Origin of the sequence: Paenibacillus humicus NBRC 102415 (genome assembly GCF_004000905.1) — a bacterium.
GTDB classification, from domain to species: domain Bacteria; phylum Bacillota; class Bacilli; order Paenibacillales; family Paenibacillaceae; genus Paenibacillus_O; species Paenibacillus_O humicus.
Genome location: NZ_BIMD01000015.1, coordinates 1 through 57,671, shown reverse-complemented (window position 1 = coordinate 57,671; position 57,671 = coordinate 1). Strand labels below are relative to the sequence as shown.

47 protein-coding genes and 1 riboswitch (1 of these 48 running past the window's edge) are annotated in these 57,671 nt (G+C 58.9%); of the genes, 32 read left to right on the top strand and 15 right to left on the bottom strand.

Going from position 1 to position 57,671, the window contains the following annotated elements:
- The 3 genes from PHU01S_RS11585 to PHU01S_RS11575 form a co-directional block, all read right to left on the bottom strand.
- Positions 1 to 264 carry the 5' portion of a glutathione peroxidase gene (locus PHU01S_RS11585; RefSeq protein WP_127507706.1) on the bottom strand. It extends 231 nt beyond the left edge of the window, so 264 of the gene's 495 nt are visible here — the first part of the coding sequence; the start codon lies at positions 262 to 264; the stop codon falls past the left edge of the window.
- 172 nt (positions 265 to 436) lie between these two features.
- The gene (locus PHU01S_RS11580; RefSeq protein ID WP_127507699.1) at positions 437 to 1,348 is read right to left on the bottom strand and encodes a J domain-containing protein; all 912 of its coding nucleotides are present in this window, start codon (positions 1,346 to 1,348) and stop codon (positions 437 to 439) included.
- Positions 1,349 to 1,498: 150 nt separating this feature from the next.
- Positions 1,499 to 1,807: a winged helix-turn-helix transcriptional regulator gene (locus tag PHU01S_RS11575; RefSeq protein WP_048744678.1), complete on the bottom strand. Its 309-nt coding sequence runs from the start codon at positions 1,805 to 1,807 to the stop codon at positions 1,499 to 1,501.
- Between the two features lie 172 nt (positions 1,808 to 1,979).
- Here PHU01S_RS11575 and PHU01S_RS11570 point away from each other — a divergent pair, with 172 nt between their 5' ends.
- Both PHU01S_RS11570 and PHU01S_RS11565 read left to right on the top strand, forming a co-directional pair.
- A complete protein-coding gene (locus PHU01S_RS11570; RefSeq protein ID WP_049867940.1) occupies positions 1,980 to 2,378 on the top strand; it encodes a DoxX family protein in 399 nt (132 codons plus the stop codon).
- 221 nt (positions 2,379 to 2,599) lie between these two features.
- Positions 2,600 to 3,421, top strand: coding sequence for a DUF695 domain-containing protein (locus tag PHU01S_RS11565; protein ID WP_021878049.1), 822 nt, complete (start codon positions 2,600 to 2,602; stop codon positions 3,419 to 3,421).
- 33 nt (positions 3,422 to 3,454) lie between these two features.
- On the opposite strand, the gene PHU01S_RS11560 is transcribed toward PHU01S_RS11565, so the two are convergent.
- The 4 genes from PHU01S_RS11560 to PHU01S_RS11545 form a co-directional block, all read right to left on the bottom strand.
- Positions 3,455 to 4,351, bottom strand: a complete 897-nt coding sequence (locus PHU01S_RS11560; RefSeq protein WP_246029216.1) for an EamA family transporter — start codon at positions 4,349 to 4,351, stop codon at positions 3,455 to 3,457.
- Between the two features lie 273 nt (positions 4,352 to 4,624).
- Positions 4,625 to 5,203: a hypothetical protein gene (locus tag PHU01S_RS11555; RefSeq protein WP_049867939.1), complete on the bottom strand. Its 579-nt coding sequence runs from the start codon at positions 5,201 to 5,203 to the stop codon at positions 4,625 to 4,627.
- A 409-nt stretch (positions 5,204 to 5,612) separates the two neighbouring features.
- Positions 5,613 to 6,422, bottom strand: coding sequence for a histidinol-phosphatase (locus PHU01S_RS11550; RefSeq protein ID WP_021878046.1), 810 nt, complete (start codon positions 6,420 to 6,422; stop codon positions 5,613 to 5,615).
- Between the two features lie 51 nt (positions 6,423 to 6,473).
- Positions 6,474 to 7,376 (bottom strand): LysR family transcriptional regulator, encoded by a 903-nt coding sequence (locus PHU01S_RS11545; protein ID WP_048744672.1) that lies wholly within the window; start codon positions 7,374 to 7,376, stop codon positions 6,474 to 6,476.
- A gap of 200 nt (positions 7,377 to 7,576) precedes the next feature.
- On the opposite strand from PHU01S_RS11545, the gene PHU01S_RS11540 reads away from it, so the two are divergent.
- Positions 7,577 to 8,896: an MFS transporter gene (locus tag PHU01S_RS11540; protein WP_048744670.1), complete on the top strand. Its 1,320-nt coding sequence runs from the start codon at positions 7,577 to 7,579 to the stop codon at positions 8,894 to 8,896.
- A gap of 130 nt (positions 8,897 to 9,026) precedes the next feature.
- Here the strand turns inward: PHU01S_RS11540 and corA are convergent, their stop codons facing one another.
- The 3 genes from corA to uraA all read right to left on the bottom strand — a co-directional run bounded on the left by corA (position 9,027) and on the right by uraA (position 15,244).
- Positions 9,027 to 9,962 carry a magnesium/cobalt transporter CorA gene (corA, locus tag PHU01S_RS11535; protein ID WP_048744668.1) on the bottom strand — a complete coding sequence of 312 codons (936 nt, stop codon included), beginning with the start codon at positions 9,960 to 9,962 and terminating at the stop codon, positions 9,027 to 9,029.
- Positions 9,963 to 10,570: 608 nt separating this feature from the next.
- Positions 10,571 to 13,729 carry an S-layer homology domain-containing protein gene (locus PHU01S_RS11530; RefSeq protein ID WP_127507697.1) on the bottom strand — a complete coding sequence of 1,053 codons (3,159 nt, stop codon included), beginning with the start codon at positions 13,727 to 13,729 and terminating at the stop codon, positions 10,571 to 10,573.
- Positions 13,730 to 13,936: 207 nt separating this feature from the next.
- Entirely contained in the window at positions 13,937 to 15,244 is a 1,308-nt protein-coding gene (gene uraA, locus PHU01S_RS11525; protein WP_164763058.1) for a uracil permease, read from the bottom strand.
- Between the two features lie 279 nt (positions 15,245 to 15,523).
- Positions 15,524 to 15,641: riboswitch (SAM riboswitch) on the top strand.
- A 133-nt stretch (positions 15,642 to 15,774) separates the two neighbouring features.
- Between uraA and metA the strand changes: the two genes are divergently transcribed.
- The 4 genes from metA (at position 15,775) to mqnC (ending at position 20,584) form a co-directional block, all read left to right on the top strand.
- Positions 15,775 to 16,692 (top strand): homoserine O-acetyltransferase MetA, encoded by a 918-nt coding sequence (metA, locus tag PHU01S_RS11520; protein WP_048749421.1) that lies wholly within the window; start codon positions 15,775 to 15,777, stop codon positions 16,690 to 16,692.
- 64 nt (positions 16,693 to 16,756) lie between these two features.
- Positions 16,757 to 17,926: an aminotransferase class I/II-fold pyridoxal phosphate-dependent enzyme gene (locus PHU01S_RS11515; RefSeq protein WP_127507693.1), complete on the top strand. Its 1,170-nt coding sequence runs from the start codon at positions 16,757 to 16,759 to the stop codon at positions 17,924 to 17,926.
- Complete coding sequence (locus PHU01S_RS11510) at positions 17,923 to 19,110, top strand: trans-sulfuration enzyme family protein (protein WP_127507691.1); 1,188 nt, start codon at positions 17,923 to 17,925, stop codon at positions 19,108 to 19,110. Before PHU01S_RS11515 ends, PHU01S_RS11510 begins: the two co-directional genes overlap by 4 nt.
- Before the next feature lie 340 nt (positions 19,111 to 19,450).
- Positions 19,451 to 20,584, top strand: coding sequence for a cyclic dehypoxanthinyl futalosine synthase (mqnC, locus tag PHU01S_RS11505; protein WP_049867935.1), 1,134 nt, complete (start codon positions 19,451 to 19,453; stop codon positions 20,582 to 20,584).
- A gap of 209 nt (positions 20,585 to 20,793) precedes the next feature.
- Here the strand turns inward: mqnC and PHU01S_RS11500 are convergent, their stop codons facing one another.
- On the bottom strand, positions 20,794 to 21,903 hold the full coding sequence (locus PHU01S_RS11500; RefSeq protein ID WP_048749519.1) for a GGDEF domain-containing protein: 1,110 nt from the start codon (positions 21,901 to 21,903) through the stop codon (positions 20,794 to 20,796).
- Positions 21,904 to 22,117: 214 nt separating this feature from the next.
- On the opposite strand from PHU01S_RS11500, the gene ytxC reads away from it, so the two are divergent.
- From ytxC to PHU01S_RS26890, 3 genes are all read left to right on the top strand, one after another.
- Positions 22,118 to 23,059: a putative sporulation protein YtxC gene (gene ytxC, locus PHU01S_RS11495; protein ID WP_021880122.1), complete on the top strand. Its 942-nt coding sequence runs from the start codon at positions 22,118 to 22,120 to the stop codon at positions 23,057 to 23,059.
- Positions 23,060 to 23,389: 330 nt separating this feature from the next.
- Positions 23,390 to 25,327 carry a threonine--tRNA ligase gene (gene thrS / locus PHU01S_RS11490; RefSeq protein ID WP_048749521.1) on the top strand — a complete coding sequence of 646 codons (1,938 nt, stop codon included), beginning with the start codon at positions 23,390 to 23,392 and terminating at the stop codon, positions 25,325 to 25,327.
- Between the two features lie 78 nt (positions 25,328 to 25,405).
- On the top strand, positions 25,406 to 26,125 hold the full coding sequence (locus tag PHU01S_RS26890) for a 3D domain-containing protein (RefSeq protein WP_269745992.1): 720 nt from the start codon (positions 25,406 to 25,408) through the stop codon (positions 26,123 to 26,125).
- Between the two features lie 18 nt (positions 26,126 to 26,143).
- On the opposite strand, the gene PHU01S_RS11480 is transcribed toward PHU01S_RS26890, so the two are convergent.
- Positions 26,144 to 26,602, bottom strand: coding sequence for an Lrp/AsnC family transcriptional regulator (locus PHU01S_RS11480; protein ID WP_048748710.1), 459 nt, complete (start codon positions 26,600 to 26,602; stop codon positions 26,144 to 26,146).
- Between the two features lie 424 nt (positions 26,603 to 27,026).
- On the opposite strand from PHU01S_RS11480, the gene liaF reads away from it, so the two are divergent.
- The 14 genes from liaF to serC all read left to right on the top strand — a co-directional run bounded on the left by liaF (position 27,027) and on the right by serC (position 44,153).
- Positions 27,027 to 28,136, top strand: a complete 1,110-nt coding sequence (liaF, locus tag PHU01S_RS11475; RefSeq protein WP_021881650.1) for a cell wall-active antibiotics response protein LiaF — start codon at positions 27,027 to 27,029, stop codon at positions 28,134 to 28,136.
- 9 nt (positions 28,137 to 28,145) lie between these two features.
- Positions 28,146 to 29,183 carry a sensor histidine kinase gene (locus tag PHU01S_RS11470; RefSeq protein ID WP_127507690.1) on the top strand — a complete coding sequence of 346 codons (1,038 nt, stop codon included), beginning with the start codon at positions 28,146 to 28,148 and terminating at the stop codon, positions 29,181 to 29,183.
- Entirely contained in the window at positions 29,180 to 29,836 is a 657-nt protein-coding gene (locus tag PHU01S_RS11465) for a response regulator (protein WP_048748712.1), read from the top strand. Before PHU01S_RS11470 ends, PHU01S_RS11465 begins: the two co-directional genes overlap by 4 nt.
- 144 nt (positions 29,837 to 29,980) lie before the next feature.
- Positions 29,981 to 30,400: a YugN family protein gene (locus PHU01S_RS11460; RefSeq protein ID WP_048748713.1), complete on the top strand. Its 420-nt coding sequence runs from the start codon at positions 29,981 to 29,983 to the stop codon at positions 30,398 to 30,400.
- 236 nt (positions 30,401 to 30,636) lie between these two features.
- Entirely contained in the window at positions 30,637 to 32,232 is a 1,596-nt protein-coding gene (locus tag PHU01S_RS11455; protein ID WP_049867930.1) for a S1C family serine protease, read from the top strand.
- 162 nt (positions 32,233 to 32,394) lie between these two features.
- Positions 32,395 to 33,090 (top strand): response regulator transcription factor, encoded by a 696-nt coding sequence (locus tag PHU01S_RS11450; protein ID WP_048748714.1) that lies wholly within the window; start codon positions 32,395 to 32,397, stop codon positions 33,088 to 33,090.
- Between the two features lie 2 nt (positions 33,091 to 33,092).
- Positions 33,093 to 34,568 (top strand): sensor histidine kinase, encoded by a 1,476-nt coding sequence (locus PHU01S_RS11445; RefSeq protein WP_048748715.1) that lies wholly within the window; start codon positions 33,093 to 33,095, stop codon positions 34,566 to 34,568.
- 64 nt (positions 34,569 to 34,632) lie between these two features.
- Complete coding sequence (locus PHU01S_RS11440) at positions 34,633 to 35,583, top strand: 4-hydroxy-3-methylbut-2-enyl diphosphate reductase (protein ID WP_048748716.1); 951 nt, start codon at positions 34,633 to 34,635, stop codon at positions 35,581 to 35,583.
- Positions 35,584 to 35,596: 13 nt separating this feature from the next.
- Positions 35,597 to 36,127 carry a DUF2062 domain-containing protein gene (locus tag PHU01S_RS11435; protein ID WP_021879082.1) on the top strand — a complete coding sequence of 177 codons (531 nt, stop codon included), beginning with the start codon at positions 35,597 to 35,599 and terminating at the stop codon, positions 36,125 to 36,127.
- 171 nt (positions 36,128 to 36,298) lie between these two features.
- The gene (locus PHU01S_RS11430; RefSeq protein ID WP_127507688.1) at positions 36,299 to 38,701 is read left to right on the top strand and encodes an ArnT family glycosyltransferase; all 2,403 of its coding nucleotides are present in this window, start codon (positions 36,299 to 36,301) and stop codon (positions 38,699 to 38,701) included.
- Between the two features lie 13 nt (positions 38,702 to 38,714).
- Positions 38,715 to 39,758, top strand: coding sequence for a glycosyltransferase family 2 protein (locus tag PHU01S_RS11425; protein ID WP_084781389.1), 1,044 nt, complete (start codon positions 38,715 to 38,717; stop codon positions 39,756 to 39,758).
- A 289-nt stretch (positions 39,759 to 40,047) separates the two neighbouring features.
- Positions 40,048 to 41,109, top strand: a complete 1,062-nt coding sequence (gene aroF, locus PHU01S_RS11420) for a 3-deoxy-7-phosphoheptulonate synthase (protein ID WP_127507724.1) — start codon at positions 40,048 to 40,050, stop codon at positions 41,107 to 41,109.
- 333 nt (positions 41,110 to 41,442) lie between these two features.
- Positions 41,443 to 42,867 carry a type I glutamate--ammonia ligase gene (gene glnA / locus PHU01S_RS11415; RefSeq protein WP_048748719.1) on the top strand — a complete coding sequence of 475 codons (1,425 nt, stop codon included), beginning with the start codon at positions 41,443 to 41,445 and terminating at the stop codon, positions 42,865 to 42,867.
- A gap of 197 nt (positions 42,868 to 43,064) precedes the next feature.
- On the top strand, positions 43,065 to 44,153 hold the full coding sequence (gene serC / locus PHU01S_RS11410; protein WP_127507686.1) for a 3-phosphoserine/phosphohydroxythreonine transaminase: 1,089 nt from the start codon (positions 43,065 to 43,067) through the stop codon (positions 44,151 to 44,153).
- 137 nt (positions 44,154 to 44,290) lie between these two features.
- On the opposite strand, the gene PHU01S_RS11405 is transcribed toward serC, so the two are convergent.
- Entirely contained in the window at positions 44,291 to 45,016 is a 726-nt protein-coding gene (locus PHU01S_RS11405; protein ID WP_021879075.1) for a response regulator transcription factor, read from the bottom strand.
- A 125-nt stretch (positions 45,017 to 45,141) separates the two neighbouring features.
- Here PHU01S_RS11405 and trmL point away from each other — a divergent pair, with 125 nt between their 5' ends.
- The 3 genes from trmL to PHU01S_RS11390 all read left to right on the top strand — a co-directional run bounded on the left by trmL (position 45,142) and on the right by PHU01S_RS11390 (position 47,251).
- Positions 45,142 to 45,606, top strand: a complete 465-nt coding sequence (trmL, locus tag PHU01S_RS11400; protein WP_127507684.1) for a tRNA (uridine(34)/cytosine(34)/5-carboxymethylaminomethyluridine(34)-2'-O)-methyltransferase TrmL — start codon at positions 45,142 to 45,144, stop codon at positions 45,604 to 45,606.
- 180 nt (positions 45,607 to 45,786) lie between these two features.
- Positions 45,787 to 46,035, top strand: coding sequence for an AbrB/MazE/SpoVT family DNA-binding domain-containing protein (locus tag PHU01S_RS11395; protein WP_048748722.1), 249 nt, complete (start codon positions 45,787 to 45,789; stop codon positions 46,033 to 46,035).
- A 238-nt stretch (positions 46,036 to 46,273) separates the two neighbouring features.
- Positions 46,274 to 47,251 (top strand): aldo/keto reductase, encoded by a 978-nt coding sequence (locus PHU01S_RS11390; protein ID WP_048748732.1) that lies wholly within the window; start codon positions 46,274 to 46,276, stop codon positions 47,249 to 47,251.
- 254 nt (positions 47,252 to 47,505) lie between these two features.
- Here PHU01S_RS11390 and PHU01S_RS11385 read toward each other — a convergent pair whose 3' ends face one another.
- Both PHU01S_RS11385 and PHU01S_RS11380 read right to left on the bottom strand, forming a co-directional pair.
- A complete protein-coding gene (locus PHU01S_RS11385) occupies positions 47,506 to 49,113 on the bottom strand; it encodes a helix-turn-helix domain-containing protein (RefSeq protein ID WP_048748723.1) in 1,608 nt (535 codons plus the stop codon).
- Positions 49,114 to 49,165: 52 nt separating this feature from the next.
- Entirely contained in the window at positions 49,166 to 50,968 is a 1,803-nt protein-coding gene (locus tag PHU01S_RS11380) for a cache domain-containing sensor histidine kinase (RefSeq protein ID WP_049867925.1), read from the bottom strand.
- Between the two features lie 223 nt (positions 50,969 to 51,191).
- Between PHU01S_RS11380 and PHU01S_RS11375 the strand changes: the two genes are divergently transcribed.
- The 5 genes from PHU01S_RS11375 (at position 51,192) to PHU01S_RS11355 (ending at position 57,518) form a co-directional block, all read left to right on the top strand.
- A complete protein-coding gene (locus PHU01S_RS11375) occupies positions 51,192 to 52,070 on the top strand; it encodes a carbohydrate ABC transporter permease (protein ID WP_021879069.1) in 879 nt (292 codons plus the stop codon).
- Positions 52,070 to 52,900: a carbohydrate ABC transporter permease gene (locus tag PHU01S_RS11370; protein ID WP_021879068.1), complete on the top strand. Its 831-nt coding sequence runs from the start codon at positions 52,070 to 52,072 to the stop codon at positions 52,898 to 52,900. Before PHU01S_RS11375 ends, PHU01S_RS11370 begins: the two co-directional genes overlap by 1 nt.
- A gap of 252 nt (positions 52,901 to 53,152) precedes the next feature.
- Complete coding sequence (locus tag PHU01S_RS11365; protein WP_021879067.1) at positions 53,153 to 54,463, top strand: ABC transporter substrate-binding protein; 1,311 nt, start codon at positions 53,153 to 53,155, stop codon at positions 54,461 to 54,463.
- Between the two features lie 381 nt (positions 54,464 to 54,844).
- Positions 54,845 to 56,182 (top strand): ABC transporter substrate-binding protein, encoded by a 1,338-nt coding sequence (locus tag PHU01S_RS11360; RefSeq protein WP_021879066.1) that lies wholly within the window; start codon positions 54,845 to 54,847, stop codon positions 56,180 to 56,182.
- Between the two features lie 223 nt (positions 56,183 to 56,405).
- Positions 56,406 to 57,518 (top strand): hypothetical protein, encoded by a 1,113-nt coding sequence (locus PHU01S_RS11355; protein ID WP_127507682.1) that lies wholly within the window; start codon positions 56,406 to 56,408, stop codon positions 57,516 to 57,518.
- Positions 57,519 to 57,671 lie beyond the last annotated feature (153 nt).

Sequence of the window (57,671 nt, the reverse complement as noted above, 5' to 3'; positions counted from 1 at the left end):
CGTGACGCCGAAGTTGATCTTGCATGCTTCCTGGATCTGGCCGTTGTCGCCGGGTTCCTGGTTGGCGAACTGTCCGCATGGAAAGCCGAGAACGGCCAGGCCCTTGTCCCCGTATGTCTGATGAAGCTTCTCCAGCCCGTCGAACTGAGGCGCCAGGCCGCACTTGGTCGCCGTATTGACGATCAGCATCACTTGGCCTCTGTACCGCTCCAGCGTCTCCTTGGCGCCGCGCGCCGTCTCGACTTCAATATCATAAATAGACATCGGTATCGCCTCCATCCATCTTCTCACTCTAATTAGATTGTATGCAATTTAAATGAAGCTGTCAACCATGCATACCCGATCGGTTCAAAAGATGAAACAAGCGGCCCTTTCCTGTAGAGGAAGGGCCGCTTGGCTGATCCCGCAATCGGATTTGCAGGTGTTGGAGGAAGGGCTAAGGAGCGGAAGTATCCGACAAGGCAGCCCGGATGAACTGCAAGGAATTGTCCAGCCTGGTCGTATCGCTGCGGATGCCGGCTATGAAGCGGCCGCCCTCCAGGCCCATGCTTTTGACGAGAGGGCTGTCCGTGACATCGAGGCCGTACACATGCTGCTCGTTCGGAGTATCCTGTGCAGCCGCGCTCAAGGCATGGGCGTCGTTGTATTCGGAGCCGAGCGCATCCTTATGGGTCTCCAGAGGGAGAAGGGCGTTCTGGGAAGCCAGCTTGTCGAAGCTGGCGCGATCCATCAAGTAGACGTCGTCCTTGTTCGTGATGAGATCGAGAACGCTCTTCTGGACCATGGCCATGTCCTGCCCGGACATGGGATCGGCCGGTACGTAGGTGAGATGGACGATCACTCGCTTCCAATCCGGGAACCGGCTCACAAGCTGCTGCTCGGCTGTCGTCACGTCGCTTCCGGCTGGCGAGCCGAATTCGCCGAAATAGGAGAGAGCCAGGGCGGCCGGAGGAAGCTTGGCCAGCTCGGCCTGCTCCTCCTTATGGTTCAGGTAAGCGTTGATGCCGTACACGACGGCGGCGATCAGCACGATCGCGCCCAGCAAGTGAAACTTATAATAGCTGAAGAAGTGGTCCACCTTTTGCGCGGATCCCGCCATTCCCTTGTATTTTCCGTACGCCTTCTTGTTGTACTCTTCCCGCGCCGCCGTTTCCTCGTGCTCCAGGATCGTCCGGTACGCCGCATTGATCGTCTCGAGGCTCGGAGATCCTGCCGCTTCGCCGTCCCCGCCGCGGCCTTGCTGGCTGCGGGCCCTGCGCAGCAGCAAGGAGTATTTTTTCTCGACTTCTTCCTTGGAAGCGTTGTCGGGCAGTCCCAAGTCCCGGTATGCCTGCTTGATCGTATCCATGCCTCACCCTCACTGTCCGCTATTGATGTCCATTCTAGTATAAGCTCCCGCAGGTACGGATTTCCACCATCGAGCGGAACTAGAGGAGATGGGGATGGAGCCCGAAACAGCAAAAAAGCCGCCCGTCGGGCGGCCAGATGGCTCGGAACGCTACATCCAATGCTCTCCCCAGTCCTGAATGGACTCGATGACAGGCTGCAGATGATGTCCCTTGTCGGTCAGCTCATATTCAATCCGTACAGGCATCTCCGGATAAACCTTGCGGTTCACGATTTGCGCCTGTTCGAGTTCCTTCATCCGATCGGTCAGCATCTTGTCGCTCATCTCCGGAATTTGTTCCTTGATTTCCTTAAACCGCTTGGGCCCGCCGAGCAGCACCCGGATGATAAGGCCCGTCCACTTTTTCCCAAGCAGCTCGATAGCGGCTTCGTACTTGGGACACATGGTGGAGTAGTCCATTCTTATCACTCCTTCTTGTGCACCCATTGTACCATATAAACTAAGGAAATGTAAGCGACTGTCCCTGAACTAATTAATTTAATATATTAACTTGACTAAAGTTAGTTAATGTTTTATGATAAGTCCAGTCAAGCAACAGACGAATACATTCTATGAAGAGGCGGGGTTCAATATGTTCGATACGGGCATTCTTATCTTAAGGGTTGTAGCGGGGCTGCTGTTCGCGGCGCATGGCACGCAGAAGCTGTTCGGCTGGTTCGGAGGCTACGGAATCAAGGGGACGGCAGGCTGGCTGGAGTCGCTCGGCGCCAAGCCCGGCGTGCTGATGGCGGTGCTGGCGGGGCTCTCGGAGCTGCTGGGAGGGCTGCTGCTGGCGCTTGGTCTATGGGTGTGGATCGCCGCGGCGCTGATCATTATCCCGATGCTTGTCGCGATCGCGAAGGTTCACGGAGCGAACGGCATCTGGGCGACGTCCAACGGCTACGAGTACAATCTCATTCTCATCGCGATCGCGCTGGCTGTCGCATTCACCGGCGCAGGAGCCTATTCCATCGACGCCATCTTGAGCTGATCATCATCCGAATGGCCTCTTCTTGTCCGGCAGCCGGTTACGCTGGCGCTGGCAGGAAGAGGCTTTTTTGTCCTGAAATGCCGGATGAACCCCGCAACTTTTCCAGCTCCGCTGCGTCTTTGGACTAGAACGGACAAAAAAACGATTTGCCGGACCGAAGCGGTCCTGTATAATAGACAGACATTTGACGGGGGTGAACCGTCAGAAAGCGAGGTGCGGCGATGGCAGACGACTGGGGCTTTTTCGAACGCCAATCCGAGGACAAGGAATTGATGAGGATCCTTGTCAATTGCGCCTGGAAACAGGATGCGCACCCGCCGGGCTTGAACCAGCTGTTGTCGATCACAATCAACCTCTACTCCATCCGCAGCCGGCATAAGAACAAGGAAAGCATGATATCCGAGCTGGAGAGGATGGAGCATGAGCTGGAAGAGGCCGTGCAAGCGGGAGGGAATTCCGTCTATATCGGACGCATCAATACGCCGAGAAGGCTTGAATATTATTATTACATGGAGAGCGGAGCGTCGCTGGAGCCGCTGCAGAAGCTGTTGTCGTCAAGAAGCGGCAGCAGGCTGATGCATTACGTCAAGCCGGATTCCGACTGGGAGTTTTACCGGTATTTGCTGCCGGACACGCTCGAGGAGCTGTTCATCCACAATGCCCAAATGGTGTACGCGCTGCTGAACCGGGGGGATGATATCCGGAGGCCGCGCAATGTGTATCATTGGCTGCTCTTCCGCGATCATGACGGCCGCAAGCTGATGCGGATGAAGCTGGAAACGATGGGGTACCGGATCGAAGAAGGCAAGAGCGGGGAGCCGGAGCCCGAATACCCGTACCCTCTCGTCATCAGCCGCTTCGAGGATGTCAGGCTGGAGACCGTCAACGGACGGGTCGACGAGCTGTACCGGATGATCGGGGCGGGCGGCGGCAAATACGACGGCTGGGGATCGGTCATGAAGCTTACCGCTTCTTACCGGATCAAGGCTTGGTGGAAAAAGTGGCTCGGCTCGTTCTCGGCCGCTTGCCGTCCCAAAAGCTGAAGATGCGCAGGGCGGCATTAGTTGCCGTCTGCCTTATAGCTTGATCACGAAGAGGCCTGCCAGGAGGCAGGCAAAGGCGAGCCATTGCAGCCTTGTCAGGCGTTCCCGGTACAGCAGGATCGAGCCGGCCGCCACGACAAGGCTGTTTGTCGCAAAGATGGGAGCGGCTATGCCGGCTTTGCCGGTCTCGAGCGCCCAGGCATAGAGCTGGAGCCCCCCATAGGAGAACAATCCCGCAAGCAGGCCGAGACGGAGGCCGATGCTCCATCCATCGGCAGAGAATTGCGGAGCTGCGCTGCCGGTCTTCCGGCCGGAGCGCTCCTTGAGGGCGGCTGCCGCAAACCAGAGCAGCGAAAGGAAGTAGCCGGTCAAGAGAACGGAGGAGGAGGGCAGGCCGAGCTCGCTCGTCACCTTCAAGCCTCCGTTGCGGAAGGTGAACAGAACGACGGCCGCCCCCGTATACAGGAACCAGCGCCGGTCTCCGATCGAGAGCGGCTCCGAGCGGCGCACGGCAATCAGCACTGCCGCTGCCAGCAGCAGGACGATTCCGGCCGCTTCCCAGCCTCCAAGCGGCTCTCCGTAGATCCATACCGACATCGCCACGACAAGGACGATGTTGAGGTTCGTAATCGGCGAGGTGAGACTGGCCGGGCCGTAGCGCAGCGCCTGCATGAAAACGACGTTGCCCCAGGCTGAGCCGGCTCCGACAACCGCTCCTGCGACCCAGGCTTTCCAGCCGAGCGCGTCCGTCCAGCTTCCGTCCGCCACGCATTGGAAGAGAAAGCCGGCCGTTCCTGTCGCGTACAATCCCAGTAGGAGGGAGGTGCTGCTCCCTCCGCGCATTTGGGATACTTTCATCCACCAGCCGGCGAAGCCGAATACGGCCGCGCTGCCGATCGAGATCAGAAGCCATATTGCAGGGGCTGTCATGAGGGTCGGTGCTCCTTTGCTGCCTGTATGGGAGTGGGAAACGGAATCTGTTACACAAATGAAATATTCCTGTCACGCCGCTATTACAATCAGGGGTTAAGATAGTGACATGACCCCCTTTTAATAAATATACTTGGGACCTTCCTTATGGGAGGTCCACTTTTTTTTGCCCTCTTGAAGGGAGGGGCGGCATGGACTGGCAATTACAGTCTACCATGCGGAGCCGGCTGAATCATACGGGCTTTGATGCCGACCGCATTGAGGCTGCTCCCGTCAGCCCCACCCGAGCGTATCCGACGCAAGCGAGAGCAGGAGCAGAGCGCACATGGCCGCGCCGGTCCACAGTTTGCGGCTGCGGATTATCGATGCGTTGCCGGCAGCGGGCAGAGAGCGCACATACAGGATGGCGCCGACAGTCACCAGTGCAAGCTCGGCGGCCATGCTTATCGACGGCCATTGCCACAATCCGAGACCGAGGAGCGGCAGGTCTCTAGCATTTCCGGGAAAAATCGGCATGTCTGCGCGGTGCATGGCGAGGTCAAGCACCCAGTGGCTCAAGACGACGGCGCCGATCGTCCAGCCGCCCCTGCGGCCCCATTTCAGGGAAGCGAGCCATCCGACAATCAGAGCAAGGAGCAAGGTGCCGACCAGCGAGTGCGTATAATCCGCATGAATAATGAAGCCGCCGTAACCATCGGCGCCTGGGACAGCCTCCAACGTTTCCTTGCCCGTCAGAAGGAAGGGAACGAAAAGCACGTCGAGCAGCTGCGTGCCCAGCATGAGCGTCCAAAGAGGAACCTGAGGAGTTTTGGCTTTAACGGCTGCGGCTAATCCGAAATGTCCGGCGAACATATTTCCTCACCCCTTTTCTTGAATAGAAGCACGTCTTATCCGGGCATCCGCCCAACCCATTCCGACCGTAAACAAGAGCATGAACACAATGAAGCTCATCGTGGAAATCCTCCTCTTTACTAAAACTAATACCTTTAGTTTTACTATAACTAATTGTATTAGTTTTTGCAATCCTTTCCAGAAAAAGATTTTTCAAGGCTTGTCCAATAAAAAAATAGAGCCCCTAAGGGCTCGAAAACAGACAGATTGATAAGACAGATCAAAGCTGAACATAAAAGCTTGAATCCTTCCATGGCTCTTGGCATGTTCGATTCGTTGAAGGCTGCGGAATGCCTGGTCCGTTGAAGGCTGCGGGAATGCCTGATCCGTTGAACATTGTTGGGAACGCTTGCGGAGAAGCGTCAGCTGATCAAAGAGGCACCGCCACGGGCTGCTTCTGCCGATAGAAGAACCATTCCCGGAAACCGATCGATTTCAGCAGGGCGCGGACTTCCTCGAAGTCGTCTCCGACCCGCGAGGGCACATGGGAATCCGAGCCGAAGCTGCATGTGACGCCGAAGTAATGAGCTCTTTCCAGAATTTCGTTGGACGGGTACCAGCCGCCGACCGTTTTCGTTTTGCCGGAGGTGTTGATCTCGATCGACGCCCCGCTTCCGGCGATAGCCTGCAGAGCCAAGTCGATGCTCTCGGAAGCCGGGATGCCGGAGAAGGCGGGATAATATCCCTTCATCGCGTCGATATGGCCGAGCACCTGGAACATGCCGCTGACGGCCGATTGGCGGATCAGCTCATAATACTCGCGCTTCTGCTCGGCCTGCGCCGATTGCGACAATCCCTTCCAGCGGGTTTTGTTGAAGATGCTTTTGCCTGACGTGAAATGGACCGAGCCGATGATATAGTCGAACGGATAGGCTTCGTAAGCCTTGCGGTATGTATCGGCATGCTCCGGAAAGAAATCCGACTCCATGCCCAGCAGCACTTCGATCCTGCCTTCGTATTTGGCCTTCAGGGCCAGCACTTCCTCGACGTAGCCCGGCAGAGAGCTGCGGGCCATCGCAATGCCCGGCTCGGGATGGTCTTCTTCGCTGCCGAAGTAGGGGGAATGGTCGGAGATGCCGATCGCGCCGATTCCGGCGTCGATCGCGGCGCGGATATAGTCCTCGATGCTTCCTTCGGCATGGCCGCAGCGGCTGTGATGGGTGTGCAGATCGAATTTCATGTGATCGTTTCCTCCTCAAGCTCATATCGGATTCAAAGCAAATCTATTGGACTACTCGCTGCTGATGAACTGCGCTTCGGGCATGCCCTTGAGATCGCTCAGGAACTGCTGCATGGCGGAGTTCAAATATCTTCCCGACTTGTAGACGACGCCGATCGGATGGGTGACCTCCAGCTCCGTCACCCGGATCATCCGCAGCGTGCCCGCCCGGAGCTCGTTGGCGATGGACAGGTTGGAGACGATCGCGGCTCCCAGGTTGATCTCGACCATCCGCTTGACCTCCTCGCTGCTGGACAGCTCCATCACGATATTGGGAATGATGCCGTTCTTGGAGAAGATGCGGTCGACGAAGCGCCTGCCGAGCGTATCGGGAGACAGCATGATCAGCGGAATGTCCTTCAACTTGTCGATGGAGGCATGCTTGAGCTCGGCCAGCGGATGCGCGGGGGATACGACAAGCTCGAAAGTATCATAGTAAAGAGCCGACGTCTGCAGATTCGGGTTCTTTTCGGATAGATAAGTGATCCCAAGATCCACGCTGCCTTTCTCCACGCTGGCCATGACCTGGGAGGACGGCATCGAATGGATCGTCGTCTTGATCAGAGGGAACTGGTTCTGGAAGTAGGACAGCACCCGCGGCAGAATCTGGATGGCGATGGAGCTCGTCGTCCCGAGCACGATATGGCCTTGCGGGATATGGTTCAGGTCGGACAGCTTCTGCTTCAGCTCTTCGACGATGGACAGGATGCGCACGGCATGGTCAAGGAACACCTGTCCCCGGTCCGTCAAAGTCACAGGCTGGTTGCGGTCTACCAGCACCGTCTTGAATTCCTCCTCCAGGCTCTTGATCTGGGCCGATACGGCCGGCTGGGTCAGGTTGAGCTGCTCCCCGGCCTTGCGGAAGCTCATCGTCTTGGAGATGGTGAGCAGCGTTTCGAGCTGGCTGATATTCAGAGGTTTCCCTCCTTTTGATAAGAGTTTTTTATCATTTCTTCTTAGTATATAGAAGAGAGCAGGGCGGGTAAAGCTTCCGGAAATTTACAATAAGTTGACCTCCAGCGCTTGCTCCTTCAGCAGGAAAAGGTTTCCGGACGGCGAAGCTGTTGCATACGGCCGCCTGCCCGGAGCCGAATCGGAGGAGGATTGCATTCCTTATGGACAAAAAGGCTGTCAGGGGCTGGATCTTGTACGATTGGGCCAACTCCGCGTTTGCTACGACGATGATTGCGGCCGTCATGCCGGTATATTACGACAAGGTCGCGGGAAAAGGCCTTGAAGGCTCGCTGGCTTCCGTCTACTGGGCCAACACCCAGAGCATCGCCATGCTGTTCGTCGCGCTGCTGTCGCCGCTCGCGGGAGCTGCGGCCGACCTGCTCGGCTCAAAGCTGCGGTTCCTGATCGCGTTCACCCTGCTGGGAGCCGTTCCGAGCTCGCTGATGGCTTTTGCCGGAGAAGGAGACTGGTTCCTCGCCTCCTGCCTGCTCGTTCTCGGCATCATCGGCTTCACGACCGGCGGCACCTTCTATGACGCTCTTCTGCGCGACGGCATCCCGGAAAATGACCGGCACAAGGTAAGCGCTCAAGGTTATGCGATGGGATATGCGGGTGGAGGGCTGCTGCTCGCCGTCAATATCCTCATGATCCAGAAGCCCGAGTGGTTCGGCTTCGCCGATTCGACGGCCGCCACCAAAGCTTCGTTCGTGACGGTCGGCATCTGGTGGCTGCTGTTCTCGCTGCCCCTTTTCCTGAACTGGAAGGAGCCTCGTCCGGAGCGGATGTCGGGACCGGCGCTGAGGAGGGTAGGCCGGACGGCCTGGCAATCCATGCGGCGTCTGGGCGAAACGCTGCGCTCGCTGAAGAGGTACCCCGAGCTGCTCAAATACATGATCGCCTTCTGGTTTTTCAACGACGGCATCAGCACGGTCATCGTCATGGCGACGATCTACGGCTCCAGCATCGGCATCGAATCGAGCGATCTCATCCTGGCTCTGCTGATTACCCAGTTCACGGGCCTGCCGGCGACGCTGCTGTTCGGGCGGCTTGTATCCCGATTCGGCGCCAAGCGGATGCTGATGTACTCCCTGGCTGTGTATCTGGTCATCGTCGTGCTTGGCTATTTCATGACGAACCAGCTGCATTTCTACATCCTGGCGTTCATGGTCGGCCTTGTCCAGGGCGGCAGCCAGTCGGCCGCGCGCTCGCTGTATGCGGGACTTCTACCGGCAGGCAGATCCGGCGAATGGTTCGGATTCCTCGCCCTTTCCAGCAAGTTCACCTCCATGCTCGGCCCGCTCGTCTTTTCGATTGTCGGCACGCTGACAGGCTCGAGCCGGACGGCGATATTGTCGGTTGCGGCTTTCTTCCTGATCGGAATGGTCCTGCTGTCGCTGGTCGACTTCGTCAAGGGAGCGCTTCAAGCGGAACAAGCGGAGCTTCCAGGCGCGGCTGCAGGAGGCAGCGGCTTCGGAGCCTAGCTCCGTGCGGAAGCGGCCGTCCGGCGCTCCTTGCTCATCATTCCCGAAAACAGCAAACCCCTTGCACGGCTGCACTTAAGCAGCTCTCATGCAAGGGGTTTGCTTCGTCTTCGGGGACCGGCCGCTCTCATCACAGCCACTCTTTCTTGCGGAACAGGAACAGCATGCCGCCGCCCAGCATAAGCATGAAGCCCATGATGAGGTAGAAGCCGTAATAGAAATGCTCTCCCGGCAGATGGGCGAAGTTCATGCCGTAGATGCCGGTAATGAACGTCAGCGGCATGAAGATCGTCGTCAGCGCCGTGAACACGCGCATGATCTCGTTGGCGCGGCTGGACAGGCTGGACTGGTAAGCCTCGCGCAAGTTCGCCATGAGGTCGCGGTACGTATCGAACGTCTCGGTGATCTTGACCGCATTCTCGTAGATGTCGCTGAAGTACTTCTGCAGCTGGTCGTCGATCAGGCGCAGATCCTTTTTGTTCAGCGTGGCGATGACGTCGCGTTGAGGGCCGAGCACCTTCTTGAGCCAGAGAATTTCGCTGCGCAGGCCGATGATCTCGCCGAGATGCGATTTTTTCGTATGCATGAGAATGTCTTCCTCGAGGCTCTCGATGCGCGCCTCGATCCGGTCGCCGACGAGGAAGTAATTGTCCACGACAAGGTCGACGAGATGGTACAGGAAGCGGTCGGGACGGTTGACGTCCTGCTCCCACAGAATCGGCTTCAGGGAACGCAGCTCGTTGATCTTCTGCTTCGTGACGGTGATGATGTAATGTCTGCCGAGAAACATGTTGAGCGCCCGGAGGAAGATCTCCTCGTCATCGAACCTGATGCTGTTGATAACGATAAAATAATGGCCTTCGTACAGCTCGATCTTCGGGCGCTGCTCCTCCTCGCTCAGACAGTCCTCGACGGCCAGGTCGTGGAGGCCGAACAGCGGCTGGAGGACGGCAAGATCCTCGACGTCCGCGTCGATCCAGTAGAAGCCCTCAAGGGGCGGCGCAAGCGTTGCTTGCAAATCTTCGACGGGGGCGAACACCCCGTTGTTGACCATGCGGATTTTCATGGCTTATTCTCCTCTCGCGGAAGAACGAGCAGGAGCCGGATGCCGCAGCCGTTGGCGGCGGGCGGAGAAGAGCCTGCAGGGCAGGAAGATCAACGTCCACGCAAGGCGGGGTCCGACTTGTCGTCTTCTTGGTGTTGGGTTTGCTGTTCGTTGCTAGAGGCTGGCGTAGGCCCTTCGCCTTCCATGGCGTTTCACTCCTTGTTCCCCTCGGGGCAGTATGAAAGTCTTGTCTAGTATACTCTTTAGGACAGGATGGACTCAAGGAAATTCAGACGGGAAAAATCGGCTGCAGCCGCTCTCTCCGCCGGCTTGTTCGTGCAGTGTATGCGGAAGGGGGGAAGGGGGTTCCGGAGCGCTCGCCGGCAAGCAGGGAAACCTGGAAAGAAAGCAGCGGGAACCCCTTGAGCAGAAAGCCGATGCCCAAGGCAGATCGGGAAGGACGGAGGGCTGGCCGCCCCATGCCGAATGGAATGCCGATCGCCTGTGCCGCAAAAGGATGTACGGAAACTGCACCGCATGGAAAATAGAAGCGCAGCCAAAAAACCGGAACCCCGCCAAGAGGCGGAAATTCCGGCTGCGTTCATGGAATTGGGACGGCGGAGATCGGCTTAGCTGCCGAGTAGCCGCAGCAGCAGGACGGCCGCTTGCGCGCGCGTGGCAGGCTGCGCCGGGGCGAGCATTCTGTCCGGAAGCCCGGACAGAATGCTCGCTTGCAGCAGGCCGGCGAGGGAGATCCGGGCATAAGGGGCGGTTTTGCCGCCGTCCTTGTATGCGCCCAGAAGGGAAGCGGTCTCTGCTGCGTCCGGTTCCTCGAACGTGCCGAGCAGCAGCAGAGCACGCATCGCCATGACGGCGAGTTCCTGTCGGGTCAGCGCCCTGGACGGCTCGAAGGCTCCGCCGCCGGTGCCCGAGATCAGGCCTGCTTCGGCGGCAGCGGCAACGGCCTGGCTGTACCAGGAGTCTGCGGGAACATCCTTGAACGGCGCCTTGCCCGCGGCGGATGCCGATGCTTCGGGAAGCTTCAGGGCGCGGTGCAGCAGGACTGCAAACTCGGCACGCGTCACGGCGCGGTTCGGCTCGAAGGCGCCGGCAAGGGAGCCGCGGACGATATCCAGCGCGGCGAGCCTGCTGATGTCGGCGGCAGCCCAAGGCGCATCCGCAAGATCGGTGAACGGGCGGCCGCTGCCGGCCGATCCGCCCGGTGGAGAAGCGGAAGGCGCGGGAGCCGATGACGGCGCAGGAACCGCCGATGGGGCAGGCGAAGCGCCCGGAGTCGGATTCGGCGTCCAAGCCGGTCCGGGAGCCGGCGTCGCAGTAGGCTCCGTACTCGGAGTCGGATCGGCGCTTGGCGAAGGTTCCGTACTCGGAGTCGGATCGGCGCTCGGCGAAGGTTCCGTACTCGGAGTCGGATCAACGCTTGGCGAAGGCTGCGTGCCCGGATTCGGCTCCCCGGCCTGCCTTTCCCCGACCACGATGCCGAGGCCGTTGGTTCCGACATATACGCGGCCGTACACCCTCGGATCCCCGGTAATCGTCCGGTTGGCGGCGCCGAACTGATGGGCGTCGTCATTGATCCGCGTCCAGCGGCCGCCTGCGTCATCGGAGCGGTAGATGCCCCATTGGCCGCCGATCTTCGCATAACTGTACACCGTCATGTAAGGCTGTCCGGGAGCGGCTTTGCCGAAGCCGATCGAAGCCGACTCCCCGACGCCTTGAACCTGCCGGAAGCTGGCTCCGGAATCCGTGGAGCGGTACAGGCCGAAGGCGTCCCCGGGATTTTTATTGTCCGCTGCCGCGGCAAGCCAAATATCGCCTTCAACACCCGGAACGGCCTTGAATTTGCTGGTGATCCGCTTCGGAAGCCCGCTCGCCTCCTGCCGGAAGGACGCTCCGCCATCGGTGCTCGTGTAGAAGAAGCCATCGCTGAAGCCGTAGAACTTGTCCGGATCGACGCGGTCGGAGCTGACGGCTGCGCCGGCCGGAATGCCCGTCGACGGCTGCCAGGTCTGTCCGTCATCGGAGGACCGGCTGACAGGCTGCCCTTCCGGACTCCAGAGGATGGAGCGTCCGTCGGCGGAAGCCGCCACATAACCGCCGTTCACGGAAAAGCCGCTGCCCCATGGATTCGTCCCGGGCTTCCAGGTGGCGCCGTTGTCGCGGGATACCCCGATGCCGAGATCCGAACCGGAAACATTGCCGACCCGCACGATGAAATCGGGGTCAAGCTCGGCATAGTCCAGATCCGTGCTTGTTCCGATATAAGGATTTGTAATCATCTCGGGGGCTTTGGACAGATCGGCATGGCGGAAGCCTCCGATATCGCCCATCGCGCTGAGCAGAGGAGCTCCTGCCGGCGGGCTGATGAGCCCCAGTACGGATGTCTCCTCGATGCCGCCCGCCTGGACGGACAGATGCACGGGCCCGTAGACGCTGCCTCCCGCCGTAAGAGGCTGGTCGAGCGCGGTCACGTCGGCAGCGCCGTACAGCGTCGCTCCCGTTCCGTACAGAATCGAGCCGGAGTCGAACGGATCGATCTCCAGGCTGCCGATCATCCAGCCCAGCTTGGGCGAAGTTTCGGGCAAGGGCTTGTCCTTCACCCCCCAATCCAGCCAAGGGGAAAGGGAGTAGTCCAGCTCATAGCTGTTGTTCCGCTCCGGGTAATTCCCGTACGTCCAGAACGGCTTCCATGTCCGGCCTCCGTCGAGGCTGCGGTAGATCTGCTCGTCCGGCCACCATTTGTTCATCGTCGCAACCATGACGGTGCCGGGACGGCTGGCGTCGACGGCGAGGCCGCCGTACGGGCTGGAGGTGCTTCCGGCGCCTTCCGGGCTGATGTCGCTCCATTGTCCGGAACCCGTATCGAGAACCCATACCGAGCCTTCGCCGCCGTTATAAGGACCGATATCCTTGGCGTAGGTCACGTAGAGCCGGCCGTCGGACGAGAGGACGCCGTGATGCGGCAGAAAGCCCTGGCCGGGCTGGCCCGGCACGGCTTCCCATGTCGCTCCGGCATCCCGGCTGCGATAGATGCCGGCGTCCCGGTCGGCCGTCCCTGCATAGATGACCGGGGTCGCGCTCCCCTTCGTTCCGGACGAAGGGTCGAAGGTCACCCAGACGACGCCGATGGGATCCTTCATATAATCGTCGGCAGCCGAGCCGATGGCGGTGAAGGATGATACCCGGCTCCAGGTGGCTCCGGCATCGGTGCTTTTCCACAGCCCGTAGCCGCTGCGCGCGCCGAGGTACAGGATGTTCCCGTCGTTGGGATCGACGGCCAGCCGCTCGCCCATGGAGCGGCCCGGCATATTGCCTCCCAGCTTGAAGGGAAGCTCCGTCCGCTGCCAGCTGTCCCCCCGGTCGGAGGAGCGGTAGATATAGCCGTTCATGTCGGTCCAGTCATTGGTATAAGTGCCTAGTGCGGCATAGACCCGGTCCGGATCGGACGGGTCGGGAGCGATGCTTTCCACGCCAAGCAGATTCCATTCCTCCATGCCGACTCCCTCCAGCAGCTGCTTCCAGACGCCGCCCGTGGAGGCGTCCCGCCGGTAGGCGCCGCCCATGTCCGTCCGGACGTAGGCAAGCCCCTGCTCGGCCTTGCTGTAGACGATGCCGGGAATGAACCCTCCGCCGACGACAGCAGCCCGTCCCCAGCTGTAGGCTTCGCTCGAGGCTTGAGGAGCCTCATCCGCAGCCGCGGCGGCGGCCGGCAATTGGGCAGGCAGCGATAGAGCGGCTGCGAGCAGGGTGATGCAGATGGATTTGAACACGATAGACCTCCCTTGTCCGATTTAAAATGTAAGCACTTACATTTTAAGGCGCCCAGCAAGGGGCGGGATACCGGCTAAATCGGTCGATTAATCAGATGGAAATCGGAGATGGCGGCGGAAAAGCCGCCTCGGCCGGAAAGCAAAAAAAGAGCTTCCAAGGCTGATAAACAGCCGCGGAAACTCTTTCCATCCTTGAAAAAGATACGATTAGTGCCCTTCCGCCCCATCCTTTTCGTTGGAGAGGCCGGTCACTTCGAACAGCTTGAACAGCAGGCTGAACACGACCGCTACGACGGTTGCTAAAGCCATGCCGGAGATGGAGAAGTCGCCGAACTTGAGCGTCACGCCGCTGAGGCCGGTCACAAGCACGACTGTCGTCAGGAACAGGTTCGACGGCCGGCTGTAATCGACCTTCTCCTCGATCAGGATGCGCAGTCCGGAAGCCGCGATGACTCCGAACAGCAGCAGGGAGACGCCGCCCATGACCGCCGGCGGAATGTTGGCGATGAGCTCCGAGAACTTGCCGAGGAAGGAGAGCAGGATGGCGATGGCTGCCGCGCCGCCGATGACAAAGGTGCTGTAGACGCGGGTGATGGCGAGCACGCCGATGTTCTCGCCGTAGGTCGTGTTCGGCGTCGCTCCGACGAAGCCCGATACGATCGTGCTGAGGCCGTTGCCGAGCAGCGAGCGGTGCAGGCCGGGATCCTTGGACAGGTCCTTCTTCACGATGTTGCCGGTGACGACGAGATGGCCGACATGCTCGGCGATGACGACGAAGGCAGCCGGCAGGATGATGGCGATCGCGTTCCAGTCCAGCACCGGAGTCGTCACATGCGGAAGCTGGAACCAGTCGGCTGCTGCGATTTTTTTGGCCGCTTCGCCCGTCATTCCCATGCAATAAGCGACGACATAACCGGTGACGATGCCGATCAGAATCGGAATGATCTTCAGGAAGCCGCGGAAGAGGACGGAGCCGAGGACGGTGACGAGAAGCGTGATGACGGATAGGGCGATGACTTTCGTATCGGGAGTCCAAGAGGCCGCCGTCGCCGCGTCCGGGGCGATCCAGCCGGCCATGCGCGCGGCGACGGGTACGAGCTCAAGCCCGATGACGGCGACAATGGCGCCCATCGCCGCCGGCGGAAAGACGACATGGATCCATCCCGTGCCCGCCGCCTGCACGATGAGGGCGACGATCGAAAAGACGATGCCCGCTACGATGAAGCCGCCGAGCGCTGCCGCGTAGCCTCCGCCGGAAGCATTGGCGGTGATGACCCCCATTGCCGGTCCGATGAAGGCGAAGCTGGAGCCGAGGTAAGCCGGGATGCGGCCTTTGGTCAGGAGGATGTAGAACAAGGTGCCGATGCCGTTCATGAGCAGGCAGATCGCCGGGTTTACACCGAGCAGGTTGGGCACAAGCACGGTTGATCCGAACATGGCGAACAGATGCTGCAGGCTGAGGAGAAGGCCCGGGCCGAGCGGCGGCCTTTCCAATACTCCGATTTCACGCTTCAAATTCATGACGCCCCTTTTTCTCGATTTGTTCGTGAAGGAAAACGGCAGACAGGCTCCATTCCGCCCTTGTCGCCGCGACATTCCGCTTGCCTGGCAGCTATAGCCGCCGTACGGGTGCAAGCGGACAAAACTTCGTTGATTTTATCCGTTTCTGCCGGTTTTAGCAATGGGAAATATTTTCGAGCGGCGCTGCTGGATGCAATTCGCTTCTTGACGGCCCGCCCAGGTATCCAGTATTGTAGGTACAGAAGCCGAATGGCCAAATTGAATATCGATACTTTCTTATCAAGAGTAGGCGGAGGGACCAGCCCGATGAAGCCCGGCAACCGGCGTGCGAACGCACGGTGCTAATTCTTGCGGATGCGCGTGCGGCAGCGGCGTGTCTGGGAGATGAGAGAGGCGCATGTGTTTCCGTCGATACGACCCTGCGACCCTTTCTCAAGCGCGAGAAGGGGTCTTTTTGCATGCAGCGGCGCCTGTGGCCCCGACCCCTGCGATACCGTCCAATTCATGAAAAAGGAGTGACAGGCATGCCGATCAAAGTACCCGACCATTTGCCCGCCAAGGAGGTTCTGGCGGAAGAGAATATATTCGTCATGGACGAAAGCGTCGCCTACCATCAGGATATCCGCCCGCTGCGGATCGCAATCCTCAACCTGATGCCGAACAAGGAAACGACGGAGACGCAGCTGCTCCGCCTCATCGGCAATACGCCGCTGCAGGTGGAGGCCGTCCTGCTGCATCCGCGCACGCATACGTCCAAGAATACGTCGTCGGACCATCTGCAATCGTTCTACAAGACGTTCGACGAGATCGCCCATCTCTATTTCGACGGCATGGTCATCACCGGCGCTCCGGTGGAGCAGATGGCATTCGAGGATGTGAACTACTGGGAAGAGCTCAAGGACATCATGGACTGGAGCCGCAGCCACGTGACTTCGACATTCCATATCTGTTGGGCCTCCCAGGCCGGCCTGTACCATCATTACGGCGTGCCCAAGTACGATCTGGACCGGAAGATCTTCGGCGTGTTTCCGCACACGGTGGAGAAGCGCGGCGTCAACCTGCTGCGCGGCTTCGACGAGCTGTTCTTCGTGCCGCAGTCGCGCCACACGGAGGTCCGCCGCGAGGATATCGAGGGCATAGCCGATCTCGACATCCTGTCGGAATCGCCGGATGCCGGCGTATACCTCGTCGCTTCCAAGGACGGGCGCCAGATTTTCGTCACCGGCCATTCCGAATACGATCCGGAGACGCTCAAGTACGAATACGACCGCGACGTCGCCAAAGGCATGGAGATCGCCCTGCCGGTCAACTATTATCCCGGCGACGATCCGTCCCGCAAGCCTCTGTCCACCTGGAGGGCGCATGCCAACCTGCTGTACTCCAACTGGCTGAACTACTACGTCTACCAGCAGACGCCGTTTGATCTCGGAGCCCATATATAAGTCCGGAATCCGGCCGTTCGAACCCATTCATCCTACTTTATTGAAGCGAAGGAGCCAGCAGCCCATGAAGATCGAAAGCCGCCTTGCCCAAATCGGATCCATCGAAGAGCCGGTCACCGGATCGATCAGCTATCCCATCTACCAAGCGACCGCCTACCGGCACCCGCGCCTCGGCCAGAGCACCGGATTCGACTACGCCCGCACCAAGAGCCCGACCCGCAGCGTCCTGGAGGAAGCCGCCGCAGAGCTCGAATCCGGCGACGCCGCGTTCGCCTGCAGCTCCGGCATGGCCGCCCTGCAGACGATCTTCGCCATGTTCAGCCAAGGGGATCATCTCATCGTCTCCCTCGACCTGTATGGCGGCACCTACAGGCTGCTGGAGCGGATCATGTCCCGCTTCGGCGTCACAACCTCCTACATCGATACGAACGATATCGAGGGGATGGAGAAGCTGCGCCGTCCGGAGACGAAGGCGGTGCTGATCGAGACGCCTACCAATCCGCTCATGATGGTGACGGACATCAAGGCGGTATGCGGCTGGGCCAAGGACAAGGGCCTGCTGACGATCGTGGACAATACGCTGCTGACGCCGTTCTTCCAGCGCCCGCTGGAGCTCGGCGCGGATATCGTCATCCACAGCGCGACCAAGTATCTGGGCGGACACAACGACGTCCTCGCCGGACTCATCGTCACCAAGGGCGAGGAGCTGTCGAAGGAAATGGGCATTCTGCACAACTCCATCGGGGCGGTGCTCGGGCCCCAGGATTCCTGGCTGCTGATGAGAGGCATGAAGACGCTCGCCCTGCGCATGGAGCGCCATCAATACAACGCCACGCGGCTGGCGGAATATCTTCAAGGGCATCCCGCTGTCGCGGAAGTGTTCTATCCGGGCCTCAAGGATCACCCCGGCCATGAGATCCAGAACCGGCAGTCCTCCGGCAACACGGGCATTTTCTCCTTCAAAGTCAAGGATGCCCGCTACGTCGAGCCGATTTTGCGCCATATCAGGCTCATCGCCTTCGCCGAAAGCCTCGGCGGCGTCGAGTCGCTGATGACGTACCCGGCCGTCCAGACGCATGCGGACATTCCGGAGGAGATCCGCCGCGCGGTAGGCGTGGACGACCGGCTGCTGCGCTTCTCGGTCGGCATCGAGCATGCGGATGATCTCATCGATGATCTCGGGCAGGCTCTGGAAGCCGCGCGGACCGAGATCGAAGGCGGTGTGCAGGCATGAGCGGACAGGGCAAGCAGTCGGAGAACGGGCGCGCCGCGGACAAGCGGCGCTTTGCCACGAAGCTGATCCACTTCGGCTCCGAGGTGGACGAGTTCACGGGCGCCTCCAGCACGCCCATCGTGCAGGCGTCGACGTTCCATCACCACGACATCTACAACCCGCCCAGGCATGACTACAGCCGCTCGGGCAATCCGACCCGCGCGGCCGTCGAGGAAGCGATCGCGCTGCTGGAGGGAGGCGCCCGCGGCTTCGCCTTCGCCTCCGGCATGGCGGCCATCTCGACCGCCTTCCTGCTGCTGTCGGCGGGAGATCATGCCATCGTGACGGAAGACGTCTATGGAGGCACCTATCGCTTCCTGACGACGGTTCTCAGCCGAATGAACATCGAGACGACGTTCGTGGACATGACGGATCTGGGCGCGGTGAAGGCGGCGCTGAAGCCGAATACCCGCGTCGTCTTCATGGAAACTCCGTCCAATCCGACGCTCAAGATTACGGATATCGCCGCCGTGGCGTCATGGGCGAAGGAACACGGTTTGCTGACGATGGTGGACAACACCTTCATGAGCCCATACCACCAGCGCCCGCTGGAGCTTGGCGTCGATATCGTGCTGCACAGCGCCACGAAGTTCCTGGGCGGCCACAGCGACGTGCTGGCGGGCCTCGCGGTGACGTCCGACGAGGAGCTCGGCAAGCGCCTCTACGCCCTCCAGAACGGCCTTGGCGCGGTTCTGGCTCCGCAGGAGGCCTGGCTGCTCATGCGGGGCATGAAGACGCTGCAGGCGCGGATGGACCAGAGCGAGAACAGCGCGCGGAGACTGGCGGACTGGCTGTCCCGGCATCCGGGCGTCGGCCGCGTGTATTATCCGGGGCTGCCGGATCATCCGGGCCGCCAAGTCCATGAGCGCCAGTCGCTCGGCTATGGAGCGGTCGTGTCGTTCGACACCGGCAGCGCGGCGAGGGCCAAGGAAGTGCTCAGCAAGGTGCGTCTGCCGATCGTCGCCGTCAGCCTTGGCGGCGTGGAGAGCATTCTCTCTTATCCGGCGATGATGTCGCATGCGGCCATGCCTCCCGAGGTGCGGGCGCAGCGGGGCATCGGCGACGGCCTGCTGCGCTATTCGGTCGGGCTGGAGCATATCGACGACTTGATCGAGGATCTCGAAGAAGCGCTTCGGGAAGCTTGACCGGAGCTTCGGCACCGCCGCTTTCGGCGGTGCTCTTTTTACGGCTTCTCAATAAATCGGTATGCAGATAAGAAGTGGACTCTGAGCTTTATTGGCACAGCCGGGCCGATTTGGGAACGGTCCAAAACGCCCTTGAGAGGCGATGTGGAGCGTTCTTGAGGCTGCAAGCCGGTTTTTAGCTTCTTCTTCTCACCGTAGCTGGAGATTCATCGTCTTTTTGGAGAGTGACGATGGGGCCTAGTTCATGTTAGGATTAGGTTGTGAAAATAGGAACGTACTTTGTGAAATCGGGAACAATTACGGCCGGGAACGACCTGGCTTGCATAGAGGAGGCTGCCGGATGCAACAAGTGGACCGCGTGCTGGATAAGGCGCTGCAGGGAGAGAGAATCAGTCTCGAGGACTGCATCGTGCTTCTGGAATCGGACGAAATCGAGAAAATGGGACGAGTCGCAAATGAGCTCATGGTGCGCAGGCATCCCGAGCCGATCGTGACGTTCAACATCGGACGCAACATCAATTACACCAATATTTGCGACGTATACTGCCGTTTCTGCGCCTTCTACCGCCCTCCGGGCTCGAAGGAAGGCTATGTGCTGCCGGACGAGACGATCCTGCAGAAAATCCAGGAGACGGTCGATGTCGGCGGCGACGAGATTCTGATGCAGGGAGGGGTCAACCCCGATCTGCCTTTCCAGTACTATCTCGATATTCTGCGCAAGATCAAGGACCGTTTCCCTGAAGTGACCATGCACAGCTTCTCGCCGGCGGAAATCCAGAAGATGAAGGTGCTCTCCGGCTTGTCGCTGGACGAGACGCTGCTGAAACTGCATGAGGCGGGACTCGATTCCTTGCCGGGCGGCGGCGGCGAGATTCTGGACGACCGCACCCGCCGCAAGATCAGCCGCCTGAAGGGCTCCTGGACCGACTGGATGGATACGATGAAGGCGGCTTGGCGCAACGGCATGAACACGACGGCGACGATGGTGTACGGATTCGGGGAATCGATGGAGGAGCGGGCCCTGCATATGCTTCGCGTCCGCGAAGCGCAGGACGAGTGCAAGGCGCTCGGATATCCTTCTCCCGGCTTCCTGGCCTTCATTACGTGGCCGTTCCAGCCGGACAATACGAACCTCAAGCGGGAGAAATCCAAGCCGGAAGAATACCTCAAAATGGTGGCCATCAACCGGATCATGCTGGACAACATCCCGAACATGCAGGCGAGCTGGGTGACGATGGGGCCGGAGATCGGCAAGCAGTCGCTCTCGTACGGAGTCAACGACTTCGGCAGCACGATGCTGGAGGAGAACGTCGTGTCCGCGGCGGGCACGACCCACAAGGTCAACATCGAGCTCATTCTCCAGTATATCCGGGAGGCGGGCAAGATTCCTGCTCAGCGCAATACGCGCTACGACATTCTTCGTGTCTTCCACGACGGGGAGCACGCTGAACGCGACTTCGTCATGCAGAACTAATTGGTTGATTCAGACGCTAGTCCCGGTGAATCGCTCGGAGCGGTTCTCAGGTGACCGGCGTCTTTTTTGGTATGGGCGCGGATTCGGAGCTGCCAAGAGGAGGAGCCTCGGGAACGGATGAACTTGGGGCTGCCGCCAGGCATCCTTTTTTCAAGCTGAAAAAACAGCCCCATGCCGCCTTTCGGGCGGCAACAGGGCTGTAGGGTCATTCAAGAAAAGCTTGCTTGAGCCACTTCGGCTTCTTCCGCGATGATGATGCGGTTTTTGCCGGAGGATTTGGCGGCATAGAGGGCTTTGTCGGTTCGGGCAAAGAAATTCTCCTTGCCTTCGTCCGCATAAGAGGAGAAACCGATGCTCACCGTAATGCGGCGGGTACCAAGCTTGTCGTATACGGCCGAAGAAATCTTGGTCTGCATCGCCTCCAAAATATGAAGGGACTTCTCTGCGGCCCGGTCCGTAAAGATGACGGCAAGCTCCTCGCCGCCGTAACGGGCGACGAAATCGTTCATGCCGGCCTGGGCGCGGACGATCTCCGATACTTTCTTCAGGACGAGATCGCCGGCCCGATGGCCGAACTGATCGTTGACGCTCTTGAAATTATCGATGTCGATCAAGGCAAGCTGCAGCGGCATTCCGCTGACATCATGGTGGTCGATCAGCTTGTCGAGGTATTCATGAAACGTAATATGGTTGTACAGTTCCGTAAGCGCGTCCGTCTTGGCCAGCTTGTCCATGATCGTATTCTTGACCATCAGCTCCTGGTTGAAGCGCGATGTATGGATGTAATACTGGCGCATTTCCTTGCCTCTCGTAATGACCCCCCAGGCCACAAGGCTGAATGCCCCCATCATGGCCGTAATGGAAAGCATGCCGACCAGGGAGATATCGAGGTTGTCGTTGAAGAAGTAGAGGCAGAACAGGGACAGCAGGCAAAGGACGTCGGCAAAAACGAGTTTTTTGGAGGAGAAATAAAAAATGGATACCAGCACGGGCAGAAATAGCGCAATGACGATATAGTTCACTTCGATATTGATTTCAACGATGATGAAGGTCATGAGAGCGGAAGCGACCAGCAGCGAATAATCGCGCAGTCTCTCAGACAAATAGCGGATAGCAAACTCTGCCCCGACCAGCACGGAAAGATGGAGCACGGTTGGAAGCAGAATGTATTTCTTGAAGAAGATTCCCGAAGCAAGCGGAGTGATGAAGGCCAGATACAAGAATTCGAATAAGATCATTAGACCGAGCAGGCACCAGAATCCGTTCATCAGCATCCGGTTCCAGCGCGCTCGGGTGAAGTCCAGCAATTGATCGTCCAAATAGAGTCACTCCAGCATGCAAGCTTGGTTACACGTTAATCAATATACCATGAAAAGATCGCCAATCCAATCCTCATTATGAATAGAAAATGTCCGCAGAACCACCTTTTTCCTCCTTCGGAAAATGCTTATTCCAGGCCTTTTGCCCTCCTTCCCGCCGAATATCCGACCATGCCCGGCATATACTAAAGGGAAGGAAAGGGGTTGAGCGCGCATGGAGCTGCTTGTAGTGGATCTCATCGCGGAGGAAGAAGACCGCGGCGAGGCCTTGTGCCGCGAGCTGAACGGGGCAAGCTCCGGCTTGGCGGAAGATGCGGAGCGATTGTGGGACTGGACGCCGGGAGCGTCCGGCCGCAGGCTGATCTGCACGGCCCGGCTGCCCGGATTCTCTCTCTCCGAGCACGGAGGGCTTGTCTATGCGCAGGCCGCAGCCAGGCTGTCGGGCTACATCGTCGAGCGTTACGAGCCGGTGCTCATCCGCACGATCATCCGCAAGCAATTTCATTATACCGGCGATGAAGAGATCGCTACTATAGAGCAGTGCTGCAGGCTGGTCCTGTCCGGGGAGCAGTGGCAGATCGAGGAGCCGCAACCGCTCGCTGGAGGAGAGGCGGGCAGCCGCGGGCAGCGGGAGGCCAGAGTGGCCGCCGAGCTGGAAGGCTTCCTTGCGGAGAATACGCGCCTCAACCTCCAGGGGTTCGTGACGTTCAGGCTGCAGGGCTATTGGCAGGAGCTGCGGGAAGCGGCGGAGTATGCGGTCGAGGAATACGTCATGGATAAGCAGTATCAGGAATTCATTTCCCTGCTCAAATATTTCGTGGCGGTGCAGCCGAGCCGCCGCAAGCTGGTCCATGTCGTCCAGGATGACGGACAGGAAATCCAGCTTCTGGACGCGGATTTCCTGCCGCTGGACACCCGCTCCGAGGACCGCGCCATCGCCGAGCTGGTGGATGCCGAGCTCAATGTGGAGGATATGGTCCTGAGCAGCCTGATTACGGCGGCGCCGGCCTCGATCCGCATCCATACCCCGACTCCGGATCATCAGGTCATCCGTACGATCCAGGCCATTTTCGAGCAGCGCGCCGAAGTATGTCCGGGCTGCCGCGATTGCGGAATCGGCGGGAACTCCCAGGCTTTGGGCGCCGGAGAGCCTTGACGGGCAACGTCCCGCTTCTATATAATGTGGTCAAAGCATTGATGAAGACATGCGGCGTTTGACGCGCGTCCCAGAGATAGGAATCCCGGGCTGAAAATTCCTAACGCAGGCGCAAGCGGCCGTACCCCTTCGAAGCTGCATGATGGAACCCGGCACGTCCGGAAAGTAAGTGATGCCGGCCTAATCCCCGTTATAGGATCCCAGAGAACGCCTCGGCGTTGAATTAGGGTGGAACCACGGGTCTGAACGTACAGCACTCGTCCCTTTGCGGGACGCAGTGCTTTTTTGCGTCCTTATGATCCTATTTATAACTCAGGAGGCGGCATGACAATGGCAATTGAAATCAAGCTTCCCGACGGCGCGGTCCGTGCTTACGAGCCGGGAGCGACGATCGAGGACGTAGCGGGATCCATCAGCTCCGGACTGCGGAAAAACGCGGTGGCGGGCAAGCTGGACGGAAAAGTCGTGGATCTGAACACGGAGATCAAGGACGGATCGCTGGTCGAAATCGTCACGCTCGATTCGGCGGACGGACTAGAGGTATACCGTCACAGCACAGCCCATCTGATGGCTCAAGCGATCAAGCGAATCTATGGAGAAAAGACGGTCAAGCTGGGCATCGGTCCCGTCATCGAGGACGGCTTCTATTACGATATCGATCTGGAGCAATCCATTACCCCTGAGGATCTGGAAAAGATCGAGAAGGAGATGGAGCGGATCATCAAGGAAGATATTCCGATCCGCCGCCGCGAAGTCAGCCGCGAAGAGGCTCTGGCGACGTTCGAGAAGATGGAGGACCCGCTCAAGCTGGAGCTGATCCGCGATCTTCCGGAAGGCTCGGTCATCACCATCTACGACCAGGGCGAGTTCTTCGATCTGTGCCGCGGGCCGCATTTGCCGTCCACGGGCAAGATCAAGGCGTTCAAGCTGCTGAGCGTTGCCGGAGCCTACTGGCGCGGCGATTCCAAGAACAAGATGCTGCAGCGGATCTACGGCACCGCATTTCCGAAGAAGGCGCAGCTGGACGAGCATCTCCATCTGCTCGAGGAAGCCAAGAAGCGCGACCACCGCAAGCTCGGCCGCGAGCTGAAGATGTTCACGTTCTCCAAGGAAGTCGGCCAAGGCTTGCCGATCTGGCTGCCTAACGGCGCCCGCGTGCGCCGCACGCTGGAGCGCTACATCGTCGACCTCGAAGAAAAGCTCGGTTACCAGCATGTCTATACGCCGGTGCTGGCCAATGTCGAGCTGTACAAAACGAGCGGGCATTGGGAGCACTACAGCGAGGACATGTTCCCCAAGATGGTCATGGACAACGAGGAGCTCGTGCTGCGTCCGATGAACTGTCCTCATCATATGATGGTGTTCAAGAGCGACATGCGCAGCTACCGCGATCTGCCGATCCGCGTAGCGGAGCTCGGCACGATGCACCGCTACGAAATGTCCGGCGCCTTGACGGGACTGCATCGCGTTCGGGCCATGACTTTGAACGACGCGCATATTTTCTGCCGTCCCGATCAGATCAAGGAAGAATTCGCGCGTGTCGTCAACCTGATCCGCAAGGTATACGAAGACTTCGGCATCAAGGAATACCGCTTCCGTCTCAGCTACCGGGATCCGCAGGATACGGAGAAGTACTTCCAGAACGACGAGATGTGGGAAATGTCCCAGCGCATGCTGCGCGAGGTCGTCGAGGAGCTCGGCTTGCCGTTCTTCGAGGCGGAGGGAGAAGCGGCGTTTTACGGTCCGAAGCTCGACGTGCAGATCAAGACGGCTCTCGGCAAGGAGGAGACGCTCTCTACCGCTCAGCTCGACTTCCTGCTTCCGGAACGCTTTGAGCTTGAGTACGTGGGCGAGGACGGCAAGAAGCACCGTCCGGTCGTCATCCACCGCGGCATCATCAGCACGATGGAGCGCATGACCGCTTTCCTGCTGGAGAATTTCGCCGGCGCCCTGCCGCTATGGCTGAGCCCTCAGCAAGCACGCGTCATTCCGGTATCCCAGGTGTACGAAGGCTACGCCCGCCAAGTCGAGGAGCAGCTGCTTGCGGCAGGCATCCGCGCAGAGAGCGACCTGCGCAACGAGAAGCTCGGCTACAAGATCCGCGAGGCGCAGCTCGAGAAGATTCCTTACATGCTGATCGTCGGCGAGAATGAAGCCGGAGCCGGAACCGTCTCGGTGCGCAAGCGCGGAGAAGGGGACATCGGAGCGAAGCCGGTAACCGAGCTTGCAGCGGAGCTGGCAGAGGAGATCGCCAAAAAAACCGTTTAGTTGAAGCGAAATTCGACAAAAACTGAATAAGGCCTGCGGGCAGTGGGTAACCTCCGTTTAAAGGGGAGATTACTGACTATGCCCACAGGCTTTTTGTTGTACCGAAAATCCATCTATCTTCTCGTTGTTGCCGCGATTGTCGCCCTCGTCCTCGACTCCGGCCGCGTGACGGTCATAGCCGATTCGGAGTCCGATGCCGCTCTCCGCAAGCTGGAGCAGAGAACCGATGCTGAAAAACGTCCCGTTCCCAAGCGGGCCGGCGTACGTCGGCCCGATCCGAAGGCGGCGGACAAGCCGGCTTCTCCGCCGCTGCCGGCTGTCGCACCGCCTGGGATGCCGGACGCCGCCTCGTCCGCGCCGGAGCAGCCGCAGCAGGACGGGCTTGCCCCGGTCAAGAGCATCTCGGTGCTGGCGACAGGTTATACGGCCGGAATCGAATCGACCGGCAAAAGGCCCGGACATCCGCTTTACGGCATTACCCGTTCAGGCGTCAAGGTCAAGCGGGGGCAGGTGTCGACGATCGCCGCGGACACGAAGGTGCTTCCGATAGGGACGCTGCTCTTCATACCCGGATACGGCTATGGGGTCGTAGCGGACACCGGCTCCAAGATCAAAGGCAAGCGGATCGACCTTTACTTCGACACGACCCGCCAGGTCTACAAGGAGTGGGGAAAGAAACAGGTCACGGTGCAGGTGATCCGATATGGCTCCGGCAAGCTCGACCAGCGCATGCTGAACCGGCTGAATGAAACGGTGAAAGCGGGCGGCGTGCAGGAGCCGAAGAAAATCAAGCTATGAAAAAACCGCCGGCCGGCCTTATACGTCAAGGCCGCTGGCGGATTTGAACTTGCGGATCATGAGCTGGGTCTGAACATTGACAACCCCTTCCAGAACGTAAAGCTTGTCGTACAAAAACTTCTCGAGCTCATTCTCGTCCCGCAGCAGGGCGTGGACATGCAGCGTGCTGGAGCCGGTCATCTGATAGATGTTGACGACCTGCATCTCCTCCGACAGCTGCTGTCCGACGGTGTCGACGCAGCGCGGCTCGACCTGGACCTCGAAGAAGGCGGATACCGTACGGCCAAGCTTGGCCACGTTGACGCGGACCGTGAAATGCTCAAGCACGCCGCTCTCCAGCAGGGATTCGACTCTCTTCTGGATGGCGACGCGAGAGAGGCTCAGCGTTTCCCCGATCTTGGCGTAGGGCATCCTTCCGTTCTCTAGGAGCAGCTGTACAATCTGTTGATCGATATCGTCCAAATGGGGGAGTTTCATTGAAGCAGACTCCTTTCGCAAGCTGATCTCGTGTTAATAAACATAACATAATCATTCGACATTGAATAGTCATTTTTTGATTTCGAACAGCAAGCTTGCCCCACTGATTTGACGCTTTACGTAATTAAATCGCTGCAATTCCGCGGATATGAATACGGTGAATCCAGATTCTTTCCATTTAGGAATGAAATAAATGTTATATGCATGTTAGATTAAAAGCCGTTTTTGAATGCCGTCCTTGTTTCCGCTGCCGCTTGCCGCCTCTTCGCTCGCGGCAGCGGCTATTTTTGTTTCCTTTATTTAGTGCTTGCCTCCGTCTGCAGACGGAGAAGGGAATCAACCGTCAGACTCTACCTCCATGCAGTTCGGCACGTTATAATGAGGACACGAAAGCAGATGACAACGGCAAGGAGATGTCGATCGCATGAAACAAACCCATATATGCCGAGTCCTCGGAGGACTGGCCATAACGGCAGTCGGCGGCTTGTTCATCCTGCACCAGATGGGATTGCTCGGCTTCCAGCATCTGGACATCGGAGGGTTCATCAGCCGGTATTGGCCGCTTGTTCCGCTCTTAATGGGGCTGTCCACGCTGTTCTCGGGAGGATCGCTCTGGGCCGGCGCGGCGATGGTGCTGTTCGGACTCGTGATGCTGGGGCGCAACATGGGATTTTCGTATTGGTCGTTCGGCGACGCGGCGCAGTTTCTGCTCCCGGTCGTGGCCATCGTGTTCGGACTGAGGATGGTTTTCTCGCGCGGCGGCCGGCGGCAGCGTCCTGAAGAACCGGAAGACGACGGGGAATGGACCTCGTATACTTCCTATCAAGGCCCCGTTCCCCCGGCTCCTCCGCTGCATCCGGACCCGCTGCATCCGGAAGCAGGACCCGGAAGGCCGGGAGATGGCGGAAAGGACGGGAAGAAAGGACAGTCGGCATACGGCGGCGCTCAGCCCTCGGCCGGCAATGCCGGAGGCAGATACGATGAGCGGGAATCCGCGTGGACGCCCGAGCCGGGCCAGCCGATGGACTGGAAGCGGGCCAAGCATGAATTCAAACAGGCGAGGCGCGAATACCGGAATGCGCACCGGCGCCATCACGGGCATGGACGCAGCAGGCACAATCATGGCCGAACGGAATGGTGGAACACCGATCCCAACGCCCAGACACGCTCCAACTTCATCGGGGATATCCATCTGGGCCATGATTACTGGGATCTCGTTCCGCTCAACATCTCCCATTTCATCGGAGACACCGTGCTGGATCTGACTCGCGCGAACATTCCGATGGGAGAGACGAAAATTACGATCAGCTCTTTCATCGGAGATGTGAAAGTATTCCTTCCCGCCGATTCGGATGTCGGCATCCAGGTCGTATCCAGCGCCTTCATCGGCGATTCCAAGGTGCTTGGACGCAAGGAAGGCGGGATGTTCCAGCATTCGGATACGCAGAGCCCGAGCTTCCGCGAATCGGAACGCAAGATCAAGCTGGTGTGCAGCACATTTATCGGAGATGTCCGGGTGACGAAGGTTGGGTGAGGTCGGGACATGGTCGTAAAGCTGCTTAGAAGCGGCAGGCTGGAGCTGATATCGTTCTTCGTGCTCAGCACGGTCGTGCCATGGTGTGTCATGTACTGGATCAAGCATGGATGGATGCACGAAGCGTCTCCCGGACAGCTGTGGCTGACGGGGACGCTTCTGTGCCTGATTGTGAGCATCGGCCTCGGATATTGGATCGGCAAGCGTCAGCAGAACCGCATCGACGCCGTGCATCTGGCGCTCAAGCAGGCTGCGAGCGGCAATCTGGCGGCTCGTCTGCCGGAGGGGGAAGGATATTCGCTGGCGGGAGCTTACCACGAGTTCAACCTCATGGCCGAAACGCTGGAAAGGAAGCTCCAGGTCATGCAGCGGCAGAACGAGATCCGCGTGCTGCAGCTGGCGGCTTCTAATGAAGAAGCCGTTCTGGAGGAGCGCAAGCGGCTGGCGCGGGACCTGCATGATACCGTCAGCCAGCAGCTGTTCGCCATTCATATGTCGGCCTCTTCCCTGCCCAAGCTGCTCGAGATCAGTCCCGAGCGGGCCGGCGAAGTCATGAAACAGCTCATCACGATGTCCTCCCACGCTCAGAAGCAGATGAGAGGTTTTATCGCGCAGCTGCGGCCGCTGGAGCTGGAGGGCCGCTCGCTCGAGGATGCGCTGGCGCGCTGGTTCCCGGATTACTGCAGGCAGAACGGGCTGCAAGGCGTCCTCGACTGGAGGGTGGAGGAAGCGGTTTCCGAGGCCAAGGAGCATCAGCTGTTCCTGATCGTCCAGGAAGCGATGGCCAACGTCGTGAAGCACGCGGGGGCCGGCAGCGTCACGCTGTCGTTGTCGGATACGCCGAGCAGCCTGACCTTGGTGCTGCAGGACGACGGCCAGGGCTTCCGGGCGGACCAGGTCCGCCCGGGCTCCTACGGCCTCTCGACGATGCAGGAGCGAGCGATGCAGCTGGGCGGCGATGCGGCCATTATCAGCAAGCCGGGAGGAGGCACGCGGATCCGCGTGTCGCTGCCGAAATACGGAACAGAGGAGCGGGGAGAACAATGACGGGAACCGAATGCTGCCGGATCATGATCGTGGACGACCATGACATGGTCCGTACTGGCTTGAGGACTTATTTGATGCTGGAGCCCAAATTCGAGGTGGTCGCGGAAGCGGGCAGCGGCGAGGAAGCGCTGCGCCTGCTGGACGGAATGGAGGAGCTTCCTCATCTCGTCCTGATGGACTTGATGATGCCGGGCATAGACGGCGTAGAGGCGACGCGCCGCATCACGGAGAATTTTCCATCCGTAAAAGTCGTGCTTCTGACCAGCTTCCTGGAGGATGAGAAAGTCGTCGCGGCCGTCGAGGCCGGAGCGGTCAGCTACGTGCTCAAGACCGTCAGCTCCGAGGAGCTCATCTATGCGCTCAGCGGCGCGCTGCGGGGCATGCCCGTCATGACGGCGGATGTCTCGCAGGCGCTCACCCGCGGGCTTCGCCAGCGCTCCGCGCAGATCGTCGACGAGGGATTGACGGAGCGGGAGAAGGAAGTGCTGCTTCTCGTCGCGGAAGGCCAGGCCAACAAGGAAATCGCCGAAGAGCTTCATATCAGCATCAAAACGGTTAAGACACATGTAAGCAACCTGCTGATGAAATGCGAGGTCGAGGACCGGACGCAGCTGGCGGTCTATGCCCATCGCAAAGGATGGGTCAAATCCTGATCGGCCAGCGGTTGGATTCGGACGGAAGCACGGCATGCGGAAGGGTTCGGGACGAAAACGCGGCCGTCCGGCCGTTTTCCGGCACATAACGCCCGATCCGGCAGGGAATGCTGACCATATCGAAGCTGACAAGGAGAGATATCCATGATTGAGATCGCATCCCCATTGGAATCGACCGAGCATGACTTCGTACAGATCAAGCGCGTGCTGGATAAGCAGGGCTTCGTGCTGGGAGGTAATTGGGATTACGGCAACGGATCCTTCGACTTGAATCTGGACGAAAAGAACAAGGTATGGCTGCGCTTGCCGTTCGACGTGCTGCGCGGCAACGTGGACGACCAGACCGAGGACAACGACGCCTCTATCAAGCTGACCACTCCGTACGTGCTTCGCCATCTGTACCGGGAAGGCAACGATCCGGAAGCGAAGATGCGCACGGTAGGCGCGCTGTTCGACCAGTTCCAGGCTCCCGTCGACCCGGATGCCGACGTCGCCCCGGAATGGGTGGAGAAAGCCAGGCAGGTGCTTGGCGACACCGAGGAGCAGCTCAACGTTCCCCGCTGAATCTATCTTTTGGGCAAGGCCTTTGACCCGTTCCGGCGGAATCAAAGGTTTTTTATTTTGTCTTATGCCCTTTTTCAGTTTCTTTTAAGGTAGATTGTGCAAGATAGACACATAACCATTCCACGCTGGTTCCACGGACGTGCATGGCCGCGGGCAAGCCACTTCCGCAGGCAGTCCGGCGCCTCCCGCGGGGAGGATGAGGGAGCTCATTTCATAGAATCGAGGAGGAATTTTCGATGGAAGACAATCGCAATGGCAACGGCCGGTTCGACGGATTCTGGGACGAAGAGAACAAGAAAAACGAGGAGCGCGCAAAACAGGATTCGCCGGACAACTCCGGCGGCGAGCGCCAGGAAGGCTCCTCGTACTACTATTCTTACGGCCCCTTCCGCCAAGGACAGCCGGATCGGCAGGAACCGCGCCGGGAAGGGCAGCCTTCCGGGAGCTACGGCGCTTCCGAGGAGCGCCCGCAGGAGGGTCATTCGCGCGAGGTCGTCGTGACGCCTCCCCGCCAGCTGCGCCCGTTCGTACCGGCCGCCCATGCAGGCAAGGGCGAATGGCAGACCGGCGGCGGAAGCGGCGGCAAGCGGCGCGGAGGAGGCTTCCGCACCGCGGCGGTTTCCTTCCTCGCCGGCGTAATCGCTGTCGGCGGACTGATGTGGGCGTCGGATGAGAACGACTGGTTCACGAAGGGACAGGCGCTGACCTCTTCGGGCGTCGTATCGGGCCAAGGAGACAACACGGCGGCTGCCAGCAAGGTTTCCACGGCGGCCGACACGACCCGTCCGATGAACATCTCGCAAATATCGGAAAAAGCTTCGCCGGCGGTCGTCCTGATCACGACCTACAGCAACGCCAGCAGCTCTTACGGCGGCGGCCTCGACAGCGATCCGTTCTTCCGCCAGTTCTTCGGCGACCAGTTCGGAGGAGGCGGCAGCAGCCGCGGCCAGCAGGGCGGAGAGCTGCAGGAGACGGGGCTCGGCTCCGGATTCTTCTTCGAGAAGGACGGCTATATTCTGACGAACCAGCACGTCATCGACGGCGCGCAGCAGATCAAGGTCAAGGTGCAGGGCACGACCAAGGAGCTGGAAGCGAAGCTGCTCGGAGCCCGCAAGGATCTCGATCTCGCCGTGCTCAAGGTAGAGCCGCAGGACGGCAAGGACTTCCCGACGCTGCCGCTCGGCGACTCCGAAGCCAGCAGCATCGGCGACTGGCTCGTCGCTATCGGCAACCCGAACGGCTTCGATCATTCCGTTACGGTAGGCGTGCTCAGCGCCCGCGAGCGTACGATCCAGGTCGCTTCGGAATCCGGCGGCACCGCTCGGAACTACCAGCATCTGCTGCAGACGGACGCCTCCATCAACCCCGGCAACTCCGGCGGTCCGCTGATCAACATGAACGGCGAAGTCATCGGCATCAATACCGCCATCAGCGCGGACTCGCAGGGCATCGGCTTCGCGATTCCGACGAGCACGATCAAGGAAGTCGTGGATCAGCTGAAGGCCGGCCAAAGCTCGGCTCCAAGCCCGTTCATCGGCGCGACGCTGGCTGACATCACGGACCAGATGAAGCAGGAGCTCGGCCTCAGCAGCACGGAAGGCTCCATCGTCCGGGAAACGACGTTCAATGCTCCGGCCTACAAGGCGGGCCTGCAGCAGTATGACGTCATCACCGGCATGGACGGAACGAAGTACAAAACGAAGGAAGATCTGATCGCGGTCATCCAGAAGAAAAAAGTCGGCGACAAGGTGACGATGAACGTCATCCGCAACGGCAAGAAGATGGACATCACGATCGAGATCGGCGACAAGAGCAAGTACAACGTCGAATAACCGTACGGCGAATGTCCGGTTGTTCCGGAGCGCAGGCGTAGTCACGCCTGCGCTCCTGTTATGTCCGCCCCGCCGGGGAAGCGGGACGGACCGGCTGCGGTTTTCAATTCGCCGCCGGCTGAGGTAGGATAGAATCAACGAGCAAGCGAGGGGAGCTGGGCCATGAGACCGCATATCGTGGTGGTAGACGATGACGAGAAGATTACATCCATGCTGCGCCGCAGCCTGGCGTTCGAGGGATACGAGGTCACGACGGCCGGCAACGGGCTGGAAGGGCTGAAGGCGCTGCTCGGAGCCGATCCGCAGCTGCTGATCCTTGATGTCATGATGCCGCAGGTGGACGGCTGGGAAGTATGCAGGCGCGTCAGGGAAGGCGGCAGCGCCGTGCCGATCCTGATGCTGACCGCCAAGGACGATATCCATGACCGCGTGAAGGGGCTCGATCTCGGCGCGGACGATTATCTGGTGAAGCCGTTCGCGCTCGAGGAGCTGCTCGCGCGGGTGCGCGCGCTGCTGCGCCGCAAGCCGGACAAGCTGGAGGAGCCGGGCAACCGGCTGTCCTTCGAAAATCTCATTCTCGACCTGGATTCCCGCGAAGCGATGCGCGGCGGACGCCGCATCGAGCTGACCGCCAAGGAATTCGACCTGCTCCACCTGTTCATGCAGAATCCGAAGCGAGTCCTTACCCGCGACTCCATCATGGACAAGATCTGGGGCTACGATTACAGCGGGGAGTCGAACGTGCTGGAAGTCTATATCGCCATGCTGCGGCAGAAAACCGAGGATGCCGGTACGGACAGCCGCCTGATCCAGACGGTACGGGGCACCGGTTACGTCCTCCGCGGAGGAGTGAGCTAGAAGTGTCCATCCGATTCAAGCTTACGCTTACCTACAGCGCGATTCTTGCCGTCATCCTCATCGTCATGGGGGGGACGGTTTATGCTTTCCAGAGCTATAAGGCCTATTCCGACGTGAAGAACAAGCTGGAAGCCCAAGGGAAGGATTTGAGCAACCAGATTCAGCAATACAGCATCTTGGATCCCGGGCAGCTGCGGGTGAAGCCTTCCTCTCTGCAGCAGGAAAAGTCCTACATCCAAATTGTTGATTACCGTGCGGGAACCTACAGGCTTTCTGCGGAAATGGAACAGTACCATCTTCTTTTTCCCTTTGAGAAGGATCCTGCGCTTGTTGCCGAAAAAGCCCGGTTCGCCAAAACCAATGTCAATGGCTATCCCTTTTACGTCTACCAGTGGCCGATTGTGGACATGAGCTCCAAGGTCGTGGGACTGCTGCAAGTGGGGTATCTTATTAATGTCCAGGACAATTCGCTGCAGCAGCTCCGCACGATTCTCGTCTTCACCTCGCTGATCGGCCTCGTCGTCGCTTTCACCGTCGGGATGCTGATGGCCCGCCAGTCGCTGCGCCCGATCGAGATCGTCATCCAGGCTGCGGAGCAGATCGAGAAGGGCTCCGACCTCAGCATGCGCATCGCCTGGAATGGTCCGAACGACGAGCTTGGCAAGCTGACCGATACGCTGAACGGGATGTTAGGACGCATGGAGCTGGCCTACAACGAGCTGGACGAAGCTTACGACGCGCAGCGCCGATTCGTCTCCGACGCCTCCCATGAGCTGCGTACGCCGCTGACGACGATCCGCGGCAATATCGATCTGCTCGAAAAAATCTGGAAGCCGGCTCTCGAAGACGGTACGAACCGCATCCCCGAGGTTTCCGAGCATGAAGCGATGCGCCAGGAAATGTCCCGCGAGGCGATGAGGGATATCGGGGACGAGGCGCGGCGGATGAGCCGGCTCGTCAACGATCTGCTCGCCCTGGCGCGGGCCGACGCGGGCTTCGTCATGGAGAAGAAGCCGGTGGAGCTGACTGCGGTCGTCGAGGATGTCGTGCGGCGCGCTTCCATGCTGCCGCGCACGGCAAGCTGGAAGCCGGGGGATCTTTCTTCCCTGGAGGGAGTCGGCGTCCTCGGCAACGAGGATTATTTGCGCCAGCTGCTCTTCATCTTCATCGAGAACGCGTTCAAGTACACGCCGGAAGGCAGCGTCATGCTGAGGGCCGTCGTCAGCGGCGCCCAGGCAGGCATCATTATCCAGGATACCGGCCTCGGCATGGAGCCCGAGCAGGTTCCCCATATCTTCGAGCGGTTCTACCGCGCAGACGAATCGCGCGGAATTACAAGCGGCACCGGGCTCGGACTGTCCATCGCGAAGTGGATCATCGACGAGCATGAAGGCTCCGTCGAGGTGCGGACGATTCCGGGAGCGGGAACGACGTTTACGGTTTGGCTGCCTATCGCCTTTTCTGTGCATGTCGAATAGAGTATAATGAATACAGTGCGGCCGTACCGGATAGTTCAAGCCGGCCGGGAAAGCAGGTATTTCGATGGAAGTGGTCAAGATTTCGCCGCGCGGCTATTGCTACGGCGTCGTGGATGCCATGGTGCTGGCTCTTCAGACGGCTCGCAACCTGGATCTGCCGCGTCCTATATACATTCTGGGCATGATCGTTCACAACGGCCATGTGACGGAGGCATTCAAGGAAGAAGGCATCATTACGCTCGACGGGGAGAACCGCTTGGAAATTCTCGAGCAGGTGGAGAAGGGGACGGTCATCTTCACCGCGCACGGAGTGTCGCCGGAGGTGCGGCGCCGCGCCAAGGAGAAGGGGCTGACGGTCGTCGATGCGACCTGTCCGGACGTGACGAAGACGCATGATCTCATCTCCGAGAAGACCGCAGAGGGCTACCATATCATCTATATCGGCAAAAAGGGCCATCCGGAGCCGGAAGGCGCGGTCGGGGTCGCTCCCGATTTCGTGCATCTCATCGAGAGAGAAGCGGACATCGAGGTGCTGGATGTACCCGGAGACCGGATTCTCATCACGAATCAGACGACGATGTCCCAGTGGGATATCCGGCATCTCATCGCGAAGCTGCTGGAGAAGTACCCTGCGGCCGAGATCCACAACGAGATTTGCCTGGCTACGCAGGTTCGCCAGGAGGCGGTGGCCGATCAGGCCGGGCAGGCCGAGCTGACGATCGTCGTCGGCGATCCGCGGAGCAACAACTCCAACCGTCTTGCCCAGGTATCGGAGGAGATATCCGGGGTGCCGGCTTATCGGATCGCCGACTTGTCGGAGCTCAAGCTGGAATGGCTGCAAGGCAAGCAGCGCGTATCGGTGACATCCGGCGCTTCCACGCCGACGCCGCTTACGCGCGAGGTCGTCGATTTTCTGGAACGTTACGACGAGAAGGATGCTTCCACCTGGGAATTGAAGCGTACGGTCGACATGAAGAAGCTGCTTCCCAAGATCAAGACCAAGTCGGGCGCATAAAGAGGGTAGGAAGATGGCTGGCAATATAGCAAAATCCAAACCGAGGCCGATGTCTGCTCGGATCGGACGCTGGATCCGGTACAAATTCATACAGCTGCTGAGGGCTCCTGGCGGTCCGTCCTTCGTGGCGATGGGCTTCTCGATCGGCTTGTTCTGTGAAATGTTCACGCTGCCCACGTACGGGCTGGCATTTTTCCTGATCTTCCCTCTGATCTATATGCTGCGCGGCAGCCTCGCGGGGGCTCTGATCGGATTCGTCATCGGGAAGGTCATCTATCTGCCGTTCGCTTATCTCCACAACAAGGTCGGCGGATGGGTGCTCCCGACACATCTCGTGTTCGACATTCCGTTTGTCGGGGCGGAGGTCAACCGGTTCCTGCTTCTCAACTTCAAGCTGATTGTAGGCGGCGTCATCGACGGCATTTGGCTGGGCGCCCTGCTGTTCTTCCCCGTCCGTGCCCTGCTGCGGTATTATGCGGCGCGGCGCAAGGAGAAGCGCAGGCTGCGCCGGGTTCTCCCGCCGACCCGTACGGTATCGGAATGATTCATTACCCCATACGGCAGATTTCAAGCGTTTCTTCTATTACATAGAAGAAGCGCTTTTTTCTGTCCGCCCAGTTTCGTTCTATTTCTACGATCGGGAAGGTCGTTCATTTAAGGTTCATTTTGGCGACTTACAATGAGCCCATGACCCGATAGAGGAGTGGAGATAGAGATGAAGATCAGGGAGAGGGCAGGATCCGGCAGGCGGCTGGATCTGGTGCTGGCCGCCGCCATGCTGGCGTCCGCTTTTTTGAACCTGTACGGGATAGGGAAGGAAACCTACGCCAATACGTATTACACGACTGCGGTAGGCAGCATGCTGCAGAGCTGGCATAACTTCTTCTACGGCTCGCTGGACTCCGCCGGCTCGGTGACGGTGGACAAACCCCCGCTTGCCTTCTGGATCCAGACGGCGTTCGCGTATGTATTCGGCTTGCATGGCTGGAGCGTCATTTTGCCGCAAGCGCTGGCTGGAATCGGCTCGGTGCTGCTCGTCTACCTGCTCGTGAAGCCTTCCTTCGGACTCGCCGCCGCGCGCATCGCAGCCTTCGGGATGGCGCTCGCGCCGGTCGGCGTCGCGGTGGCGAGAACGAACAATATCGACGCGATGCTCGTCTTCACGCTCCTGCTGGCGGCTTGGTTTCTGCTGCGAGGAGTACGAGGGCAGCGGACGGGCAGCCTGCTGGCTTCCTTCGCCCTGATCGGAGCGGCATTCAACATGAAGATGCTCCAGGCGTACATGGTCCTGCCGGCTTTTTATCTGCTCTATCTGCTGGCGGTACGCTTCCCTTGGAAAAAGAAGCTGACGGTGCTGGCTGGAGCGACGGTTCTCATGCTGGCCGTATCCGTATCCTGGGCGGCAATCGTAGATTCCGTGCCGGCCGACAAGCGGCCCTATATAGGGAGCAGCACAGACAATTCGGTGCTGCAGCTCGCTTTCGGCTACAACGGCGTTTCGCGGCTGACGGGAGACCGCAGCCCCGGAGGCCAGGGCGGAGCCGGAGGATTCCCGGGAGCAATGGCTCCGGACGGCGCGCTGCCTGAAGGCAGCCAGGGCCAGGGTGGAATGCTGCCGGGAAATGAAGGCGGCGCCGGGCAGGACGGACAAGCGCCAAACGGAACCGGAGTGACCGGACAGGACGGCCCGCCTCAAAGCGATCGCAACGGCGCGGACGGACAAAGCCAGCGGGACGGCTCCGGCCGTTTCGAGCGGGCCGGAGGAGCGGCGGGCATTCCCGGAGGCTTCGGCGGCAATGGAGGCCGGGCTGGCGGCATGTTCGGCACCGGGGAGAAGGGGCCGCTCCGCTTGTTCCAGCAGGCTCTCTCCGGCCAAGCGAGCTGGCTGCTGCCGTTTGCCCTGATCGCGGCAGTCGCGCTGCTCTCTACATGGAGACGGAAATCCATGACGGAAAAGCACAAGGAAACGCTGTTCTGGCTGGCCTGGCTTATTCCCGTCGGCGGATTTTTCAGCATCGCCGGCTTCTTCCACTCCTATTACCTCATCATGCTCGCTCCTCCGGCAGCGGCTTTGTTCGGGGCGGGCTGGAGCGAGATGTGGGCGAAATACCGACAAGGAAGAGGCTGGCAGATCTATCTGCTGCCGGGTGCCGTCGCGGCGACCTCGATGTTCCAATGGTACATCCTGCGTCCTTACGAGAGCACGATCGGCGTAGGCTGGTCGCTCGCCGTCGCGGGGCTTGGACTGCTCGCCGCGCTCATCCTCGCCGTCCTGAATTCGCGCGACAACAGCGCTGCGGTCCGATGGACCGCCGCCGCGGCTGCCGCGGTGCTGCTGATCGGTCCCGCCTACTGGTCGGCGACTCCGATCGTGTACGGCCAGAACTCGATGATCCCCGCAGCCGGCCCCGACGGCCAGAACGGCATGGGAGGCGGAAGGGGCGGATTTGCCGCAGCCGGCTCCAGGACCGGCGGGCAATGGGAAGCGATGAACGGAGGACAGGGCGGATGGCCGAATGCATCGGAGCGAGGCGGACGGCCGAATGCCTCCGGGCAGCGGGGAATGCAAGGAGGCTTGCAAGGCCAGCCCGGTTCGGCGGGAGACGGCGGGAGCGAGGGCTTCTCCGGCTTCCAAGGAGCCGGAGGAGGATTCCCGGGTCAAGCCGGGGGCTTCCAGGGCATGCCGGGAGGAGCCGGCGGCATGGGAGGAAGCGAGAGCTTGAACGAAGGGCTGCTCGCTTATTTGAAGCAAAACCAGACGACCGATTATTTGCTCGCCGTGTCCGATTACGGGACAGCCGCTCCTTATATCGTGGAGGCCAAGCAGAAGGTCGTCATCCTGCACGGCTTCCAGAACTCGGATCCGGTCTATGACTCCGCCAAGCTGGAGCAGCTGGTGAAGTCGGGCAAACTGAAGTATTTCCTCGTCGGAGGATCGGGCGGAGCAGGCGGCCGTGATGGCGGCAGCGACCTCAATGCCTGGATCGAAGAGCATGGCAAGGCCGTAGACGCAAGCGAGTACGGCGGTTCCCCGGCGGCAAGTCCGGAGGGAGAGACATCCGGCAGCGCCGGACCTGGACGCGGAAGCGCCGTTCTATACGAAGTGACTCTGGATTAGGGAGGCATGGAACATGAGCCAGGTTCAAGTATCGGTTGTCATCCCCGTGTACAACGAAGAAGAGGTGCTGCCGGAAACCTATCTTCGTCTGAAAAGCGTGATGGAGGGCATCGGCTGCCGCTACGAGCTGATCTTCGTCAACGACGGCAGCCGCGACCTTTCCGGGGCGATGATCGAGGATTGGTCCCGCAAGGATTCCGCCGTGCGGCTGCTTGATTTCTCGCGCAACTTCGGCCATCAGATCGCGATCACGGCCGGCATGGACCATGCCGCCGGAGAGGCGGTCGTCATCATCGATGCGGATCTGCAGGATCCGCCCGAGCTGATTGTCCCGATGCTGGAGAAGTGGCGGGAAGGCTACGACGTCGTGTATGCCAAGCGCGTCAGCAGAAGCGGAGAGACCGCGTTCAAAAAGTGGTCCGCCAGTCTGTTCTACCGTGTTCTGCGGGCATCGACGGATATATCGATTCCGGTCGACACCGGAGATTTCCGACTGATGGACCGCCAGGTGCTGGAGCAGATGAAGCGCCTGCACGAGAGCAGCCGCTTCGTCCGAGGGCTTGTCAGCTGGGTCGGCTTCCGCCAGACTGCGCTGGAGTACGAGCGCGACGAGAGATTCGCCGGGGAGACGAAATATCCGCTGAAGCGGATGGTGAAGCTGTGCCTGGACGGGATTACTTCCTTCTCGACCAAGCCGCTGAAGATTGCGGGTTACGCGGGAGCGCTGCTGTCGGCGACGGGATTCTTCTATCTGCTCGTCGTTCTATGGCAGGCGTTGTTCACCTCCGGCACGATGAAGGGCTGGGCGTCGATGATGGCGGTCATGCTCCTGTTCAACGGCTTCGTGCTTGCCATGCTTGGCGTTCTCGGCGAGTATGTGGGGCGGATCTATGAGGAGGCCAAGGGGCGGCCGCTCTATATTCTGCGGGAAGCAAGAGCTCGCCCGGTCTTCGGCGAAGGCGGCGGAGGAGCATCCGGACCCAGGAGGCCCGAAGCCTTCTCCCACCCGGGTGCGCCGGCTGTCGGAATGAGCCGGAGAAGCTCAACGGGCCGCTGACGGCCGCTCAAGAGCAGAGCTGCGCTTCTGCGCCAACATGAAGGATGAAAGCTGCGACACCGGCTCCATATCTTGAGTTCGTCCTATCTTCGATTCATGGGAATGATAGGAAATAGGCTGGCCGGTCGATATCGGCCGGCCTTTTTATGCATCAAAGCATCTCGGGGAGCATATCTTGTGGAAACGGACCTTGACGTAGGCGGAGCAACCTTGTATAGTTACTTTATTGAATAAAAGCATAAAAGCTTAAAAGCGAACAAGCACGAAAGCGGAACGGAGCGTGTTTATTGTGATCGTCATTACCCAATCATCCATTAACGAAGAGCGCATACAGGAAATCGTATCCCATATCGAGCGTGCGGGCGTGCAGGCCCATGTCTCCCGCGGCATCGGCCGGACCGTCATCGGCATTATCGGCAAGGCGGAGCCGGCCCTGGCGGAGCATCTGCGCCAGATGAAGGGCGTGGAGAATGTCATCAAGATCTCCAAGTCCTACAAGCTGGCCAGCCGCGACTTCCACCCCGACGATACGATCATCGACATCAAGGGAGTCAAGATCGGCGGCAGCAATCTTGTCATCATGGGCGGTCCTTGCGCCGTTGAGACTCCGGAGCAGATCGACGAGATCGCCCGTCTCGTCAAGGCGGCCGGCGGCCAAGTGCTGCGCGGCGGCGCCTTCAAGCCGCGAACCGGCCCGTACAGCTTCCAGGGCGTCGGCGTGGAAGGACTGGAGATGATGGCGGATGCGGGACGGCGCCACGGCCTCCTCACGATTACGGAAGTGATGACTCCTGAATACGTCGACATCTGCGCGGAGCATGCCGATATTCTGCAGGTCGGCACCCGCAACATGCAGAACTTCGATCTTCTGCGCAAGCTCGGCACGATCCGGACGCCGGTGCTGCTCAAGCGCGGCTTCAGCTCCACATACGATGAATTCCTCAACGCGGCGGAATACATCCTGGCAGGGGGCAATCCCAATGTGATGCTTTGCGAGCGGGGAATCCGCACGTTCGAGACATACACCCGCAATACGCTCGATCTGTCGGCGATTCCGGTGCTGCAAGGGCTCAGCCATCTGCCGGTCATCTCGGATCCGAGCCATGGAACGGGACGCCGCGAGCTGGTGGAGCCGATGGCCAAAGCTTCCGTCGCAGCCGGCGCCAACGGGCTCATCATTGAAATGCATACGGATCCCGACAATTCCATGACGGGAGACGGCGTCCAGTCGCTGTTCCCGGATCAATTCGCCCGCCTGCTCAAGGATTTGGAGAAGCTCGCGCCGATCGTCGGCAAGAATTTTGACACGAGCAAGGCGGAAGCGGAGCAATTTGCGGTCTGGCAGAAGTAGAAACGGCTTCCGGGAGGAGAGATAAAGAAAGCGCTTCCGCATAAATATTCACGACGCTGAATTTCGACAGCTGCTGCTAATATCGATATTGTTCGTAATACATCCGTAAACCCTTTTACGTCAAGGGATTACGGATGTTTGCGTTGAGAGCGTCCGCAGAATGTGAATATTGTATAAATGTTGTGAGTATTGCTTACACTTGTTCCAAAAATACCTGACATACCTATTGACGCTTTAAAGCAACGGTTTTATAATTACTTCAAGGTTTAGAGCCAAAGTTGAACAATCTCGGTCTTATCTAATGCTAACGTTCGGAAATGGAGGAAATTTTACATGTCAGTTCAAAGCGTATTGGACAAAATCAAAGAAAATAACATCCAGTTTGTCGATTTCCGGTTCGTGGATCTTTCCGGCCGTGCTCACCACATCACTCTTCCTGCGACGGAAGTTGACGGTGACACGTTCGTGAACGGCGTCGCATTTGACGGTTCCTCGATCCCTGGCTTCCGCGGCATCGAAGAATCTGACATGGTCATGATGCCGGATACCGGTTCGGTGTTCCTGGATCCATTCACCGATCACCCGACTTTGAACGTTATGTGCAATATCTTCACACCGGATGGCGAACGCTACGACCGCGACCCGCGGAGCATCGCCCAGAAGGCAGAGGAATTCCTCCAATCCTCCGGCGTCGGCACGACAGCATTTTTTGCCCCTGAGTCCGAGTTCTTCGTCTTTGACGACGTGCGTTACGAAAGCTCGATGAACTCTTCCTCCTACTTCGTCGATTCCGAAGAAGCGGCCTGGAACACGAACCGCAAGGAAGAGGGCGGCAACCTGGCGTTCAAAGTAGGCGTCAAAGGCGGCTACGTGCCGGTTGCCCCTGTCGATTCCCAGCAAGACCTCCGCAGCGAGATGGTCCGCCTGATGCAGGAAGCGGGACTCCGCGTCGAGCGCCATCACCATGAGGTGGCTACGGCCGGCCAAGCGGAGATCAACTTCCGCTTCGATACGCTGACCAAGACGGCCGACAATCTCCTGCTCTACAAATACATCGTGCACAACACAGCCCGCCAGTACGGCAAAGTGGCTACGTTCATGCCGAAACCGCTCTTCGGAGACAACGGCAGCGGCATGCACGTCCACCAATCGATCTTCAACGGCGATTCGCCGCTGTTCTACGAAAAAGGCGGCTACGGCAACCTGAGCGAAATGGCGCTGCATTACATCGGCGGCATTCTGCATCACGCTCCGGCGCTGATCGCGCTGACCAACCCGAGCACGAACTCCTTCAAACGCCTCGTTCCAGGCTATGAAGCGCCGGTCAACCTGGTATTCTCCAAGGGCAACCGTTCCGCTGCCGTCCGTATTCCGGTTGCAGCCGTTACGCCTAAGGGCTGCCGCATCGAGTTCCGTACGCCGGATTCCACGGCGAACCCGTACCTGTCCTTCGCGGCGATGCTGCTTGCAGGACTGGACGGCGTGAAGCGCAAAATCGATCCGACCGCACTCGGATTCGGTCCTTACGACAAGAACATCTACGAGCTGTCCGACGAAGACAAAAAAGAAATTCGCAGCGTTCCAGGATCCCTGGAAGAAGCTCTGGATGCGCTGGAAGCCGATTCCGGGTTCCTTACCGAAAACGGCGTCTTCAGCCAGGACTTCATCGACAACTATGTCGCCTTCAAGCGTCAGGAAGCCAAAGCTGTCGCTATCCGCGTCCATCCGCATGAGTACGGCCTCTATTTCGACTGCTAATCCGGACTTATCCCTTTCAAGATCAGAAGCTCCCTTATCGGGAGCTTCTTTTTTTGCTCAAAGACGAATGATCTTACATGCTTCATCATGCAGCGTTCGTGAAATTATCACTTGAACGAGAGAGGTAATCTTGTTAAGATAGCCATAACTTTATTGGAGTGTATCTTTCCAGCGACAGAGACAGGGGTGCAAGGAACATGACGAAGAGGGCTTACAATTTCAACGCAGGACCTGCGGCATTGCCGCTTGAAGTGCTTCAGCAGGCGCAGGAGGAATTTGTCGATTACAAGGGTGCCGGCATGTCCTTGATGGAAATGTCGCATCGAAGCAAGCTGTTCGAGGGCGTCAACGACGAGGCGGAGCAGCTGCTGCGGGAGCTTCTCCAAATTCCGGATTCCTACAGCGTCATGCTGCTTCAAGGCGGCGCAAGCACGCAGTTCGCGATGGTGCCGCTCAACTTCCTTCAGCAGGGATTGGTCGGAGCGTACGTGAACAGCGGCAGCTGGGCCAAAAAAGCGATCAAGGAAGCGAAGCTGATCGGCGAGACGGCGATCGCCGCCACCTCGGAGGGCTCCAGGTTCACCCGCATGCCGAGTCTGGAAGAGATTGTCCTGCCTGACAACGCCGCTTATCTGCATCTGACTTCCAATGAAACGATCGAGGGCACCCAGCTTCCGTTTTTCCCAGATACGGGGGAGGTTCCGCTCATCGCTGACATGTCCAGCGACATCATGTCGAGACCGCTCGACATGAGCCGCTTCGGCATGATCTACGCCGGCGCCCAGAAAAACCTGGGGCCATCCGGCGCGACGATCGTCATCGCCCGCAACGATCTGATCGCCGGCAGTCCTGCGGCGCTGCCGACGATGTTCCGCTACGATACGCATGCCAAGTCCAAATCCCTCTACAACACACCGCCATCCTTCGCGGTCTATATGATCGGGCTTGTGCTCAAATGGCTCAAGGGCAAGGGCGGCCTGGCCGCCGTCGAGCAGACGAACAGGGACAAAGCCGCTCTCATCTACGATGCCATCGATCAGAGCGGCGGGTTCTACAGCGGCGTGGCCGACACCGGCAGCCGATCGCTGATGAACATCACGTTCCGCCTGCAGTCCGATGAGCTGGACAAGGAATTTGTCCGCCAGTCGGAGGCGGAAGGATTCGTCGGGCTTAAGGGCCACAGAGACGTCGGCGGCCTGCGCGCCTCCGCCTACAACGCCGTGCCGCTGGAGAGCTGCAAGGCGCTCGCCGAGTTCATGACGGAGTTCCAGAGGAAGAACGGCTGAGCAGAGCGGACATAGGAAGAGCCCTTGCCTCTTGAGGCAAGGGCTCTTGCGTTAACTAACGGCAGTCGGTGGATGAAGGAGATCCATGAAGGAAATTCATGAAATAAATTCATGAAGGAAATTCATGAAGGGCGAATTCAGGCCATTGCCGCTGTCTGGTCCTTGGGGGAAGGGCCGGTAAGCTTGTATCCAACATTGCGGACCGTCATAATATACTCGGGAGACCGGGCGCTTTGTTCAATCTTGTCCCGGAGATGGCTGATATGGACGTCGACGATCCGAGTATCGCCGAGGAAGTGGTAATCCCATACCCCCTGCAGGAGCTGCTGCCGGCTCAGCACCTTGCCGCGATGGCGGCAGAGGAAGACGAGCAGCTCGAACTCCTTGGGCGTAAGCTCAACCTGCTCGCCGTTCAGATGGACCTCGCGCTTGGCGAGATCAACCTGCAGCGGTCCGACTTCGTAGCTGACTTCGGCATGGATGCCGGGATAACCTTGCATTCGTCTGAAAATCGCGCCGATCCGGGAGACGAGCTCCTGGGGGCTGAACGGTTTGGTCATATAATCGTCCGCGCCGTTGTCCAATCCCGCGATGCGGTCGGATACATCCTGCATGGCGGTAAGCATGACGATCGGAACGGCATTGCCGCGCCGGCGCAATTCCCGGCATACCTCGATGCCGTCCATTTTGGGAAGCATCAGGTCGAGCACGATGAGGTCCGGGCGGAAAGGCTTCAGCATGTCGAATACAGCCATTCCGTCGTGGACGGACCGCACTTCATAACCTGCAAGGTTGAGATTGAATTCTAGCAGCATCGAGATGGATGGTTCATCGTCAACGACCAGCACTTTTTTCTTCGTCACCTTGTTCGGCTCCTTTTACCAGATCTTGACCCCAGTATACTGCCCGAGCTTCAGATAGGAATTAAGGCTGCGTAAAAGGAATGTAAAGTCCACCCAGAAGTTTGACCGAAAGGAAGTCGCAAACCATGTCTTATCATATCGTCCTGGTGGAGCCGGAGATTCCGGCCAACACCGGCAATATCGCCAGAACCTGCGCGGCCACCGGAGCGCATCTGCATCTTGTCCGCCCGCTCGGCTTCAATACCGACGACCGGACGCTCAAGAGAGCCGGCCTGGACTATTGGCATGCCGTCCAGGTCCATTATTACGATTCCTTTCAGGAAGTGAAGGATGCTTTTCCGGAAGGCAGGTTTTTCTACGCCAGCACCAAGGCATCCAAACGCTACGATCAGATGGACTATCGGGACGGAGACTTGCTCGTATTGGGAAAGGAAACCAAAGGCCTGCCTCCCGAGCTTGTCGCAGCCAACCTGGATACGGCGATCCGCATGCCGATGACAGGCAGCGTCCGTTCGCTCAATCTGTCCAATTCTGCGGCGATCGTCCTGTTCGAGGCGCTCAGGCAATCGGACTTTCCCGGCATGGCTTGAATATTTGGCGTTCTGTCCAAAAGTTGGAGAATATTAAGCAACTATGAACAGAGGAAGGATTTGCTTCCTCCCATGGAGAATGGTAGGAGAAAAGGACATCCATACGCCCTGTTGCATGATTTGCAAGCCGAAGGGTTGGTTGTGACTAGATAATTCAGACATAAGGAGCGGATACAACCGATGAAACCGGCTGGAGTCGTACGAAAGGTCGACCAATTGGGCCGCATAGTGCTGCCCAAATCCCTGCGCAAGCGTTACCAGATGAACGAAGGAGATCCTGTGGAAATCCTCGTTCAAGGGGATCACATCATTTTGGAGCGATATCGTCCGCGCTGCGTCTTCTGCGGATCGATGGAGCAAGTGACTGATTTTAAGGAACGTTATTTGTGCTCGGAATGCATGGGCCAGATGCAGCATCTGCGCCGCTGATCGTGAAATGATGGCAGAGAAGCCCGATATCGGGGCCGATCTGGTGCAGGCAGCTTCGGAAGCAAGGCCATAAGGCCATGCTCCGGGGCTTTTTTTGTTTTTGCGGTCTAGCCGTTCGTTCATTGGGTGCCGGAGGAAGGATGAATAATGGTTGAAATTTCCTGAATATTCAGTATGATAGGGACATTCCGGCAGCCTGCTTACAGGCCGGAGCGACAGGAGGAAGGTCCAAATGCAAATGGAATATACGAGGCTGGGCAAGACCGGACTGGAAGTATCCCGGTTATGTCTGGGATGCATGAGTTATGGAATTCCGGATCGAGGCTCCCACCCATGGACGCTGGACGAGCAGGCAAGCCGGCCGTTCATCCGGAGAGCGCTTGAGCTCGGCATCAATTTTTTTGACACCGCCAACAGCTATTCCGACGGCACGAGCGAAGAGATCGTAGGCAGAGCCCTCAAGGATCTTGCGCGCCGAGACGATGTCGTGATCGCGACCAAAGTGTATTTCCCCACGCGACCAGGCCCGAATGGCGGCGGCTTGTCCCGCAAGGCGATCCTGTCGGAGATCGACAACAGCCTGCGCAGGCTGGGCACCGACTATGTCGACCTGTACCAGATTCACCGCTGGGATCCGGGAACCCCGATCGAAGAAACGATGGAAGCACTCCATGATGTCGTGAAAGCGGGGAAAGCGCGGTACATCGGCGCTTCATCCATGTATGCCTGGCAGTTCCTGCAAGCCCAGCATGCGGCGGAGCGGGGAGGATGGACGAAGTTCGTCAGCATGCAGAACCACCTGAACCTGCTCTACCGGGAAGAAGAACGCGAGATGCTGCCTCTGTGCGAGGAGCTTGGCGTCGGCGTCATCCCCTGGAGCCCGCTGGCCCGGGGACGCCTCACCCGCGGCTGGGACCAATCCAGCGATCGCTTTGAAAGCGACCTGCTCATTCCGCGGCTGTATGCCTCCTCGGAGAATTCGGACCGGGTCATCGTCGAGAGGGTCGGGCAAGTCGCGGCGTCGCGCAGCGTGCCGCGGGCGCAGGCTGCGCTGGCGTGGGTGCTCGGCAAATCCGCCGTGACGGCGCCGATCATCGGAGCGACCAAGCCGCATCATCTGGAGGACGCCGTCGCAGCGCTGCAGCTGAAGCTGACGCCGGAGGAGACGGCCCTGCTCGAGGAGCCTTACATTCCCCATCCCGTACTCGGCCACTGAACGGAAACGACGAATAAGCCCCGGCATGATAACATGCCGGGGCTTGTCTGACGATCAGCGTCATCGGATGGGATTATAGTCCCTTGGTTTTGTCGTCGTTGTAGGCGGCTGTGAACATGGCCGTCAGGAACAGCAGGGACACGACAAGAACCACGATGAATGGAACGGACATATGTAGCACCTCCGAACGAATTGATTTCATTATACCCAACCTGCTGGAAAAAGAAAACGGTTCTATTTGTGAACAACCTGTGTCAATCCTCTTTGCGGTATTGACCTGGAGAGCAGCCCGAATGCTTCTTGAATACCTTGCTGAAATATTTCTCGTCGGAGTATCCGACTTGGCTCGAGATCTCCGCAATCTTGAGGGAAGATCCCAGCAGCAGCCGGCCGGCCTTGTCCATCCGCAGCTTCTCCACATAATCGCTGAGCGTCTGCCCCGTTTCCTGGCGGAAGCGGCGGCTTACATGCTCGCGGCTGAGAAAGAAGCGGGAAGCCAGCGTCTGCAAGGACAAGTCTTCCTCCAAATGGCCGTCGATATACGAGATCATCTCGGCGATGATGCTGCGGTCCTGGCGGACTCTTTTGAGCAGGCTTTCCATCCAGTCCAGCAGCAGCAGCCGAAACTCCTTCTCCGTCTCGTCGAGCAGCAGCCGTCCGTCTTCGGCGAAACGGAACGGCAGGGGAGCTGTACGGGACTTGGCCTGCTCGTCTTCGGCATCTTCCGGCAGGAATTCCTTAAGCAGGCGGGTAGACACCATTTCGCTCTGCCGTTCCCATAGGGCGAGGTCTCCAGGCGCGACGATGCCGGAGCGGCGGACTTTGCCGAACCATTCCGTCAAGGCGGCGGTCGCTTCCGCGGGATTGCGGATCCGCAGAGCGAGGCGGAGCGGCTCCTCCAGATCGGTCAAATGCGGAGCGTTGGAAGGCTGCACGGTTCCCGCATGGGAAATCCTCACGCCGGCGGCAAGGAGATTGCGGCGCTGAAGCGTCTGTCTGGCGGATTGGACGGACAATCCGGTCTGCTCGGCTTCCGGCACGAGCCTGCCGATGCCCGCATACAAATCGGCCTTAAGCGTCATTCGCACGGCTTCGAGAAGCCTGGCCGTCCTGTCCGCGATGAAATCATGACCTTCCCAGAACAGGGCAATCACTTCATCGGCCGCATTGGGGGACCGGAAAGCATATCCGCACTGCCATTCGCTGCGCATCAGATCGTTGAATACGTTGATGATGGCGAATTCGAGCAGCTCCTTGTCGCCGCGAAACCGCTTGAGCAGCTTCTCCTGAACCGGAAACAGGCTGAAGACGGCCGTCTGGAAAGCCCCTTGCTGCGGAAAGCCCTGGAATTCGGAGCGGAGCTGCGCGGCAGCCGGCTCGGATTCGTTCGACACCGAGGCCAGCTTGCCGAACAAGTGGCTCCAGTAGACGGGCTTGTACTGGTTCATGGCGATTCCGCTCTCGACTTGGCGCTGCCTTTCCTTCGTTTCCTGGCACCAGGATCCGATCGCGCGCCTGGAAGCTTCCATCAGCTGATCTGGATCGATCGGCTTGAGAATATAGTCGATTCCGCCGTACTTCATCGTTTTGCGTACATAATCGAAGTCGTTGTAGCCGCTTATGGCGATGATCTTCGTCTGGGGATAATGGTCGCTCAGCCATTCCATGAAGCGCAGCCCGTTCGTGATGGGCATATGCACGTCCGTCAGGACAAGCGCGGGCATATGCTCGGCGACGAGCAGCTTGGCCGCTTCGCCGTTGTCGGCTTCAAGAATGAGGTCAACGCCAAGCTCCTTCCATTCCACAAGCAGCTTGACGGCTTCCCGGGCATGGGTTTCGTCGTCGACGATCAATATATTCATGATGATATTCTCTCCTGTCTCTATATAAAGGGGCAACGCGGAAGCCCGCTGTTCAATCCGCGGCCGGAATGACCAGCGCGACCATCAGCCCGCCAAGCGGCGCCGCTCCGGATTCGAGCTCCATGCGGGCTCTTCCGCCGGAGTGGAGCCTCAGCCTCGCAGCGACGTTGGCCAGTCCGATATGGCTGCCCGACTCGTCTCCGATCTCGCCGTCCCGGCTGATCCGCTGCCTGACGGAGGCCAGCTTGCCTTCATTCATTCCGGGACCGTTGTCGGCGATTTCGATGGTGATCCAGTTGTCCTTCAGCGTCGTGCTGATCGAGACATGGACCATGCCTCCGGCGGGATCGAAAGCATGCTTGAAAATATTCTCCACCACTGGCTGGATAATCATCCGCGGCACGGAAGCCTGCTGCGCGTCGGGATCGCCGGCAATCTCGTAGGTCAGCTTGTCGCCGAACCGGTGCCGCTGCAGCTCCAGGTAAGACCGGGTATGATCGATTTCCTGGGAAATAGAGACAAACTCCTCCGCCGTATTCATCGAGTAGCGCATCATTTTGCCGAGCTGCATGATCAGCTTGTACAGATCAGGGACTCCGCGCTGCAGCGCCGTCGTGCCGATCGATTGCAGGGCATTGTACAGGAAATGAGGATGAACCTGTGCCTGGAGCGCCTTGAGCTGATTCGTCTTGTTCGCCAGCTCGAGCCGATATTCGCGAAGGACGAGATTGTTGATCGTCTCCATCATCATCCGGAAGCGCCTGGCCAGCTGTCCGATCTCATCCGACTGGCGCAAATGGATATCGGTCTCGAGGCGGCCGGACTGGATCTGGTTGACGTAGCCCGTAAGCTGCTTGATCGGCCTGGTGATCCAGAAGGAAACGAACAGCGCCGTCAGCGTCACGAGAAGCAGGGAGCCGAGCAGCACCCATGTATTGGCCTGCGTAATCTGACGGGTCGCTCCATGCAGGACGGAAGGAGGGATGCGTTTGACGAGCACCCAATCATGATCGCCGGCTTCAAGCGATTCATAAATGAACACGCTTTTGGAGTGGGAGTCCTTCAGCTCCACGTTGCCGCTCTCCCCGGCGGAGGCCAGCTTCAGGATCGGTTCGGCCCATGGCTCCTTCAGCTTCAGGCCCTTGCCGTATTGGCCGGGGCCATAGATGATGGTTCCGTCGTGCGCGAGCAGGAACACCTCCTCGCCGCCGCCGGCGCTGTACAGCTGGGCGCAGATGGAATCGATGACTTCGGTTGTGATGTCCAGCGCAAGCGTTCCCATCTGCTTGCTGCTCGGAATTTGATAGACCGGGCGGATCAAGGTGATGACGGGCCGGGACAGGATGAGCGGCGTGGAGTTGATTCCGTAGCTGCTGCTCATATGAAGAGGCTTTATCGTGTAAGAGATGTCGGCAGGCAGCGTTGTCCCCGGCGCAGTTACGATCTGATCCGTCCTCTTGTACTGGCCGCGGGAGAAGAGATACCCGCGTTCCGCTCGGCCCGAGTGGAGGTAGACCTGATAAATCTCCTTGACCGACGAGGACATGAGCTGCAGGCTGACGAAGATCTGATTGTCGACCAGGTAATCGCTGCGTCCTGTTTCAAGCGTCCTGTACAGGGTAGTGTCCGAGTAAGGAGCGAGAGATGTTTGGAAAAAAGACTGAAAATAGTTGGCCAGATTCGTCTTGCCCTGATAAAGGAGGCTCGAGTTCTGCCGAACCGTGTCGTTGGCGACGAAATCCGCTGTCCGTGTATTGGTGATGATGAGCGATGCCAGCATCGGAACCGCGATCGCCAGCAGCAGGAAAACGGCCAGCTTGGTTCGGATGCTTCGCTTGATCCAGTAGAATTTCAAGCTCTCGATGCTCCTTTATGGGCCTATTTAACTACGCCCTTATCGTATTATAGCGGTCCCCAATGGCGGCATCAATATTTTACCCCTATTGCGTCATCATCCTCTGTGGGAGCCGTGAAAGCGAAAGCGTATACTTGAGGAAAATCGACAAGCTGTCCGGATAAGGGCGCTTGGCAGTGGAAAGACTTACTATGATTCCTTCTAGAGAAAGGGGAGAAACGGGATGAAAAGCAAAGGATGGTCGAGCCAGTGGCTGCAGCAGATCGTATTCACGGGCCCTGCGACACTTGCGTTCGCGATAATCGTCGCACTTCCCTTCTTCATGGGCATGTTTTACTCCATTACGGACTGGAATGGGGTAGGAGGCTATAATTTTGTCGGATTCGACAACTTCTCCAGGCTGTTCCATGACCAGACATTCATCAACTCCTTCAAGTTCACCGTGAAATTCACGATCGCAGCCGTCATCTTGTCGAACCTGGTCGGCTTCGTTCTGGCGCTGCTGCTGACGCAGCCGGTCAAGTCCCGCAACGTGCTTCGGACGATTTTCTTCATGCCGAACGTCATCGGCGGCCTGCTGCTCGGCTTCATCTGGCAGTTCATTTTTGTAAAAGGCTTTACGGCCGTAGGCGACAAAACGGGCTGGGCGTTCTTCAACCTGCCTTGGCTCGGCGACGAGCCGACCGCGTTCTGGGGCATCGTCATCGTGACGATCTGGAGCACGGCGGGCTACTTGATGGTCATCTACATTTCCGCGCTCATCAATGTGCCCCGCGATCTGATTGAAGCGGCTTCCATCGACGGAGCGACCGCCTGGCAGCGCCTGCGCCATATCACGGTGCCGCTGATCATGCCTGCCGTTACGATCGCGCTGTTCCTTGCGCTGTCGTGGTCGTTCAAGTCCTTCGACATCATCCTGTCGCTGACCAAGGGCGGACCGTACAACTCGACGCAATCCGTCGCGCTCAACATCTACAACGAGGCGTTCCAGAACAACAACTTCGGTTACGGCACGGCGAAGGCGCTCGTATTCTTCATCGTCGTCGCGCTGCTGACCTCGCTCCAGGTGTACCTGACTAAACGCCGGGAGGTGCAGGCTTAATGGAAACGTCCCGATACCGGACCAGCACGTTCGTGCTGGAAATTATCGCTCTCCTGGTCGCGCTGGTATTCCTGGTGCCGTTCTACTTCCTGGTAAGCAACTCGCTGAAGAAGTACGGCGATATCCTGCTCGACTCCGCTGCCTTGCCGAGTCCTGCGACGTTCGACAACTTCACGAGAGCATGGGAGATCATGAAATTCCCGGCTTCGTTCGCGAACTCGCTCGTCATTACGCTGACAAGCATCGTCGGACTAACGGTCATCTGCTCGATGGCCGCTTACCGGATGGTGCGCCGCCCGACGAAGTACAACAACTTCCTGTTCATGATCTTCGTCGCAGCGATGGTCATTCCGTTCCAATCGATCATGATTCCGCTCGTCAAGACGGCCAGCTGGTTCCACCTGACGAGAAGCCTTCCAGGCTTGTGGGTCTGCTACATGGGCTTCGGCTCATCGCTCACGATCTTCCTTTACCACGGCTTCGTGAAGTCGATTCCGGCGGAGATCGAGGAATCGGCGACCGTGGACGGCTGCTCGCCTTACGGGGTGTTCTGGAGAATCGTCTTCCCGCTCCTCAAGCCGATGACGGCGACGATCATCATCCTGAACAGCCTCTGGATCTGGAACGACTTCCTGCTGCCGAACCTGATTCTCGGCGAAGGCCAGCGGACGATTCCTCTGTCCACGTACAGCTTCTTCGGCCAATACACGAAGCAGTGGGATCTGGCTCTTGCCGGTCTGGTCATGGGCATCCTGCCGATCCTGATTTTCTTCCTGACGCTTCAGCGTCATATCATTTCCGGCATTACGGCCGGATCGGTAAAAGGCTGATCAACGAAAATTCCGAAAAAGAAGCTGGCGATCGCCTCCGTGCGTTCGTCAGCTTCTTTTCTATTTCGATTTATTTCTATGAATATATTGATTTGCCGATGAGGGATCAATATATTCCCCCTATATTCGCAATATGTTCTGTGGGAACGTTTGCGCAGTTTGTTTTATACTTAAAAAGCTCCAATATAAGCGTTAAATGCAACCAGTTGGACATACTATCGTGGAGCACGATTTCAAGGGGGTAAAAAAGCAATGTTGAAAAAAGGATTGCTTACGGCCGTCTCTGCAGGCCTGGCTATTTCGATTCTGGCAGGCTGCAGCACGACGAACAACGGCGGCAACACGGAAGGAAACGCCAATGCCAATACCGGCTCCGGCGCTAGCGGAGAGCAAGTAACGCTGAATATTTTCCAATTCAAGGTTGAGATCGCCGATGCGATGAACCGCATGAAAGCCGATTACGAAAAAGAGCATCCGAACGTCAAGCTGAACCTCGAAACGATGGGCGGCGGAGCCGATTACGGCGCGGGCCTGAAAGCGAAATTCGCTTCCGGCCAAGAACCCGACATCTTCAATAACGGCGGCAACTCCGACCTGAACACGTGGGTCGACAAGCTGGAGGATCTCTCGGACCAGCCTTGGCAGGGCGATGTCGTCGAGACGGCGAAGGAAGCCATTACCCGCGACGGCAAAAACTACGGCCTTCCGATGGGCATCGAAGGCTACGGCTTCATCTACAACAAGGATCTGTTCGCCAAAGCCGGCATCACGGAGCCTCCGGCTACGATGACGCAGCTCAAAGCAGCAGTGGAAAAGCTTAAAGCCGCCGGCATCACGCCTTTCTCCAACGGCTATCAGGAATGGTGGGTTCTCGGCAACCATACGTTCAACGTAGGTCTGGCCGATCAGGAGGATCCAGCCGCGTTCGTGAAGACGATGAACGAAGGCAAAGGCGGAATCGAAGGCAACAAGGTGTTCCAGAACTGGTTCAACCTGCTCGACCTGACGATTCAGAACAGCAACAAAAACCCGCTCACAACCGACTACAATACGCAAGTAACGCTGTTCGCCAGCGGCAAAGCAGCGATGATGCAGCAAGGCAACTGGACGCAGGTGCAAATCGACGGCATTACGCCGAACATGAACATCGGCCTGCTGCCGATGCCTATCGACGACAGCGAGAAGAGCGGCAACATTTTCGTCGGCGTGCCTAACTACTGGGTCGTGAACAAGAACTCCAAGAACAAGGAAGCCGCCAAGGAATTCCTGAACTGGCTGGCTACGTCCGAGACCGGCAAGAAATACACGGTCAACGAGTTCAAGTTCATCCCGGCTCTGAAAAACGTTGAAGTGACCGACGAATCGATTCTCGGACCGATTGCGACGGACATCATGAAGTACAGCAAGGAAGGCAAGACGAACGGCTGGTACTTCAACCAAATGCCGGAAGGCGTGCCTCAGGAGGTCGGCGCGGAAATGCAGGCCTATGTGGCAGGCAAATCCGACAAGGCGCAGCTGCTGAAAAACATCCAGAAGAAATGGAACGACATGATCAAGAAGTAAGCGGCTTGATCCAGCAGAGTGAGCTTCCCCGGCAGCCAGCGGCTGCCGGGGTTTTTCATGGCCTGGCGGCAGGGCTGGCGGAGACGGGCTGCCGCCTCGTGCGCAAACGTGTGCGTGCAGAGGGATCAAGACGGCCGCAGGAGGTGGGCGTTTCTTTCGTTCGACAAAGGTAACCGATCTATCTTTACTCTTGTTTCGACAGCCGATTTCGACAAAAAGGTGTAGAATATTGACAGTCCTCCCGGAAGTCAATATTCTACACCTTTTTGTTCAACATTTTCTGTGGTAACGCTTGCACGTCAAAGGGTATACTTCATTTGCAAGAACAAGTAAACACTTCAATTGTAAAAAGAGGGTCAACATACCAAGGAGGAATTTCCTATGAAAAAGGGATTGCTTACCGTCATGTCCGCGGGTCTCGCGCTTAGCGTAATGGCTGGTTGCAGCACATCGGGCGGCAACAGCGGCAGCTCCGCAGACCAGAACACGAGCCCTGCGACAAACGCGGCTTCCAATACGAATGCAAGCGGCGGCGACAGCGGCAAAAAAGTGACGCTGAATATTTTCCAATTCAAGGTCGAAATCGCCGACGCGATGAACCGGCTCAAGGCCGATTACGAGAAAGAGCATCCCAACGTCACGCTCAATGTCGAGACAATGGGCGGAGGCGCAGACTACAGCGCAGGCCTGAAGGCGAAGTTCGCCGCCGGCCAGGAGCCCGACATTTTCAACAACGCGGGCAACTCGGAGCTGACGACATGGATCGACAAGCTGGAGGATCTGTCCGACCAGCCTTGGGCGGGCGATATCATCGATTCGGCCAAGGATCAGATTTCCCGGGACGGCAAGCTGTACGGAATGCCGGTCGGCGTAGAAGGCTACGGCTTCATTTACAATAAGGACCTGTTCGCAAAAGCAGGCATCACGACTCCGCCGAAGACGCTCTCCGAGCTCGAAGAAGCGTGCAAAAAGCTGGAAGCTGCAGGAATCACGCCGTTCTCCGACGGCTACCAGGAGTGGTGGGTGCTGGGCAACCATCTGTTCAACGTAGGCTTGGCCAACCAGGATGACCCTACGGCATTCGTCAATAGCGTGAACGAAGGCAAAGGCGGACTTGTCGGCAACCCTGTGTTCCAAAACTGGTTCAAGCTGTTCGACCTCACATTGAAATACAGCAACAAAAACCCGCTGACGACGGACTACAACACGCAAGTGACACTGTTCGCAAGCGGCAAGACGGCCATGATGCAGCAAGGCAACTGGACGCAGGTGCAAATCGACGGCATTACGCCGAACATGAACATCGGCCTGCTGCCGATGCCTATCGACGACAGCGAGAAGAGCGGCAACATTTTCGTCGGCGTGCCTAACAACTGGGCTATCAACAAAAACTCCAAAAATAAAGAGGCCGCGAAGGAATTCCTGAACTGGCTGGCAACGTCCGAGACGGGCAAGAAATATATCGTGAACGAATTCAAATTCATTCCGGCTCTGAAATCCATCGAAGTCACCGACAGCAAAGTGCTCGGCGCCATCGCCAACGACATCGTTGCCTACAACAAAGAAGGCAAGTCCTCCGGCTGGTTCTTCAGCCAAATGCCTGAAGGCTTCCCGCAGGAAGTCGGTTCCGAAATGCAGGCTTATGTCGCCAAGAAAGTCGACCAAAATCAGCTGATGCAAAACATTCAAGACAAATGGAACAGCATGAACAAGAAGTAAGACCGTTCTGAAAAGCGTCTCTGGAGCATATATGCTTCAGGGGCGCTTTTTTGCATGGAAGCGTAAGCAGACGTTGGACGGACTGTCTGGGCCTCTAGCGGATCGAGATGGCGAAAGCTCGAGTAGGGGCATGAGGCGCAGGAGCGCATCGATTTTCTTGCTCGGCATGAATGCGAACATAGATATAGGCCGGCATCTCTGCCGTCCGCCAGGAGGGATGGCCATGTCTGGACAGGAAATCATGCTGAACTTGAGCGAACCAGGCGCCGAGCGGTTTCATTTGTTCGGCAGGGAGGAGGTCGAGCAGGCGATGAAGCGGGCGCTGGAGCCTCGGCGCGGGAACGAGCGGCTGCCGGAGACGCTGCGGAAGCTGGCCGGCAAGTCGATCCCGGATTCCTGGGAGTGCCTTTCCGTGCCGACGCCGCTTGCGGCGCTGGATCTGCTGCTCAGAGACAAGCAGTGGACGGGAGATGCGGCGGGAGCGGTGCCAGCCGAGCCGAAGGCGCTGGAGCTGATGCGGCTGCATGGTCTGGATGCGGAGAGCTTCGGCGATGTCGGAAGCTTCAGGGACAAGAGCGTCTTACGGCTGGAAGCGGTGCGCATGCTCTATTGGGAGCAAGCCGGGTGGGAGACGTCTGAAGGCGCTGAGGCCCGGGACGCAGCGGCTGCCTTGACCGTGCCGGGCGGCTGCCGGCTCGCTGTCGTCCGGCTGCCCGACTGCCGGTGGGGAGCGGCCCAAGGAGAGGCTTGGACGGATAGCGCGGAAGCTTTGCGGCTGCTCGGAGCCGACGGACCGAAGCTTGCAATTGGAGCCGGACCGGATCGAACCGAGATTGCCGCGATCGGCTCGCTCACGACTGGAATGCCGAATTTGGAGACGGCGTGGATCGCAGCCGAGCCGCAGATCATCCGCCGTCTGGCGGGATTGCAGCGGGCTGCGGGGACGGCCGGCTTGTTGGGCGGCCGCATCATGGAGGAGCTGCTGGAGATCGGCTCGCTGTCCGATCGCATCGATGAGGCTGCTGCCGGTTGGGATGCGGCGCTGCAGCGTCTGGAGGCGGTGCTCCGCACGACGATGCCGCCATCGGTCGGCTGGCGAAGGGCTGCGCGAGCCGGCGAGCTGTCGCTGCTGCTGCCGGAAGGGCTAGGGCTTGCGGCGCTGGCGAAAGCGGCCCGCCTGAAAGGAATCGGCTTTTCCGGCGGCAGCATTCAGGGACGCGGGCGGCCGCGCGCCGTCGTAACGATCAGCTGCGAAGCAGGATCGGGCGAAGCCCGGCTGGAGCATGGAGTCACGCTGCTCGGGGAGACGATCGGCGAGTTCCAGGCCAGGTCGTAGTCTCAGTAGTTTGGATGCCAAGGCTGACTGGGCTGCAACGGCTGCGCAGCAGTGCAAGGGAGGTGCGGATGGTTGGCGGCATGGTGCGGTGCGAGGGAAGGTAACGGCTGGTGGTCGGGACGCCTCGCGAGGGCGGGATATATGGATAGTTGT

Coding starts and splice junctions, on each gene's coding strand:
- PHU01S_RS11580 (WP_127507699.1), bottom strand. CDS start 1,348: ATGGATACGATCAAGCAGGCATACCGGGACTTGGGACTGCCCGACAAC.
- PHU01S_RS11575 (WP_048744678.1), bottom strand. CDS start 1,807: ATGGACTACTCCACCATGTGTCCCAAGTACGAAGCCGCTATCGAGCTG.
- PHU01S_RS11570 (WP_049867940.1), top strand. CDS start 1,980: ATGTTCGATACGGGCATTCTTATCTTAAGGGTTGTAGCGGGGCTGCTG.
- PHU01S_RS11565 (WP_021878049.1), top strand. CDS start 2,600: ATGGCAGACGACTGGGGCTTTTTCGAACGCCAATCCGAGGACAAGGAA.
- PHU01S_RS11560 (WP_246029216.1), bottom strand. CDS start 4,351: ATGACAGCCCCTGCAATATGGCTTCTGATCTCGATCGGCAGCGCGGCC.
- PHU01S_RS11555 (WP_049867939.1), bottom strand. CDS start 5,203: ATGTTCGCCGGACATTTCGGATTAGCCGCAGCCGTTAAAGCCAAAACT.
- PHU01S_RS11550 (WP_021878046.1), bottom strand. CDS start 6,422: ATGAAATTCGATCTGCACACCCATCACAGCCGCTGCGGCCATGCCGAA.
- PHU01S_RS11540 (WP_048744670.1), top strand. CDS start 7,577: ATGGACAAAAAGGCTGTCAGGGGCTGGATCTTGTACGATTGGGCCAAC.
- corA (WP_048744668.1), bottom strand. CDS start 9,962: ATGAAAATCCGCATGGTCAACAACGGGGTGTTCGCCCCCGTCGAAGAT.
- metA (WP_048749421.1), top strand. CDS start 15,775: ATGCCGATCAAAGTACCCGACCATTTGCCCGCCAAGGAGGTTCTGGCG.
- PHU01S_RS11515 (WP_127507693.1), top strand. CDS start 16,757: ATGAAGATCGAAAGCCGCCTTGCCCAAATCGGATCCATCGAAGAGCCG.
- PHU01S_RS11510 (WP_127507691.1), top strand. CDS start 17,923: ATGAGCGGACAGGGCAAGCAGTCGGAGAACGGGCGCGCCGCGGACAAG.
- mqnC (WP_049867935.1), top strand. CDS start 19,451: ATGCAACAAGTGGACCGCGTGCTGGATAAGGCGCTGCAGGGAGAGAGA.
- ytxC (WP_021880122.1), top strand. CDS start 22,118: ATGGAGCTGCTTGTAGTGGATCTCATCGCGGAGGAAGAAGACCGCGGC.
- thrS (WP_048749521.1), top strand. CDS start 23,390: ATGGCAATTGAAATCAAGCTTCCCGACGGCGCGGTCCGTGCTTACGAG.
- PHU01S_RS26890 (WP_269745992.1), top strand. CDS start 25,406: ATGCCCACAGGCTTTTTGTTGTACCGAAAATCCATCTATCTTCTCGTT.
- PHU01S_RS11480 (WP_048748710.1), bottom strand. CDS start 26,602: ATGAAACTCCCCCATTTGGACGATATCGATCAACAGATTGTACAGCTG.
- liaF (WP_021881650.1), top strand. CDS start 27,027: ATGAAACAAACCCATATATGCCGAGTCCTCGGAGGACTGGCCATAACG.
- PHU01S_RS11470 (WP_127507690.1), top strand. CDS start 28,146: ATGGTCGTAAAGCTGCTTAGAAGCGGCAGGCTGGAGCTGATATCGTTC.
- PHU01S_RS11465 (WP_048748712.1), top strand. CDS start 29,180: ATGACGGGAACCGAATGCTGCCGGATCATGATCGTGGACGACCATGAC.
- PHU01S_RS11460 (WP_048748713.1), top strand. CDS start 29,981: ATGATTGAGATCGCATCCCCATTGGAATCGACCGAGCATGACTTCGTA.
- PHU01S_RS11455 (WP_049867930.1), top strand. CDS start 30,637: ATGGAAGACAATCGCAATGGCAACGGCCGGTTCGACGGATTCTGGGAC.
- PHU01S_RS11450 (WP_048748714.1), top strand. CDS start 32,395: ATGAGACCGCATATCGTGGTGGTAGACGATGACGAGAAGATTACATCC.
- PHU01S_RS11440 (WP_048748716.1), top strand. CDS start 34,633: ATGGAAGTGGTCAAGATTTCGCCGCGCGGCTATTGCTACGGCGTCGTG.
- PHU01S_RS11435 (WP_021879082.1), top strand. CDS start 35,597: ATGGCTGGCAATATAGCAAAATCCAAACCGAGGCCGATGTCTGCTCGG.
- PHU01S_RS11430 (WP_127507688.1), top strand. CDS start 36,299: ATGAAGATCAGGGAGAGGGCAGGATCCGGCAGGCGGCTGGATCTGGTG.
- PHU01S_RS11425 (WP_084781389.1), top strand. CDS start 38,715: ATGAGCCAGGTTCAAGTATCGGTTGTCATCCCCGTGTACAACGAAGAA.
- glnA (WP_048748719.1), top strand. CDS start 41,443: ATGTCAGTTCAAAGCGTATTGGACAAAATCAAAGAAAATAACATCCAG.
- serC (WP_127507686.1), top strand. CDS start 43,065: ATGACGAAGAGGGCTTACAATTTCAACGCAGGACCTGCGGCATTGCCG.
- trmL (WP_127507684.1), top strand. CDS start 45,142: ATGTCTTATCATATCGTCCTGGTGGAGCCGGAGATTCCGGCCAACACC.
- PHU01S_RS11395 (WP_048748722.1), top strand. CDS start 45,787: ATGAAACCGGCTGGAGTCGTACGAAAGGTCGACCAATTGGGCCGCATA.
- PHU01S_RS11390 (WP_048748732.1), top strand. CDS start 46,274: ATGGAATATACGAGGCTGGGCAAGACCGGACTGGAAGTATCCCGGTTA.
- PHU01S_RS11385 (WP_048748723.1), bottom strand. CDS start 49,113: ATGAATATATTGATCGTCGACGACGAAACCCATGCCCGGGAAGCCGTC.
- PHU01S_RS11375 (WP_021879069.1), top strand. CDS start 51,192: ATGAAAAGCAAAGGATGGTCGAGCCAGTGGCTGCAGCAGATCGTATTC.
- PHU01S_RS11370 (WP_021879068.1), top strand. CDS start 52,070: ATGGAAACGTCCCGATACCGGACCAGCACGTTCGTGCTGGAAATTATC.
- PHU01S_RS11365 (WP_021879067.1), top strand. CDS start 53,153: ATGTTGAAAAAAGGATTGCTTACGGCCGTCTCTGCAGGCCTGGCTATT.
- PHU01S_RS11360 (WP_021879066.1), top strand. CDS start 54,845: ATGAAAAAGGGATTGCTTACCGTCATGTCCGCGGGTCTCGCGCTTAGC.
- PHU01S_RS11355 (WP_127507682.1), top strand. CDS start 56,406: ATGTCTGGACAGGAAATCATGCTGAACTTGAGCGAACCAGGCGCCGAG.